The sequence below is a fragment of the Microbacterium aurantiacum genome, from assembly GCF_021654035.1.
GTDB classification, from domain to species: Bacteria; Actinomycetota; Actinomycetes; order Actinomycetales; family Microbacteriaceae; genus Microbacterium; species Microbacterium aurantiacum.
The window spans coordinates 1-57159 of record NZ_JAJPDW010000009.1 but is presented as its reverse complement, the minus strand read 5'-3'; the positions used below and the strand labels follow the sequence as shown (position 1 = coordinate 57159).

Annotated in this window: 52 protein-coding genes, 3 tRNA genes and 1 other RNA gene (1 of these 56 only partly in view); 19 read left to right on the top strand and 37 right to left on the bottom strand. The window is 69.8% G+C overall.

Annotated elements, in window-relative coordinates; all coding sequences use genetic code 11:
* From LTL01_RS14110 to LTL01_RS14100, 3 genes are all read right to left on the bottom strand, one after another.
* A protein-coding gene (locus LTL01_RS14110) for a bifunctional [glutamine synthetase] adenylyltransferase/[glutamine synthetase]-adenylyl-L-tyrosine phosphorylase (protein WP_236969006.1) crosses the window boundary here: on the bottom strand, positions 1 to 973 show its start. 2033 nt of this gene lie to the left of the window's left edge; the window shows 973 of its 3006 coding nt (coding positions 1–973); the start codon lies at positions 971 to 973; its stop codon lies beyond the left edge, outside the window.
* 10 nt (positions 974 to 983) lie between these two features.
* Positions 984 to 2321, bottom strand: a complete 1338-nt coding sequence (gene glnA / locus LTL01_RS14105; protein WP_053548649.1) for a type I glutamate--ammonia ligase — start codon at positions 2319 to 2321, stop codon at positions 984 to 986.
* A gap of 69 nt (positions 2322 to 2390) precedes the next feature.
* Positions 2391 to 2615 (bottom strand): SPOR domain-containing protein, encoded by a 225-nt coding sequence (locus LTL01_RS14100; RefSeq protein WP_236969005.1) that lies wholly within the window; start codon positions 2613 to 2615, stop codon positions 2391 to 2393.
* A gap of 104 nt (positions 2616 to 2719) precedes the next feature.
* On the opposite strand from LTL01_RS14100, the gene ppgK reads away from it, so the two are divergent.
* Entirely contained in the window at positions 2720 to 3481 is a 762-nt protein-coding gene (gene ppgK / locus LTL01_RS14095; protein ID WP_236969004.1) for a polyphosphate--glucose phosphotransferase, read from the top strand.
* Positions 3482 to 3485: 4 nt separating this feature from the next.
* On the opposite strand, the gene rnpB is transcribed toward ppgK, so the two are convergent.
* The 3 genes from rnpB to LTL01_RS14080 all read right to left on the bottom strand — a co-directional run bounded on the left by rnpB (position 3486) and on the right by LTL01_RS14080 (position 6319).
* Positions 3486 to 3846, bottom strand: an RNA gene (gene rnpB / locus LTL01_RS14090) — RNase P RNA component class A.
* A 28-nt stretch (positions 3847 to 3874) separates the two neighbouring features.
* A complete protein-coding gene (locus tag LTL01_RS14085) occupies positions 3875 to 5584 on the bottom strand; it encodes a bifunctional 3'-5' exonuclease/DNA polymerase (RefSeq protein ID WP_236969011.1) in 1710 nt (569 codons plus the stop codon).
* Positions 5585 to 5590: 6 nt separating this feature from the next.
* Positions 5591 to 6319, bottom strand: coding sequence for a zinc ribbon domain-containing protein (locus LTL01_RS14080; RefSeq protein WP_236969003.1), 729 nt, complete (start codon positions 6317 to 6319; stop codon positions 5591 to 5593).
* A gap of 86 nt (positions 6320 to 6405) precedes the next feature.
* Between LTL01_RS14080 and LTL01_RS14075 the strand changes: the two genes are divergently transcribed.
* The 7 genes from LTL01_RS14075 to LTL01_RS14045 all read left to right on the top strand — a co-directional run bounded on the left by LTL01_RS14075 (position 6406) and on the right by LTL01_RS14045 (position 14202).
* Positions 6406 to 6478: transfer RNA gene (locus tag LTL01_RS14075), tRNA-Val, on the top strand.
* Positions 6479 to 6623: 145 nt separating this feature from the next.
* Positions 6624 to 9353, top strand: a complete 2730-nt coding sequence (gene aceE, locus LTL01_RS14070; RefSeq protein ID WP_236969002.1) for a pyruvate dehydrogenase (acetyl-transferring), homodimeric type — start codon at positions 6624 to 6626, stop codon at positions 9351 to 9353.
* A 27-nt stretch (positions 9354 to 9380) separates the two neighbouring features.
* Positions 9381 to 10577 (top strand): PucR family transcriptional regulator, encoded by a 1197-nt coding sequence (locus LTL01_RS14065; protein ID WP_197273014.1) that lies wholly within the window; start codon positions 9381 to 9383, stop codon positions 10575 to 10577.
* 83 nt (positions 10578 to 10660) lie between these two features.
* Positions 10661 to 11569, top strand: a complete 909-nt coding sequence (locus LTL01_RS14060) for an ACP S-malonyltransferase (RefSeq protein ID WP_053548640.1) — start codon at positions 10661 to 10663, stop codon at positions 11567 to 11569.
* Between the two features lie 12 nt (positions 11570 to 11581).
* Positions 11582 to 12583, top strand: a complete 1002-nt coding sequence (locus LTL01_RS14055; RefSeq protein WP_053548639.1) for a beta-ketoacyl-ACP synthase III — start codon at positions 11582 to 11584, stop codon at positions 12581 to 12583.
* Positions 12584 to 12656: 73 nt separating this feature from the next.
* Positions 12657 to 12905: an acyl carrier protein gene (locus LTL01_RS14050; RefSeq protein ID WP_053548638.1), complete on the top strand. Its 249-nt coding sequence runs from the start codon at positions 12657 to 12659 to the stop codon at positions 12903 to 12905.
* 58 nt (positions 12906 to 12963) lie between these two features.
* Positions 12964 to 14202, top strand: coding sequence for a beta-ketoacyl-[acyl-carrier-protein] synthase family protein (locus LTL01_RS14045; RefSeq protein ID WP_236969001.1), 1239 nt, complete (start codon positions 12964 to 12966; stop codon positions 14200 to 14202).
* 184 nt (positions 14203 to 14386) lie between these two features.
* Here LTL01_RS14045 and LTL01_RS14040 read toward each other — a convergent pair whose 3' ends face one another.
* Complete coding sequence (locus LTL01_RS14040; RefSeq protein ID WP_053548702.1) at positions 14387 to 14890, bottom strand: DUF3145 domain-containing protein; 504 nt, start codon at positions 14888 to 14890, stop codon at positions 14387 to 14389.
* A gap of 147 nt (positions 14891 to 15037) precedes the next feature.
* On the bottom strand, positions 15038 to 15811 hold the full coding sequence (locus tag LTL01_RS14035; protein WP_053548636.1) for a hypothetical protein: 774 nt from the start codon (positions 15809 to 15811) through the stop codon (positions 15038 to 15040).
* A gap of 161 nt (positions 15812 to 15972) precedes the next feature.
* Here LTL01_RS14035 and LTL01_RS14030 point away from each other — a divergent pair, with 161 nt between their 5' ends.
* Both LTL01_RS14030 and LTL01_RS14025 read left to right on the top strand, forming a co-directional pair.
* A complete protein-coding gene (locus tag LTL01_RS14030) occupies positions 15973 to 17979 on the top strand; it encodes a DUF262 domain-containing protein (RefSeq protein WP_236969000.1) in 2007 nt (668 codons plus the stop codon).
* Between the two features lie 14 nt (positions 17980 to 17993).
* Positions 17994 to 18067 (top strand) — tRNA-Ile (locus LTL01_RS14025).
* 4 nt (positions 18068 to 18071) lie between these two features.
* Here LTL01_RS14025 and LTL01_RS14020 read toward each other — a convergent pair.
* Positions 18072 to 19148 (bottom strand): DMT family transporter, encoded by a 1077-nt coding sequence (locus LTL01_RS14020; protein ID WP_236968999.1) that lies wholly within the window; start codon positions 19146 to 19148, stop codon positions 18072 to 18074.
* A 42-nt stretch (positions 19149 to 19190) separates the two neighbouring features.
* Between LTL01_RS14020 and def the strand changes: the two genes are divergently transcribed.
* On the top strand, positions 19191 to 19757 hold the full coding sequence (def, locus tag LTL01_RS14015) for a peptide deformylase (protein ID WP_082334770.1): 567 nt from the start codon (positions 19191 to 19193) through the stop codon (positions 19755 to 19757).
* A gap of 72 nt (positions 19758 to 19829) precedes the next feature.
* Here the strand turns inward: def and LTL01_RS14010 are convergent.
* The 8 genes from LTL01_RS14010 to recO all read right to left on the bottom strand — a co-directional run bounded on the left by LTL01_RS14010 (position 19830) and on the right by recO (position 27665).
* Positions 19830 to 19902 (bottom strand) — tRNA-Asn (locus LTL01_RS14010).
* A gap of 61 nt (positions 19903 to 19963) precedes the next feature.
* Positions 19964 to 20752, bottom strand: a complete 789-nt coding sequence (locus LTL01_RS14005; RefSeq protein WP_053548634.1) for an ATP-binding cassette domain-containing protein — start codon at positions 20750 to 20752, stop codon at positions 19964 to 19966.
* A 43-nt stretch (positions 20753 to 20795) separates the two neighbouring features.
* On the bottom strand, positions 20796 to 22649 hold the full coding sequence (gene dnaG, locus LTL01_RS14000; RefSeq protein WP_236968998.1) for a DNA primase: 1854 nt from the start codon (positions 22647 to 22649) through the stop codon (positions 20796 to 20798).
* Positions 22649 to 23986: a deoxyguanosinetriphosphate triphosphohydrolase gene (locus tag LTL01_RS13995; RefSeq protein ID WP_236968997.1), complete on the bottom strand. Its 1338-nt coding sequence runs from the start codon at positions 23984 to 23986 to the stop codon at positions 22649 to 22651. The genes dnaG and LTL01_RS13995 overlap by 1 nt, the downstream gene beginning before the upstream one ends.
* Complete coding sequence (gene dusB, locus LTL01_RS13990; protein ID WP_236968996.1) at positions 23979 to 25148, bottom strand: tRNA dihydrouridine synthase DusB; 1170 nt, start codon at positions 25146 to 25148, stop codon at positions 23979 to 23981. Before dusB ends, LTL01_RS13995 begins: the two co-directional genes overlap by 8 nt.
* Positions 25149 to 25203: 55 nt before the next feature.
* The gene (locus LTL01_RS13985) at positions 25204 to 25884 is read right to left on the bottom strand and encodes a DsbA family oxidoreductase (RefSeq protein ID WP_053548698.1); all 681 of its coding nucleotides are present in this window, start codon (positions 25882 to 25884) and stop codon (positions 25204 to 25206) included.
* Between the two features lie 234 nt (positions 25885 to 26118).
* Positions 26119 to 26931 (bottom strand): isoprenyl transferase, encoded by an 813-nt coding sequence (locus tag LTL01_RS13980; RefSeq protein ID WP_053548631.1) that lies wholly within the window; start codon positions 26929 to 26931, stop codon positions 26119 to 26121.
* Positions 26928 to 27665, bottom strand: coding sequence for a DNA repair protein RecO (gene recO, locus LTL01_RS13975; RefSeq protein ID WP_236968995.1), 738 nt, complete (start codon positions 27663 to 27665; stop codon positions 26928 to 26930). The genes LTL01_RS13980 and recO overlap by 4 nt, the downstream gene beginning before the upstream one ends.
* 36 nt (positions 27666 to 27701) lie before the next feature.
* Between recO and LTL01_RS13970 the strand changes: the two genes are divergently transcribed.
* The gene (locus tag LTL01_RS13970; protein WP_053548629.1) at positions 27702 to 28388 is read left to right on the top strand and encodes a trimeric intracellular cation channel family protein; all 687 of its coding nucleotides are present in this window, start codon (positions 27702 to 27704) and stop codon (positions 28386 to 28388) included.
* Positions 28389 to 28424: 36 nt separating this feature from the next.
* Here LTL01_RS13970 and leuA read toward each other — a convergent pair whose 3' ends face one another.
* The 12 genes from leuA to lepA all read right to left on the bottom strand — a co-directional run bounded on the left by leuA (position 28425) and on the right by lepA (position 41284).
* Positions 28425 to 30185: a 2-isopropylmalate synthase gene (gene leuA, locus LTL01_RS13965; RefSeq protein ID WP_236968994.1), complete on the bottom strand. Its 1761-nt coding sequence runs from the start codon at positions 30183 to 30185 to the stop codon at positions 28425 to 28427.
* A 169-nt stretch (positions 30186 to 30354) separates the two neighbouring features.
* Entirely contained in the window at positions 30355 to 31254 is a 900-nt protein-coding gene (era, locus tag LTL01_RS13960; RefSeq protein ID WP_053548627.1) for a GTPase Era, read from the bottom strand.
* A gap of 1 nt (position 31255) precedes the next feature.
* A complete protein-coding gene (locus LTL01_RS13955; protein WP_053548626.1) occupies positions 31256 to 32620 on the bottom strand; it encodes a hemolysin family protein in 1365 nt (454 codons plus the stop codon).
* Positions 32617 to 33087, bottom strand: coding sequence for an rRNA maturation RNase YbeY (gene ybeY / locus LTL01_RS13950; RefSeq protein WP_053548625.1), 471 nt, complete (start codon positions 33085 to 33087; stop codon positions 32617 to 32619). Before ybeY ends, LTL01_RS13955 begins: the two co-directional genes overlap by 4 nt.
* The gene (locus LTL01_RS13945; protein ID WP_231718041.1) at positions 33084 to 34112 is read right to left on the bottom strand and encodes a PhoH family protein; all 1029 of its coding nucleotides are present in this window, start codon (positions 34110 to 34112) and stop codon (positions 33084 to 33086) included. The genes ybeY and LTL01_RS13945 overlap by 4 nt, the downstream gene beginning before the upstream one ends.
* A gap of 40 nt (positions 34113 to 34152) precedes the next feature.
* Positions 34153 to 34500 (bottom strand): HIT domain-containing protein, encoded by a 348-nt coding sequence (locus tag LTL01_RS13940; protein WP_053548623.1) that lies wholly within the window; start codon positions 34498 to 34500, stop codon positions 34153 to 34155.
* Positions 34501 to 34541: 41 nt separating this feature from the next.
* Complete coding sequence (locus LTL01_RS13935; protein ID WP_053548622.1) at positions 34542 to 35273, bottom strand: 16S rRNA (uracil(1498)-N(3))-methyltransferase; 732 nt, start codon at positions 35271 to 35273, stop codon at positions 34542 to 34544.
* Between the two features lies 1 nt (position 35274).
* Positions 35275 to 36378, bottom strand: a complete 1104-nt coding sequence (dnaJ, locus tag LTL01_RS13930; protein WP_053548621.1) for a molecular chaperone DnaJ — start codon at positions 36376 to 36378, stop codon at positions 35275 to 35277.
* Between the two features lie 45 nt (positions 36379 to 36423).
* Complete coding sequence (gene hrcA / locus LTL01_RS13925; protein ID WP_053548620.1) at positions 36424 to 37470, bottom strand: heat-inducible transcriptional repressor HrcA; 1047 nt, start codon at positions 37468 to 37470, stop codon at positions 36424 to 36426.
* An 83-nt stretch (positions 37471 to 37553) separates the two neighbouring features.
* Positions 37554 to 38771, bottom strand: coding sequence for a radical SAM family heme chaperone HemW (gene hemW, locus LTL01_RS13920; protein WP_053548619.1), 1218 nt, complete (start codon positions 38769 to 38771; stop codon positions 37554 to 37556).
* Between the two features lies 1 nt (position 38772).
* The gene (locus tag LTL01_RS13915) at positions 38773 to 39423 is read right to left on the bottom strand and encodes a DUF1990 domain-containing protein (protein WP_053548618.1); all 651 of its coding nucleotides are present in this window, start codon (positions 39421 to 39423) and stop codon (positions 38773 to 38775) included.
* A gap of 10 nt (positions 39424 to 39433) precedes the next feature.
* On the bottom strand, positions 39434 to 41284 hold the full coding sequence (gene lepA / locus LTL01_RS13910) for a translation elongation factor 4 (RefSeq protein WP_053548617.1): 1851 nt from the start codon (positions 41282 to 41284) through the stop codon (positions 39434 to 39436).
* Positions 41285 to 41325: 41 nt separating this feature from the next.
* Here lepA and LTL01_RS13905 point away from each other — a divergent pair, with 41 nt between their 5' ends.
* Together LTL01_RS13905 and rpsT are read left to right on the top strand one after the other, a co-directional pair.
* Positions 41326 to 42048 carry an alpha/beta fold hydrolase gene (locus tag LTL01_RS13905; protein WP_053548616.1) on the top strand — a complete coding sequence of 241 codons (723 nt, stop codon included), beginning with the start codon at positions 41326 to 41328 and terminating at the stop codon, positions 42046 to 42048.
* A gap of 103 nt (positions 42049 to 42151) precedes the next feature.
* Complete coding sequence (rpsT, locus tag LTL01_RS13900) at positions 42152 to 42412, top strand: 30S ribosomal protein S20 (protein WP_053548615.1); 261 nt, start codon at positions 42152 to 42154, stop codon at positions 42410 to 42412.
* A gap of 68 nt (positions 42413 to 42480) precedes the next feature.
* Here rpsT and holA read toward each other — a convergent pair whose 3' ends face one another.
* The 5 genes from holA to pabB all read right to left on the bottom strand — a co-directional run bounded on the left by holA (position 42481) and on the right by pabB (position 50607).
* The gene (gene holA / locus LTL01_RS13895) at positions 42481 to 43515 is read right to left on the bottom strand and encodes a DNA polymerase III subunit delta (RefSeq protein ID WP_053548614.1); all 1035 of its coding nucleotides are present in this window, start codon (positions 43513 to 43515) and stop codon (positions 42481 to 42483) included.
* 38 nt (positions 43516 to 43553) lie between these two features.
* Positions 43554 to 45914 (bottom strand): ComEC/Rec2 family competence protein, encoded by a 2361-nt coding sequence (locus LTL01_RS13890; RefSeq protein ID WP_236968993.1) that lies wholly within the window; start codon positions 45912 to 45914, stop codon positions 43554 to 43556.
* A complete protein-coding gene (locus LTL01_RS13885; protein ID WP_053548697.1) occupies positions 45911 to 46567 on the bottom strand; it encodes a ComEA family DNA-binding protein in 657 nt (218 codons plus the stop codon). Before LTL01_RS13885 ends, LTL01_RS13890 begins: the two co-directional genes overlap by 4 nt.
* 90 nt (positions 46568 to 46657) lie before the next feature.
* Complete coding sequence (gene leuS / locus LTL01_RS13880) at positions 46658 to 49243, bottom strand: leucine--tRNA ligase (RefSeq protein ID WP_236968992.1); 2586 nt, start codon at positions 49241 to 49243, stop codon at positions 46658 to 46660.
* Between the two features lie 71 nt (positions 49244 to 49314).
* A complete protein-coding gene (gene pabB / locus LTL01_RS13875; RefSeq protein ID WP_236968991.1) occupies positions 49315 to 50607 on the bottom strand; it encodes an aminodeoxychorismate synthase component I in 1293 nt (430 codons plus the stop codon).
* A 44-nt stretch (positions 50608 to 50651) separates the two neighbouring features.
* Here pabB and LTL01_RS13870 point away from each other — a divergent pair, with 44 nt between their 5' ends.
* The 4 genes from LTL01_RS13870 to LTL01_RS13855 are packed head-to-tail and all read left to right on the top strand — an operon-like array spanning position 50652 to position 54041.
* Positions 50652 to 51341, top strand: a complete 690-nt coding sequence (locus LTL01_RS13870; protein ID WP_053548610.1) for a DedA family protein — start codon at positions 50652 to 50654, stop codon at positions 51339 to 51341.
* 4 nt (positions 51342 to 51345) lie between these two features.
* Positions 51346 to 52392: an App1 family protein phosphatidate phosphatase gene (locus LTL01_RS13865; protein ID WP_236968990.1), complete on the top strand. Its 1047-nt coding sequence runs from the start codon at positions 51346 to 51348 to the stop codon at positions 52390 to 52392.
* A 33-nt stretch (positions 52393 to 52425) separates the two neighbouring features.
* Positions 52426 to 53145, top strand: coding sequence for an SOS response-associated peptidase (locus LTL01_RS13860; RefSeq protein WP_236968989.1), 720 nt, complete (start codon positions 52426 to 52428; stop codon positions 53143 to 53145).
* Entirely contained in the window at positions 53142 to 54041 is a 900-nt protein-coding gene (locus tag LTL01_RS13855; RefSeq protein ID WP_372461357.1) for a 3-methyladenine DNA glycosylase, read from the top strand. Before LTL01_RS13860 ends, LTL01_RS13855 begins: the two co-directional genes overlap by 4 nt.
* Here the strand turns inward: LTL01_RS13855 and LTL01_RS13850 are convergent.
* Genes LTL01_RS13850 through LTL01_RS13840 form a run of 3 tightly spaced genes read right to left on the bottom strand, consistent with a single transcriptional unit; the run spans position 54038 to position 56034 of the window.
* Positions 54038 to 55249 (bottom strand): glycoside hydrolase family 3 N-terminal domain-containing protein, encoded by a 1212-nt coding sequence (locus LTL01_RS13850; RefSeq protein WP_236968988.1) that lies wholly within the window; start codon positions 55247 to 55249, stop codon positions 54038 to 54040. The two genes, LTL01_RS13855 and LTL01_RS13850, sit on opposite strands and share 4 nt — an antisense overlap.
* 23 nt (positions 55250 to 55272) lie before the next feature.
* Positions 55273 to 55533 (bottom strand): putative zinc-binding metallopeptidase, encoded by a 261-nt coding sequence (locus tag LTL01_RS13845; RefSeq protein WP_272878137.1) that lies wholly within the window; start codon positions 55531 to 55533, stop codon positions 55273 to 55275.
* A 39-nt stretch (positions 55534 to 55572) separates the two neighbouring features.
* On the bottom strand, positions 55573 to 56034 hold the full coding sequence (locus LTL01_RS13840; RefSeq protein WP_236968987.1) for a VOC family protein: 462 nt from the start codon (positions 56032 to 56034) through the stop codon (positions 55573 to 55575).
* A 104-nt stretch (positions 56035 to 56138) separates the two neighbouring features.
* On the opposite strand from LTL01_RS13840, the gene LTL01_RS13835 reads away from it, so the two are divergent.
* Positions 56139 to 57122 (top strand): helix-turn-helix transcriptional regulator, encoded by a 984-nt coding sequence (locus tag LTL01_RS13835; protein ID WP_236968986.1) that lies wholly within the window; start codon positions 56139 to 56141, stop codon positions 57120 to 57122.
* Positions 57123 to 57159: the final 37 nt, after the last annotated feature.

Here is a 57159-nt window from a genome sequence, read left to right as displayed (position 1 = left end):
GCGCCTTCAGGAGAGCCTGGAACTCCCAGCTCTTGGCCCACCGCTCGTAGTAGGCCAGGTGGGAGTCGAGACTCCGCACCAGCGCACCCTGCTTGCCCTCGGGCCGGAGGTTCGCATCCACCTCCCACAGCGGAGGTTCGACCTCGACCTCGGAGAGCCCTCGCATGGTCTGGACCGCGAGTCGGGTCGCGATGTCGACCGCCCGGCTCTCGCCGAGGGTGTCGGAGCGCTCCGGGTCGACTCCGGCGACGAAGATCACATCGACGTCGCTCACATAGTTGAGCTCTCGCGCGCCGGTCTTTCCCATCCCGATGATCGCGAGCCTGGTCGCCGCGACCTGCTCGCGCGGGAACAGCCCCGCTCCCGCCGCGCCCTGCGAGACGCGGGTGCGGGCGACGGCCAACGACGCCTCCAAGGCCGCGCCGGCCGCATCGGCCAGCGCCGCCGTCACCTTCGGGATCTCGTCGACGGGCGACGGGCTCAGGAGATCGTAGGCGGCGATGCGGGCGAGGACGCGGCGGTACCGCACGCGCAGAGAGACCCAGGCGCTCTCCGTTCCCGTCGCGGAGAACCCGTCGGCGGTTGCGTCGATCGCGTCCGCCAGCCAGCTGCGCATCTCGGCATCCGTCGGGAGGGAGTCCCCCGCAGAGGCCAGGTCGCCCAGCTCCTCGGGGTGCCGGAAGTAGAAGTCCGCGAAGCCGTCCGACGCGCCGAGCAGCGCCCAGACCGCGCGTCGCGCGCGCGGATCCTCGTGGGCTGCGCGAACCGGCGCCGCGTCGCGGCGTGCGATGCGAGTGAGGGCCGCGAGCGCCTCGTCGGCGTCGGCGGACACAGCCACGTCCGCCAGGATTTCGTCGCGGGTCAGACCGGTGTGGGCCGTGAGCTCGGTGAGAAGCGCCTTCGCCTCCCCCAGTCGGCTGAACCCCAGTCGTGCGAGGAGAGTCCGCGCACCCGAGCGCTCCGAGCCGGTCACGGGATCGCGCTCAGAGCATCTCGAGGTTGCTCTTGAGCTCGTAGGGGGTGACCTGCGAGCGGTACTCCTGCCATTCGCGGCGCTTGTTCAGCAGGACGTAGTTGAACACCTGCTCCCCGAGGGTCTCGGCGACGAGCTCGGACTCCTCCATGTACTCCAGCGCCACGTCCAGGCTCGCGGGGAGCGGCGCGTAGCCGAGAGCGCGACGCTCGCCGTCCGTGAGCGACCAGACGTTGTCCTCGGCTTCGGGCGGGAGGTCGTACTCCTCCTCGATCCCCTTCATCCCCGCAGCCAACAAAAGTGCGTAGGCGAGATAGGGGTTGGCGGCGGAATCGAGTGCGCGGTACTCCACACGGGAGGACTGACCCTTGTTGGGCTTGTACATCGGCACGCGCACCAGCGCGGAACGGTTGTTGTGTCCCCAGCAGATGAAGCTCGGTGCTTCGTCTCCGCCCCACAGGCGCTTGTAGGAGTTGACGAACTGGTTGGTAACCGCGGAGATCTCGTTCGCGTGGCGCAGGAGGCCCGCGATGAAGTGGCGTCCGACCTTGGAGAGCTGGTACTGCCCGCCCTCTTCGTAGAAGGCGTTCTGATCGCCCTCGAAGAGTGACATGTGCGTGTGCATGCCGCTGCCGGGCTTGCCGCTGAGGGGCTTCGGCATGAACGTCGCGTAGACGCCCTGCTCGATGGCGACCTCTTTCACGACGGTGCGGAAGGTCATGATGTTGTCCGCGGTCGCGAGCGCGTCGGCATAGCGCAGGTCGATCTCGTTCTGACCGGGCCCGCCCTCGTGGTGGCTGAACTCGACCGAGATGCCCAGGTCTTCCAGCATCCGTACCGACCGCCGACGGAAGTCGTGGGCGGTGCCGCCCGGGACGTTGTCGAAGTAGCCCGCGGAGTCCACCGGTTCGGGTCCGTCGGGTCCGTAGGCCGAAGACTTCAGCAGATAGAACTCGATCTCGGGGTGGGTGTAGAAGGTGAACCCGGCATCGGCGGCGCGCGCGAGCGAGCGTTTGAGCACGTGACGGGGATCGGCCACGGCCGGCTGGCCGTCGGGCGTCGTGATGTCGCAGAACATCCGCGCGGTCGGGTCGATCTCCCCCCGCCAGGGCAATGTCTGGAACGTCGTCGGGTCCGGGTGTGCGAGGAGGTCGGACTCGTAGGACCGGGTGAGACCCTCGATCGCGGATCCGTCGAAGCCGAGGCCCTCGGCGAATGCCCCTTCCACCTCGGCGGGGGCGATGGCGACGGACTTCAGGGTGCCGATGACATCGGTGAACCAGAGACGGATGAACTTCACCCCGCGCTCCTCGATCGTCCTCAGAACGAAGTCACGCTGCTTGTCCATCGCATCCTCTCCGCGGGTTACCCGGTCTCGCGCGGCGCCGCGGGGTGGGGCGCGCGCGTACCTCTCAGACTAGTGCCGGTCGGGCTGCTCCGATGCGGGACCGTCGCCCCATTCGGCCTCGGCCGCGTCGTCCTCGTCCCACTGCCGGGAGCGCTCCTTGAGCGTCTCCGGTGCGGCGGCCGCCTCCTCCGCCGTGTCGAACGGGCCGGCACGGTCGACCACAGGGGACTCGAAGCCCTTTTCGACCTTCCCGGTCTTGAGGTTGTACCAGAACTTCTCGCTGTCACTCGTCACGGGTGCTCCTCCGATGCACGTCGGCGTGGTGTGCTCCGATCCTAGTGACGGCGCCCGCCGTGGAACAGGAACGCACGGACGCGGCCATCGCTAGGGTGGACGACATGGCAGCACAGGCGCGCGCGGTCGGCGTGGACATCGGCGGGACCGGGATCAAGGCGGGGATCGTCGATCTCGAGAAGGGCACGCTTCTGAGCGACCGGGTGAAGGTCCCCACTCCCCGGGGCGCCGAACCCGGCGACGTGCTCGACGCCGTGCGCGAGGTGCTCACGAGATTGGATGTGGCGGACGACGCCGATGTCCCCCTCGGTGTGGCGTTCCCCGCGATCGTGAAGGGGGGCCGCACGCTGTCGGCCGCCAACGTGTCCGAGTCCTGGATAGGCTTCGACGCGGAGGCCTTTTTCGAAACCGGCCTGGGGCGCGACATCCACTTCGCCAACGACGCCGACGTCGCCGGTATCGCGGAGGTGCGTTTCGGCGCCGCCCACGGAGTGGCGGGACTCACGATCCTGACGACGCTCGGGACGGGTATCGGCTCGGCCCTTCTCCACGACGGCGTCCTCATCCCGAACTCCGAGCTCGGACACCTTCAGCGCGCCAAGCACGGGAAGGACGCCGAGGCCTACGCGGCGTACTCCGCGATGGAGCGCGAGGAGCTCAGCTGGGAGCAGTGGGCGGGGCGTCTGCAGTGGTACTACAGCCACGTGGAGTTCCTCTTCTCCCCCGACCTGTTCATCGTCGGCGGCGGCGTGTCCAAGCACGCCGACAAGTTCCTCCACCTGCTGGACCTCAAGACGCCGATCGTTCCCGCGAAGCACCGGAACAACGCCGGCATCATCGGCGCCGCGGCGCTGGCGCTCGGCTGAGAGGCGAATGGGCCGGCCTGTACGCCGGGTTCTGTCCCGGGGCTTTCGCCCCATCGACGGTCATCTCTCTCGGCGTCACGTTGCCGTGACGCTCCAGCGGCCTACCCGGGGACTCGGCGGGCCGCGTCGGCATCCCCTGTATGGCCTTGCTCCGGGCGAGGTTTACCCTGCGGGCCGCGTCACCGCGACCCCGGTGGTCTCTTACACCACCCTTTCACCCTTACTCCGGCCGAAGCCGGGGCGGTCTGCTCTCTGTGGCACTGTCTCGCGGATCACTCCGGGTGGGTGTTACCCACCGCCCTGCCCTGTGGAGCCCGGACGTTCCTCGGTGCGGTTTCCCGCCACGCGACCGTCCAGCCGACCCATTCGCACGATCGAGTGTACGCGGGCCTCTCACTCCTTCTCGGCGGTGGGTCCGATCTTGAGGTCGAGGGGGAAATCGATCGGGAACTCCCCAAACAGAAGGCGACCGGCGGATGCCGCGGAGGCGCGGACCGCGTCGGCGACGGCGTCGGCGTGCACGAGCGGGGTGTGCACGATGATCTCGTCGTGCAGGAAGAACGCCAGGTGCGGTGACCGTGCGAAGGCCGGACCGGACCGCGGTGCCGCGTCGGGCGCGTCGACGGGGGCGAGCGTGCTCAGTCGCGTGCGCAGCTCCGCGAGCCACGCCAGTGCCCATTCGGCAGCCGTCCCCTGGACGACGAAGTTGCGGGTGAAGCGACCACGATCCCGCGCGGCGCGACGGGCGCTCGTCTCATCACCCCCCGAGGCTTCGGCACCGCTCGCGCGCGACTGCAGCGCGTGCCATGCCTCCCCCGGTGCGGGAGAGGTCCGGCCGAGCCACGTGCTCACCCGTCCGCCGTCCTCGCCGATCCGTGCGGCGTCGTCCACGAGTCCCATCGCCCGGGGGAACGTTCGCCGGAGGCGGGGAACGAGCCGGCCACTCTCCCCGGTCGTCGCCCCGTACATCGCGCCCAGCATGGCCGTCTTCGCCTCCGCGCGGGTGGCGACGGCGCCCGAGTCGACCACTCCGGCGTAGAGGTCACGGCCCGACGCCGCTGCGGCGAGTGCGGTGTCGCGCGCCATCGCGGCGAGCACCCGGGGTTCGAGCTGCGCGACATCGGCGGTGACGAGAGTCCACCCGGGGTCGGCGCGAACGGCCGTGCGTAACCGGCGCGGGATCTGCAGCGCTCCCCCACCGGAGGACGCCCAGCGTCCGGTGACGACGCCTGCCGGCACGTAAACGGGTCGGAACCTGCCGTCGCGCACCCACTCGTCCATCCACGCCCACCCGTTCGCGGTGTACAGCCGCATGAGCTTCTTGTACGCGAGGAGAGGCGCGACCGCCGGATGGTCGTGGCGGCCGAGGTCCCACTGACTGGTCGATTCCACGAGGACGCCGGCGCGGTGCAGAGCACGCAGGAGCTTGGGCTGCGAGTCGAGGGAGGCCCCGGGATCGTCGAGGGCGGAGCGGACGGCGGCGGCGGCGTTCTCGATGCGTGCGGGAAGCCCGCCGGCTGTGCGGGGACCGAGCTGATCCTCGAGCAGATGCGCGTGCGCTTCGACGCTCCAGGGAAGCCCCGCGGCGTGGAGCTCCACGCCGGTCAGTGCTCCCGCGGACTCCGCGACTGCGAGCAGGCGAAGGCTCCCGGCAGTCCGGGCGATCGCGATCGTGGCGCGCTGACGCCGGTACTCGGCCAGCGCTTCGTCCGCGCCCTCGGGCGGCCCGACGCTGTCGCCGAAGGCGAAGAGCGTGTCCAGGTCGTCGAGGGCCGTTGCCGCGGCATCCCATGATGTCTCCCCGCGGAGACCCTGATCGTCCTGGACGGATGCGGCGTCACGGAGGATCGCGTGGACGAGTCGGAGGTCCCAGGCACGGCGGACACGTACCCCCGCCGACAGCAGTCGCGTGTACCAGGTCGGGGTATCGCTCCAGATCCATCGCACATTGCCGACGGATTCGCGCGCCGCGATCGCGGCGGGCAGCGCGTCGACGGCGACGGTGGTGGTCGTCAGCGGCGTGCCATCGCTGTGGAGGTCGATCAGCGCGACGTCGCCTGCTCCCGACCGCCCGAGGACGACCTCAGCGGGTGAGGACGCCAGTGTCCGTCACCGCGATTCTTCGGTGCGGACCAGGATCGCGCCGCACTCCGGACAGAACACGACCTCGTCCGTCTGTGCGCGGCGGACGACGGCCAGGTCGTTGGGAGGGAGGACCATGCGGCAGGCCTCGCAGGCTCCGCCGCGCAACAGCCCGGCGCCGATCCCGCGAGAGGCCAGACGGTCGTACAGAGCGAGGAGATCCGCGGGGATGGCGCCGGCGATCGCCGATCGATCTCGGCGGGATGTCTCGAGACGCTCGGTGGCCTCGGCGACGACGCGCTTGGCCTCGGAGCTGAGCTCCGCTCCCCGTGCGTTGGCGTCGGCGATCTTCGCCTCCTGCTCGGCGACGGCGGCGTCCGCCGCCTCGAGCTGCTCCATGAGGACGAGCTCGGCATCCTCCAGATCGCTCTTTCGCCGCGCGAGCGAGGCGAGCTCGCTCTCGAAGCCCTGCGCCTGCTTGGGGTTGGTCGCCGTCGCGAGGCGTTCGGAGTCGCGGGCCATGCGCGCGTCGACCACGTTCACGTCGGACTCGACGCGGGCGAGCTCCGCCTTCAGATCGTCGCGGGTATTGGCCCGTGCCGCCAGCTCGTGGGCGAGCGTGGTCCGCTGCGCGAGAAGCTCCCGCACCTGCGCCGCCTGCGGGGGGTTACCCGCGACGTGCTCGTCGCGCCGGATCCGGGCGTCGAGGTCGGCGAGATCGAGCAGTTTGCGCTGGTCGGCGGGGTCGGCGTTCACAGGCTCCACGCTACCCGCTGCCGGCCTCTCCTCCGTGGGTCGGCCTCCGATGCGCCGACGTGGCGCGGCCATATGATGGTCGGCGAGGGCCTTTAGCTCAGCTGGTAGAGCGCCACGTTTACACCGTGGATGTCGTCGGTTCGATCCCGGCAGGGCCCACCGCACGCCTCCCCGCCACACGAGCATCCGCGGGGCGCACGACTCGCTAGGCTGTTCTGGGTGTGCCGCACGCGCGAGACAACGCGAGTGCCCGCCCATATTGCCGTTCCCCTGGCATGATCTGCCGGACGACGAAAGGTCTTCTGTGACTGTCAACGATCAGGATCCGTACTCGCAGGACCCGCTGGACAGCGATCCCGACGAGACGTCCGAGTGGCAGGAGTCACTCCACCAGCTCGTCCAGGCCAAAGGGCCGGGGCGAGGGCGCGAGATCATGCTGAGCCTCCTGCAGGCCTCGCATGACCTTCAGCTCAACGTGCCGCAGGTGCCCACCACCGACTACATCAACACCATCGCTCCGGAGAACGAGCCGGAGTTCCCCGGCGACGAGGAGCTCGAGCGTCGCTACCGACGCTGGATCCGGTGGAACGCCGCCATCACCGTGCACCGCGCGCAGCGCCCCGGCATCGGCGTCGGCGGGCACATCTCCACATACGCGTCCTCGGCGTCGCTCTACGAAGTCGGCTTCAACCACTTCTTCCGCGGCCTCGACGACCCGAGCGGCGGAGACCAGATCTTCATCCAGGGGCACGCCTCCCCCGGCATCTATGCCCGCTCGTTCCTCGAAGGCCGCCTCAGCGAGCAGCAGCTCGACGGCTTCCGACAGGAGAAGTCGAAGGCACCGGAGGGAATCCCCTCCTACCCGCACCCTCGCCTCATGCCGGAGTACTGGCAGTTCCCGACGGTGTCGATGGGTCTCGGTCCGATCAACGCCATCTACCAGGCGATGTCGAACAAGTACCTCACCAACCGCGGTATCAAGGACCTCTCGAACTCGCACGTCTGGGCCTTCCTCGGCGACGGCGAGATGGACGAGGTCGAGAGCCGCGGACAACTGCAGGTCGCCGCCAACGAGGGCCTGGACAACCTGACCTTCGTCATCAACGCCAACCTGCAGCGTCTCGACGGCCCCGTCCGCGGAAACGGCAAAATCATCCAGGAGCTGGAGAGCTTCTTCCGCGGCGCCGGTTGGAACGTCATCAAGGTCGTGTGGGGCTCCGGCTGGGACGAGCTGCTGTCCAAGGACACCGACGGCGCGCTGGTCCGCCTGATGAACACCACGCCGGACGGCGACTTCCAGACCTACCGCGCGGAGGACGGCGGATTCATCCGCGAGCACTTCTTCGGGCGCGACGAGCGGACCGCCGCCCTCGTCAAGGACTGGTCGGACGACGACATCTGGGGTCGCCTGCGCCGCGGCGGACTGGACTACCGCAAGGTGTACGCCGCGTACAAGGCCGCCGCCGAGCACAAGGGTCAGCCGACCGTCATCATCGCCAAGACCATCAAGGGCTACGGGCTCGGTCACCACTTCGAGGGGCGCAACGCGACGCACCAGATGAAGAAGATGACGCTCGAAGACCTCAAGCACTTCCGCGACTCGATGCGCATCCCGATCTCGGACGCGCAGCTCGAAGAGAACCCGTACCTCCCGCCGTACTACAACCCCGGCGCCGAGGACGAGACGATCCAGTACATGCAGGAGCGTCGTCGCTCGCTCGGCGGGTTCCTCCCCGAGCGTCGCTCGCACCACGTGGGGCTCACCCTTCCCGACGAAAGCGCCTACGCGCTCCCGAAGAAGGGTTCGGGCACACAGGAGATCGCCACCACGATGGCGTTCGTCCGGCTGCTCAAGGACCTGCTGAAGGCCAAAGACTTCGGCCACCGCATCGTGCCGATCATTCCGGACGAGGCACGCACCTTCGGGATGGACGCCTACTTCCCGACCGCGAAGATCTACAACCCGCACGGGCAGAACTACACCTCGGTCGATCGGTCGCTCCTGCTGGCGTACAAGGAGAGCCCGCAGGGGCAGATCCTGCACGTCGGCATCAACGAGGCCGGCGCACTCGCGGCGTTCACCGCGGCGGGCACGTCGTACTCCACCCACGGCGAACCGCTCATCCCCGTCTACGTCTTCTACTCGATGTTCGGCTTCCAGCGGACCGGCGACGCGCAGTGGGCCGCCGGTGACCAGATGGCCCGCGGGTTCATCATCGGCGCCACCGCCGGACGCACGACGCTGACGGGCGAAGGTCTCCAGCACGCCGACGGGCACTCGCACCTCCTGGCCTCGACCAACCCGGCGACGGTGTCCTACGACCCCGCCTACGGCTACGAGATCGCCCACATCGTGCGCTCCGGCATCGAGCGCATGTACGGCGGCGAGCACCCGGACCCCAACGTGATGTACTACATCACCGTCTACAACGAGCCGCTGGTCCAGCCCGCCGAGCCCGAGGGGGTCGACGTCGACGGCATCGTCCGCGGCATGCACCGCATCTCCTCGCCGGAGGGAGAGGGTCCGCGCGCGCAGATCCTCGCGTCGGGCGTGGGTGTGCCGTGGGCGATGGAGGCGCAGCAGCTGCTCCGCGACGACTGGGGTGTCCAGGCGGACGTCTGGTCCGTGACGTCCTGGACGGAGCTTCGCCGCGACGGTCTCGCCGCGGACGAGCACAACTTCCTCCACCCCGAGGACGAAGCGCGGACGGCGTTCGTCACCGAGAAGCTGAAGGAGGCCGAAGGTCCCGTGGTCGCCGTCAGCGACTTCATGCACGCCGTCCAGGATCAGATCCGGCCCTGGGTTCCTCAGCAGTTCGTGACCCTCGGGGCGGACGGCTTCGGCTTCTCCGACACGCGTGCCGCGGCACGGCGCTACTTCAAGATCGACGGCCCGTCGGTCGTCGTCCGCACCCTGCAGGCGCTGGCCGCCGAGGGCAAGGTCGACCGCAGCCTGTCCGCTCAGGCGATCGAGAAGTACCGCCTGCACGACGTCAGCGCCGGAACGAGCGGCAACGCGGGCGGCGAGAGCTGACCCGTCGCGATGTCGCGGAAGGCCTCGATGGATCGGGCCGAGACGCTGGCGTGGTTGCGCCGCATCTCGGGGGATCTGGCGACCGCCACGATCAAACGCCTCGAGGATTCCCTCCCCTGGTACGCCGAGATGCCGCCTGCGCGCCGATCCGCCGTCGGATTGGTCGCGCAGGCGGGCATCACCTCGTTCATCCAGTGGTTCGACGATCCCGATTCGACCCCCTGGATCGCCGCCGACATCTTCGCCGCCGCGCCCCGTGAGCTGCTGCGCAGCGTGAGTCTCCAGCAGACGCTCCAGCTCATCCGCGTGACCGTGGAGGTCACGGAGGAGCGGGTGGCGGGGAAGGACGACCGTCTGCGGGAGGCGATCCTGCTCTACTCCCGCGAGGTGGCCTTCGCGGCCGCGGACGTCTATGCCCGCGCGGCCGAAGCCCGCGGTCTGTGGGATGCGCGTCTCGAAGCCCTCGTCGTCGACTCGATCCTCACGGGGGAAGCGGACGAGGAGCTCCCGAGCCGCATCGCCGCCCTGGGCTGGCACGGCCACGGCGAGGTCGCGGTCATCGTGGGAACGACTCCGCCGCAGTTCGACGTGGATCAGCTCCGCCGCACCGCCCGCAAGCTCGGCGTCGACGTCCTGATCGGCGTTCAGGGGTCGAGGCTCGTCCTCGTCGTCGGCCGGGCGGAACCGGCATCGCGCGCCGAGGACCTGCCCGCGGAGCTCCCCTTCGCGGAAATCGCTTCACAGCTCGAACCGGGCTTCGGTTCCGGATACCTCGTGCTCGGACCGACCGTTCCCGCCCTCGTCGACGCCGGACAGAGTGCGCGTGCCGCCCTTGCGGGGTTCGCCGTGGCGCGGGCGTGGCGTCACGCACCCCGACCGGTCGAAGCGGACGATCTCCTTCCGGAGCGCGCCCTCGCCGGCGATCCCCTCGCCAAGCTCACCCTCGTCGAGCGCATCTACCGACCGCTGCAGGCGCACAGCACGGACCTCGTGGCGACGCTGTGGAGCTATCTCGACAACGGACGCTCCCTCGAGGCCACCGCGCGTGAGCTCTTCGTGCATCCGAACACGGTCCGCTACCGCCTCAAACGCGTGTCCGAGGTCATCGGCTGGGACGCGACGGGTCCGCGAGAGGCTCTCATCCTGCAGACGGCGCTGGTGCTCGGATCGATCGGCACGGACGCCACGCGGCGCCGCGGCGGAGCACCCCGACGCGGCGCCTGATCGTCGCTCATCGACAAAGCATCCCCGCATTCTTCGGAGAGGTGCGCCAGTTGCCCGCGGTGGTTCCTTGGCAGGATAGACGGGTGATCATCGCCGTCTTCCCCGGTCAGGGCGCCCAGACGCCCGGCTTCCTCACCCCGTGGCTCGCCCTGCCGGACGCGCGGGAGCGACTGTCTGCCTACTCCGAGTGGGCGGGCGTCGATCTCCTCGCCGCAGGAACGGAATGGGACGCCGATCGCATCCGCGACACCCGAGTGGCGCAGCCGCTCATCGTGGCGGCGAGCCTGTTGTCCTGGCGGGCGCTGGAGGACCGGGGCGCCATCGACGGCGTGGCCGGCCACTCGGTCGGAGAGTTCGCCGCGGCCGCCGCCGCCGGGATCCTGTCGGATGAGGACGCTCTCCGCCTCGTCGGCATCCGCGGCCGGGCGATGGCCGAGGCCGCAGCGGCCGAGCCGTCGGGCATGAGCGCCGTGCTCGGGGGCGACGCCGAGGCCGTGCTGACGCGACTGGCCGAGCTCGGGCTCACCCCCGCGAACCACAACGGCGGGGGCCAGATCGTCGCCGCCGGCGCGGCCGAGGCGCTGACGGCGCTTTCCGCGGACCCGCCCGCCCGCACCCGGGTGATCCCGCTGCAGGTGGCCGGGGCCTTCCACACAGATTTCATGGCGCCCGCGGTCGAGGCGCTCAGGACCGCGGCATCCGAGGTCCAGCCGGCCGATCCCGAACGGCGGATCTGGACCAACCGGGACGGCTCCGAGGTGACCTCCGGCGTCGGGTTCATGCAGACGCTGGTCTCGCAAGTGGCATCACCGGTGCGCTGGGATCTCTGCATGGCCGCATTCTCGGATGCGGGAGTGTCCGGTCTCATCGAGTTCTCCCCCGCGGGTACGCTGACGGGGCTCGCCAAGCGCGCCCTCCGCGGTGTACCGAGCGTGGCCGTCACCTCCCCCGAAGACCTTCCCGCCGCGGCGGACCTCGCGCGCGGCGCCTGATCGGAGTACTCCATGCGACCCACCCTCGTTCAGGCCACGGGCCCCGCGCACACCCGCATCTACGCATACGGCGCGGCCCGTGGCGAGAACGCGGTGCCGAACGACGACCTCGTCGGGCCGATCGATTCCAGCGATGAGTGGATCCGCCAGCGGACGGGCATCGTCACCCGGATGCGCGCCGGTGCGGGCACCGACGCGATCGATCTGGCCACGGATGCCGCGGCCGAGGCCATCGCGGCATCCGGTGTTCCCGCCACCGACATCGACGCCGTCATCGTCGCCACGATCAGCAACCCGAAGCAGACGCCGTCGGTCTCGGCGATCGTCGCCGACCGCGTCGGGGCGAATCCCGCTGCGGCCTACGACCTCAACGCGGCGTGCGCGGGCTTCGCGTACGGTGTCGCGCAGGCTGACGCGCTCATCCGCGCCGGCGCCGCCCGATACGCCGTCGTGATCGGCACGGAGAAGCTCAGCGACATCGTCGATCCGACGGATCGCTCGATCTCGTTCCTGCTCGGGGACGGTGCGGGCGCGGTCGTGATCGGTCCCAGCGAGACACCCGGCATCGGACCCACCGTGTGGGGATCGGACGGCTCGAAGGCGGATGCCGTCGGGATGAACCACACGCTCGTCGAATTCCGCGAGGGCACCGCACCGTGGCCGACGCTCCGTCAGGAGGGCCCGACGGTGTTCCGCTGGGCGGTCTGGGAGATGGTGAAGGTCGCCCGTCAGGCGCTCGAGGCCGCCGGCGTGCGCGCCGAGGATCTCTCCGCGTTCGTGCCCCATCAGGCGAACATGCGCATCATCGACGAGTTCGCCAAGCAGCTCGGTCTCGGCGAGAACGTCCTGATCGCCCGCGACATCGAGACGACCGGCAACACCTCCGCCGCGTCGATCCCGCTCGCGACGCACCGGCTGCTCGCTGAGCACCCCGAGCTCAGCGGAGGACTCGCGCTGCAGATCGGCTTCGGCGCCGGTCTCGTCTTCGGCGCGCAGGTCGTCGTCCTCCCGTAGTCCGAGCATCCCCTTCCGTAGACTGTTCCCGGCCCGCCCGGGACCGTGAACCCCGAAGAAACAGGAGAAACCCATGGCACTCACCAACGACGAGGTCCTCGCCGGTCTTGCCGAGCTCATCACCGACGAGACGGGCATCTCGGCCGACGAGGTCGCGATGGAGAAGTCCTTCACGGACGACCTCGACATCGACTCGATCTCCATGATGACGATCGTCGTCAACGCCGAGGAGAAGTTCGGCGTGACCATCCCTGACGACGAGGTCAAGAACCTCAAGACCGTCGGCGACGCCGTCACCTTCATCACGTCCAACCAGGCGTGAGACCGCCCCGGTGGGGGCATGCGCCCCCACCGGATCCGTTGTGAGGATTCCCATACCCATGAGCACCCCCCGCATCGTCGTCACCGGCATCGGCGCGACGTCGCCCATCGGCGCCACCGCGCAGGAGAGCTGGGACGCCCTCCTCGAGGGCGCCAGCGGCGCCCGTACCCTCGAGTACGACTGGGTGGAGAAGTACCAGCTCCCGGTGACCTTCGCCGCGCAGGCCAAGGTCCGCCCGGACACCGTCCTGCCCCGGCCCGTCTCCAAGCGCCTGGACCCCGCGTCGCAGTTCGCGATGGTGGCCGCCCAGGAGGCGTGGGAGGATGCCGGATCCCCGGAGGTCGCTCCTGAGCGGCTCGGCGTGGACTTCGCGACGGGTATCGGCGGCGTGTGGACCCTGCTCGACGCGTGGGACGTGCTGCGCGAGAAGGGGCCGCGTCGGGTGATGCCGATGACGGTGCCGATGCTGATGCCGAACGCCGCGGCGGGGAACCTGTCGCTGCACTTCGGCGCGCGCGCGTACGCACGCACCGTCGCCAGCGCGTGCGCCTCCAGCACGGAGTCCATCGTCAACGCGGTCGAGCACTTGCGCGCAGGGCTCGCCGACGTCGTCATCGCCGGTGGGACCGAGTCCGCCATCCACCCGATCACGATCGCGTCGTTCGCCTCGATGCAGGCGCTGTCGCGGCGCAACGACGACCCGGCGACCGCTTCCCGCCCCGGGAGCATCGACCGCGACGGGTTCGTCATGGGCGAGGGTGCGGCGGTGCTCATCCTCGAGACCGAGGAGCACGCGCGCGCCCGCGGGGCGAAGATCTACGCCGCCGTCGTCGGCGGTGGCGTCACCGCGGACTCGTACCACATCACCGCCAACGATCCCGAAGGTCACGGTGCGGCTCGCGCCGTCGAGATGGCCCTCGCGATGGCGGACGCCTCCCCCGCCGACATCACGCACATCAACGCCCATGCGACATCGACGCCGGTGGGCGACCCGAACGAGTACCAGGCGTTGAAGGCCGTGCTCGGTGACCGTGTCGACGAGATCCCGGTCTCGGCGACGAAGGCGTCGACGGGTCATCTCCTCGGCGGGACCGGTGCGCTGGAGGCGATGTTCACGATCCTCGCGATCCGCGACCGCGTCGCCCCGCCGACCATCAACATCACGACGCAGGACCCCGAAGTGCCGTTCCGGATCTCCGGCGAGAAGCAGGCGCTCGGGAGCGGACCGCAGCTCGCGATCAGCAACTCCTTCGGTTTCGGCGGCCACAACGCCGTGGCCGCGTTCACGACCGTCTGAGCGATCGATGATCGAAAGGCCCCGCGCGATGCGCGGGGCCTTTCCTCTGAGGGTCCGATTCGCTCTCCCACTCCCCGGGAGTCCTCTCCGGGGTTCGGTACGCGCGCCTCGTCTCCTGCGTCCGTGCAGCGATCCCTTCCTCGACGATCGCTGCAGGCTTCAGGCGGGCATGACCCGCCAGGCATCAGCCGACCTTGTGCAGCCAGACCACGGGTGCGTCGTCTCCGGCGTGACGGAACGGTTCGAGCTCCTCGTCCCACGCCGCGCCCAGGGCGACGTCGAGCTCGCGCTGGAGTTCTCGCGGGTCGCCCGCGGCGACCTCGATGGCGTAGCGGATGCGATCCTCCGCCACCACGATGTTGCCGGCCGAGTCCGTCTGCGCGTAGTGGATGCCGAGACCGGGGGTGTGCAGCCAGCGTCCTCCGTCGCTGCGCGGAGAGGGATCTTCGCTCACTTCGAACCGAAGATGCTCCCAGCCGCGGATCGCGGTCGCGAGGGCGGCCCCCGTACCCGCGGGACCTTCCCAGTAGTGCTCCGTGCGCCGGCTGCCGGCCAGGATCGGCTGATCCGCCCATTCGAAAGAAAGCGGGCGGCCGAAGACACGGCCCACGGCCCACTCCAAATGCGGGCACAACGCCCGCGGCGCGGAGTGGACGTAGATCACTCCGCGCGTCTGTGCTGTCGCCATCATTTCTCCGATCGTCAGGTGCGTCTTCCCCAACGACCTGACCGGACTGTGGCGTTGCTCTTCAGTTCTCCCGCCATTATCGCCAAGGGGCGGGTGAATCACAAGCCTGTGATTCACCCGCCCCTTGGACGTGAGTCGCGTGGCGGATCAGGCCTCGCTCATCGCCTGGACCTCCGCCTTGCCCTTCGCGGCGTAGTACGCCGCGCGGGCGGCATCGCGTCGCGCCTGCTCGGCCTGTCCCGCGTCGAGGACGTCCTGCGGCACGTCGACGTACTCGGTCGTCGGCCGGCCGTGGTACTTCTCGATGAACGCGTCCAGTTCCGGCCCGGAGGTCCACGAGGTGATGAGGCAGTAGCGCGGCTCATCCCCGTCGTGGTGAACCGCATGCCACAGGCGCTGCGTGTCGACGATCAGCTGGGCGCCGGCGGGCAGGGCCACACGGTACTCGATACTCGGGTCCGTGCGGTTCTCGCGCAGCACGAAGTAGCTGTTCTTGTCGTCGGTGAGGTTGAAGAAGCCGCGGACGACCCACCCGGTCCCGTCCGGGTTCAGACGGTTGTTGTCGTCCTGGTGGAGGTTGTAGAGCGCATCGGCGTACGAGTTGGGCTGGAGTTCGATGATGCGGCAGCGTCCGACGTTCGCTCCGGGCTCCTGCGCGCGCTCGGTCAGCGTGGGCGCCTTCTCCATCTGCGAGGGGATCCAGACGCCGTCCTTGTCGGTGCGCGGGGGCGTGTGATTCCAGAACCCGTTGCACTCGATCTCGCCCTTCGCGGATGCGATTGGGGCGAAGCGGGTGTCGCCGGAGGACTTCCAGTCCACGTACTCGACCTCCAGCCACTCTTTCGGATCGATCTCGCGATCGTAGCTGTCGAGGACGACGAAGCCGGTCTCTTCGAGAGCGGCAGACTTGATGTAACCCATGGGTTGCCTTTCGTCAGCGGGCCAGCGAAGTTTTTACAGGCCCCACTTAGGCAAGCCTACTCCGGGTGGCCTTCGCTCACCGGGGGCGGAGGGCGCGCCGCGTAGAATCGTCCGGGTGCGCCGAGCGGCGCGGACGGCGTGGAAAGGGTGAGAGACAGCTGATGGTGACAGCCACCAATGTCGAGGCGACCGCGGTCAACACCATCGGATGGCTCTCCTCGGGCTCGCGCTCGATCGTCGTCCCCGTGTATCAGAGGCAGTACCGCTGGGATATCGGGGCGTGCGAGCAGCTCCTGAGCGACATCCGCGCCGTGGCGGATCTGGACGACTCCCGGATGCATTTCCTGGGATCGGTCCTGTCGTCGAGCGGGGCCGAAGGCCTGGACCTGGTCCTGATCGACGGTCAGCAGAGGCTGACGACGCTGATGCTCCTCGCCGCGGCGCTCCAGCACACCGTGCGCGGTCACGACGATGACCTCGCGGCCTCACTCACGCGGCTGCTGGTCTCCCCCTCGGATCCGACGCGGACGCGCCTGCGCCCCCATCGCGCGTGGGCGGAGAAGTTCGAGGCCGTCGTGTTCGCGCAGGCCGAGACCGGGATCGGCTCCCGGTTCGCCGACAACTACTCCTTCTTCCGCAGCCAGATCAGTCTCGCCGAGGCCCCTCGCATCTGGCGGGGGTTGCAGAAGCTGGAGCACGTCGCCATCACGCTCGGCCCGGGGGCGAACGCCCAGCAGATCTTCGAGAGCCTCAACTCGACCGGAGAGCCGCTCCGGGACCACGAGCTGATCCACAACTACGTCCTCATGGGTCTCTCCCACGCGGAGCAGCGCGAGATCGAGGAGGGCTTCTGGCTCCCGCTCGAGGAGAACACCGGCGAGGCCATCGCCGCGTTCTGGCGGCACTACCTGGTCCAGCGCACCGGTCGCGAGATCGCACCCGGTCAGCGCGCGGTCTACGACGTGTTCCGCCAGCTGTTCCCGCGCCTCGACATCCCCGCGCTCCGTGAGGTGGCCGAGGAGTGGCGGGTCTACTCCGAGCTGTACCGCACGTTGCTCTCCCCGCGGACCCACGCCGATCCCGCTCTCGCTTCCCGGCTGGCGGGCCTGTCCACGTTCGGCTCCGCACTGCATCCGTTGCTTCTGCGCGCCCTCTACGACCACCGCCGAGGGGCGACCTCGGACGACGAGCTCCGCGACACCCTGCAGCTTGCCGAGACGCTCTCCTTCCGGCGGGCCGTCGTCTCCGTGTCGATGGATCGGATCGTGCCCCGTCTGTGCCGTGCGCGTGACGAGGGGCATGAGGCGCTTCGCGAGGCGATCGCGCGGGTCACCCCGTCCGACGAACGCATCCGCGTGGCGCTGAAATTCTCCCCCCTCCCCCACCCCACGTTCGTTCTCGCCCGACTCGCGGGCCTGGACTCGGCGGAAGGGTATGACGTCGACCACATCGCGCCCGTCGTGCCGGGCGAGGCCTGGACGGGAGGCGACGGGCGCGTGTGGGCCGCGCTCAGCGAGGACGAGCAGAACAGCCACCGGGCACTGTCCGAAACGCTCGGCAACCTCGCGTTGCTGGAGGAGGAGCGCGCGGCGACGGTGTTCGACGCCGGGTTCCCCGCCAAACGCGATGCGTACGCTGGCAGCCGGGTCCCGCAGACCCGTGAGATCGCCGACACAGCCGTCTGGAACACGGCGGCGGTGTCCGCCCGCTCGGCGCACCTGGCGGACGCCGTCGTGCGCACCTGGGCCCGCCCCGATCTCGGCCCGATCGACGACGACGGCCTGACTCCCATCCTCGACGCGGTGCGTCGTCGTGGCTGGCCGCGCGGCTGGCAGCGCGAGTGGTCGTACGTCGAGTACCGCGGGGAGCACTGGGAGGTGCCGGACGCCCGCTACCTCTTCAACCGGATCTTCAAGCGACTCTGGGCCGACGCGCGTCCCGCCGTCGTCGCGTTCAGTGAGCGCAACGGCGGGCCGGTCTACACGGAGGCGTCGTGGACGGGCGACTGGGACGCGCTCGACGAAGGGCACCATCTCTACATGGGTTGGGACTACAGCTACATGCTCGGTGCCGTGCAGGGCGTTCTCGAAGAGGCCGGAATCGCCCCCGAGGTCTTCGTGAAGTACTCCTACATCGGCGAAGCCATGCAGGAGATCGCCGGGCGGTAGGCTCGTCGATGCAGGGGGCGGTGGCCAAGCTGGTCAAGGCAGCGGGCTCATAACCCGACGATCGTGGGTTCAAGTCCCACCCGCCCTACCGATCAGGTCCGGTCGGGATCGTCCGCCGGATCCTTCACCGGCGGCTCCGGCCATACCTTCGACACGGCTTCCGCGATGCGGATCGAGCCGGTCGAAGGAGCCGGTTCGCCCGTGCTCCCGCGTGGGATCGGCAGTTCCTGCGAGTCGCTGACGATCTGCGGGTGGTGTCGCGCCAACTGGAAGACACCCCAGACGGCGACCGCCCCGACGACACCGAAGCCGATGTAGGCCCACAGAGGAGCGCCCATGGCTTCGCGCAGCACGAACAGGCCGATCAGGACCGCGACGATCGGATCGATCACGGTGAGCCCGGCGATGACGAGATCCGGCGGCCCCGACGAATAGGCGGTCTGCACGAAGTACGCACCCACGGCGGTGCCGATGAGAAGCGCGGCGAGGGCCGCGAAGGTCAGCCATTCGATGTTTCCGGCCTGGAACCGGGTGATGACCGTCTTGGCGAGCGTCGCGACGAAGCCGTAGATGATCCCCGCGGCCATGATGTAGAACAGCGCGCCGATCCGGGCACGCAGCCACACCCAGAGACCGGCGAAGACGACGGTGACCACGGCCATGATCACGAGGATCGTGATCACCTGCAGGTCGGTCACCGGCTTCTCCGTGGCGAAGAGCGCGGCGATGGTGACGAAGACGAAGATGCCGCCGACGCACGCCGCGATCGCCACGAGCGACCGCCGGGTCGGTCGATGACCGCTGATCTGCGCGTTCAGCAGGGTCGTGATGACCAGGGCGATCGCGCCGAGCGGCTGGACCATGATCAGGGGAGCGAAAGAGAGGGCCGCGAGCTGGCAGGCGATGGCGAGACCGAGCATCACCGTGCCGAGCACCCACGACGGCCGTGCCAGCAGCTTCGCGACATGTGAACCGGACAGCCCCTGGCGCGCGGCGGTGCCGCTGAGCTGTTCGACCTTGGTGACACCGCGGTGCTGGTACTGCGCTCCGAACGACATGAAGACGGCACCGAGCAGCGCCAGCGGGATGCCGATCAGGATGCCGGGATTCTGGAACGCCCCGACGAGGGTCTCGCCGTACTCTTCCAGTTCGTTCGCGGTCCAGATCACGTAACGACATTAGCCGCGCACCCCGCTGGGTAGGCTCAAGGCGTGGCCGTTCTGCCGATTCGCATCATGGGTGATCCCGTCCTCCACGCTCCCGCCGTGCCCGTCGACACCGTCGACGCCGACATCCGGACGCTCGTGGCGGACATGTTCGAGACGATGGATGCCGCTCCCGGCGTGGGACTGGCGGCGCCGCAGGTCGGGGTGGGGCTGCGGATCTTCACGTACTCGTACGAGGACGATGACGGGCATCCGTGGCGCGGCGTCCTCATCAATCCCGAGCTGTGGATGACACCTCCCGAGCCGGGGCATCCGGATCCCGACGACGAGTCGGAAGGATGCCTGTCGTTCCCGGGTGAGCGCTTCCCGCTGCGTCGTTCGGACCGGGCCGTGGTCACGGGAACGGACCTCGAAGGGGCTCCCGTGCGCATCGAGGTCGACGGGTGGCGCGCCCGAATCCTCCAGCACGAGTTCGATCACCTCAACGGCGTCCTGTACGTGGATCGGCTCGATGACGGTGACGCGCGGATCGTGGCGAAGATCGCGCGCAAGCGGGGCTGGGGCCGCCCCGGGAAGTCGTGGATGCCCGGGGTCGACGACCTCGACGCCTGAGAAACGAGGAAAGCCCGGGGTGGAAGCCCGGGCTTTCGGTGAGAGCCGCGTCAGATGAACGCGGGATTCTCGCTCCCCGGCTTGGACTCGAACCAAGAACCTATCGGTTAACAGCCGATTGCTCTGCCAATTGAGCTACCGAGGAATATGCCCGCCGCAGCAGGCAACCCCACCATCTTAGCAACACACGGAGGGTGCTCGTGAACTCAGGTCGAAACCGGGCTCGGCGTGTCGCCTTCGTCCGGGGTCCAGAGGAGTCCGTCGGATCCGTGACCGTACGCGACGGTGTGTCCGCCCCGAAGGACGAGGACGTCCGTGTCGAGATCCTCGATCACATCGGCGTCGTTGGAGACGATGACCGCCGAGAGGCCGTACGCCTTCTGGCGGTCGAGGATCGCATCCTTCGCCGCCCGTCGGACCTCGACGTCGAGGTTGGCGAAGGGCTCGTCGGCGATGAGCACCTTCGGCTGCAGCACCAGGGCGCGGGCGAAGGCGACCCGCTGCCGCATCCCGGCACTGAGTTCGTAGGGGTATTTCGCCGCGGCGCCGAGCGGCAGCATGAGCTCGTCCAGCAACGCCGCCACCCGCACGGCGAGGGCACGCTGATTCACGCGGCGATCCCGAGAGGTGATCGGCTCACCGATCACCTCCGAAACCGTCAGGCGGGCGGGAAGGCGAGCGCCGGCGGCCTGAGGCAGGTGGGCGGCGACATAGGTCAGCACCCGGCGCGAGCGTCCGGGGCGTCGCACCGAGATCCCCTCCACCTCCGCATCCCCGCCGTCGATGGACAGCCCTGCCGTCTCGATGCCCGAGAGCGCGGTCGCAAGACTCGACTTCCCGGATCCCGTCGGACCCATCACCGTCAGCGCCGACGCACGCGGGAGGACGAAGGAGACCCCGTCCACGACCCGTTGAGAAGGCACCCCCCGGGAGGATCGCGCGACGGACAGGTCGGAACAGCGGATCGCCGTGTCGGTCTCGCGGGGTCGGGCCATCGTGCCATCATGCCCGAGCCCGAGTGACCGGCCAAAGACGCCGTCACTCCTCGGCGAGCATGCGCTCCCGCTCGGCGTCGATCTCACGGAGTCTGATGCGGATGCTGCGCCCGCCGTCGGAGTCGGGCGCGACACGCTGGATCGCGCCGAGCAGCTCGTGCTTCTCCGCTTCCAGCGCGCGCATGACCAGGCGTCTGCTCAGGTCCGTGGCCGACGCCACCGCCTCGTCGTCGTTCTGCGCGGGGAAATTCGCCGCGAGGAGCTCCGCGCCGAGCCCCCTATAGAGCTCGCGGACGTTCCCGATCGCATCGGCCGCCCACCCCGGTCGGGAGAGGTCATCCACCCCTGCCACGGCCTGGCGGACGGCGTCGAGCCCCGGATGCCGGAACGGGAGGCCGATCGCGCGCGCGACGATGTCACCGTCCATGCGGTGACCAAACTGGAGGACCCCCATCAGCGCGTCGCGTTCCATCGCCACATCACGGGTGCGGGGCAGCGTCGCCAGGGTCGGCCGCAGGGAATCGGCGGTCCCCTCCGGGACCCCGGAGGGTGCGGCATCCGTCCGGGGAGACTCTCCCGAGGATCGGCCCGCGCGCGTCACTTCGCGGCGCACGTCCTCGGTGTCCATGCCGAGGCGTCGGGCGAGGACGCGAACGTACTCCGGTTGGAGGAGCGGGTCCCGCAGTTCGGCGACGACGGGTGCGGCCACCCGCAGTGCGCCCACGCGACCCTCGACGGAGGCGAGGTCGAAACCCGCGATGCGCTGGCCGATGACGAACTCGACCATCGGCGCCTTGGTCGTCACCATCGCGCGCACCGCTCGGTCGCCCCGCTGCAGCCGGAGGTCGCAGGGGTCGAGGCCCTCGGGTCCGGTGGCGACATACGTCTGGGCGTTGAACCGCTTCGCGTCGGCGAACGCGCGGAGGGCGGCCTTCTGGCCTGCGGCATCCGGGTCGAAGGTGAAGATCACTTCGCCCGCCGCGGAGTCGTCACCCATCACGCGGCGGAGCACCGAGATGTGGTCGGCGCCGAAAGCGGTGCCGCAGGTGGCGATCGCGGTGGTGATTCCGGCGAGGTGACAGGCCATCACGTCGGTGTATCCCTCGACGACCACCACGCGGTGCTCGCGCGAGATGTCGCGCTTCGCGAGATCCAATCCGTACAGGACGTTCGCCTTGCGGTACACGGCGGTCTCGGGGGTGTTGAGGTATTTCGGTCCGTTGTCGTCCTCGTGGAGCCGGCGGGCGCCGAACCCGATGACCTGCCCGGTGACATCACGGATCGGCCAGACGACGCGACCGCGGAACCGGTCGTACACGCCGCGCTGTCCCTGGGAGACGAGGCCCGCCGCCGACAGCTCATCATCGCGGAAGCCCTTCTCCCGGAGGGCGGTGAGGACACCGGACCAGCCGCGCGGCGCGTAGCCCACGCCGAAGTGCGCCGCCGCGCCGGCATCGAAGCCGCGTTCACCCAGGAACCGTCGGGCGATCTCCGCCTCTCCGGAGGAGAGCTGCCCGCGGAAGTACTCCGCCGCCGCCGCGTTCGCGGCGTAGAGCCGCGTGCGTCCCGTGGTGTCCGGGGCCGCTCCCCCGTCCTCGTAGTGCAGGGCGTAGCCGATGCGGCCAGCGAGCTTCTCGACGGCCTCCGAGAAGGACAGGTGGTCCATGCGGCGGAGGAAGGAGTACACGTCGCCGGATTCGCCGCATCCGAAGCAGTGGTAGAACCCCGCCTGCGGTCGGACGTTGAAGCTCGGACTGCGCTCGTCGTGGAAGGGGCACAGGCCCTTCATGGATCCGACGCCTGCGGGGCGCAGGGCGACGCGCTCTCCGATGATGTCGGCGATGTCGGTGCGCGCCTTGACCTCCTCGACATCCGCCTGCCGGATGCGGCCCGCCATCACCGCCTCCCGTCGGGCGGCGCCGTCATGTGAGGGGACCAGAGTCCCACGGATGCCGGGTCGACCTCGCCGATGAGCCGGGCGTGCCAGGCGATCGCGAGCTGATCGGTGAGGCTCGCCACCTGATCGACGATCACGCGACGGCGTGCGTCATCCGTCTCCGCCGCGGCGAAATCCTCGCGATGCACCGCGTCGAGTTCGCCGGGCGAATCCCACAACGCGCTCGCCAGGCGCTTCAGGAGACGCCGCTGTTCCCTGTACAGCTCCTTGCGGCCGTCGATCGACACCACGAAAGCCCCGATGATGCCCTTGAGGACGGCCATCTCCGCCTCCACGACACGGGGGACGACGACGTGCGCGCGGTAGCGGGTGAGCTCGTGCTCGGGTGCCGCGGCCCGCGTCGCGGCGGTCGCGGCCCGCGCGAACCGACCGATCAGATCGGAGGTGAGGTTCTTCAGCCGTGCGGACGACGCCCGCGTTCCGTCGAACTCCTGCACCCACTCGGGCAGCCGCATGAGGCGGAAGAGGGCGTCCTCGAGCTCGTCGCGGGCGAAGTCGTACCCGACCCATGTCTGGACGGCCGTGAGCAGCGCGTCGTGTTCGCCGGGGTCGGCCAGCCGGACGGGGTCGAGGTAGCCGTTGACGATCGCGTCCTCGAAGTCATGCACCGAGTAGGCGATGTCATCGGAAAGGTCCATCACCTCCGCCTCGATGCAACGGACGCGACCCGGTGCCCCCTCGCGCATCCAGCGGAACACCGCTTCGTCTTCGGGGTAGACCCCGAACTTGAGCCGGCCACCGGGGTCCGGGAGCGGTTGGTCCGCGGTCCAGGGATACTTGCACGCGGCGTCCAGGCTCGCCCGGGTGAGGTTCAGGCCGTGGCTCCGACCGTCCTCGGCGATGACCTTGGGCTCCAGACGGGTCAGGATGCGCAGCGTCTGGGCGTTCCCCTCGAACCCGCCGAACGGCTCCGCCCAGTCATTCAGGGCGCGTTCGCCGTTGTGTCCGAACGGCGGGTGGCCGAGGTCGTGACTGAGGCACGCGGTGTCCACGACGTCAGGCGACAGGTGCAACGCGGTGGCCAGCTCACGGCCGACCTGGGCGACTTCGAGCGAATGGGTGAGGCGGTTGCGCGCGAAATCGACCGGACTCGCGGGACTCAGCACCTGCGTCTTCGCGGCGAGGCGGCGCAGGGCCGCCGAATGCAGCACGCGCGCGCGGTCACGGGCGAATCCGTCCCGCTGCGACCGATGCTGCTCGGGATGGAAGCGCTCGGCGTCGGCGGCGACATAGCCGATCGGCGGCCCGGCGACCGCACCCGCCTGCGCGTCACCCACCGCTGTGATCCGTCTCGGCCTCGGCGAGCGCGGTGGAGGCGGCACCGGTGAGCTCACGGGATTCCAGCCAGCCGTCGGGGAGAGCAGGGCGCTTGGGGGTTCCCGCGCGGCCCCGCTGGCCCTCGGCGGCCGCCCCCGGGTAGGGCGCGTCCAGATCGAGCAGGGCCAGAAGCTCGTCGATCTCGTCGAGCGAGGAGACCGTCGCCAGTCGCGCGCGGACGTCGCCGCCGACCGGATAGCCCTTGAAGTACCACGCGACGTGCTTGCGGATGTCGCGGCATCCGCGCTGCTCGTCTTCGAAGAACTCCGTGAGGAGCTCGGCGTGTCGGCGGAACGCCGCGGCGACGAAGCGCAGATCCGCGTCGACGGGGGCACCGGCATCCGGTGCTCCGAGGGCCCGGGCGAGATCACCGAAGAGCCACGGTCGACCGAGGCATCCGCGCCCGACCACCACGCCGTCGCACCCGGTCTCCGCCATCATCCGCACGGCGTCCTCGGCGGACCAGATGTCGCCGTTCCCGAGGACGGGGACCGAGGTGACGGCGGATTTGAGCTTCTCGATCGCGGCCCAGTCGGCATGGCCGGAATAGAACTCCGAGGCCGTGCGGGCGTGGAGCGCGATCGACGAGACCCCGGCTCCCTCGGCGATGCGGCCGGCCTCCAGGTAGGTGAGGTGGTCGGGATCGATCCCCTTGCGCATCTTCACCGTGAGGGGGACGGAGCCCGCCGCGCGCACCGCGCGCTCGACGATCTCACGGAACAGACCGAGCTTCCACGGAAGGGCCGCTCCCCCGCCCTTGCGCGTCACCTTGGGGACGGGGCATCCGAAGTTCAGATCGATGTGGTCGGCGCGGTCCTCCTCGACGAGCAGCCGTACGGCGGCCTCGACGGTTCCGGGGTCCACACCGTAGAGCTGGATCGAGCGCGGGGTCTCGGACTCGTGGTGGGTGATCAGTCGCATCGTCGTGGCGTTGCGCTCGACGAGGGCGCGCGAGGTGATCATCTCGCTCACGTACAGACCCGCGCCGTATTCGCGACAGAGGCGTCGGAACGCGGTGTTGGTGATCCCCGCCATCGGGGCGAGGACGACGGGCGCATCCAGGGCGATCGGCCCGATGCGCAACGTGCTCGGCGGCGCGGTCGCAATACTCACGGGCCCCATTCTCCCAGGTCGGCAGAGGGTCGCGTCACCGGCCCGCGACGCCGTGCGCACCCGCTCACGCGGGTGCGACGACCTCGTCGGATCGCTCGTCCCGCACCCGACGGAGGATCTGGGCGAATCCGTCTGCAGGCTGCGCGCCCGCCACTCCGTACTTCTCGTCGATGACGAAGAAGGGGACGGCGGTGATGCCGTACGCGACCGCTTGTGCCTTGTCGGCGGCGACGGCCGGGGCGAACCGCCCCGATCGCAGCGCCTCCGCCGCGGCCGTCGGGTCGAGGCCCGCCTCCCCCGCGAGGGTCGCGAGTTCCTCGATGCGTCCGAGATGACGCCCCTCCGTGAAGTACGCCGCCATGAGTCGCTCGGCGACATCACCCTGTCGGCCCTGCTCCCGTGCGAAGTGGAGCAGCTCGTGGGCCTTGAGGGTGTTCGTGTGCCGGAGGATGTCGAAGCGGTACTCGAGGCCCGCGTCGGCCGCCATCGCGCCGACGCGGTCGAGCATCTGCTGGGCCTGCTCCTCGGACACGCCGCGGTGGGCGGTCAGATACTGGACCTCACCCCCGTCGAAGTCCTCGGGGGTGTCGGGCGACAGCTCGTACGAATGGAAGACGACCTGCACCTCGGGCGCGTCGCCGTCCTCCGCGACCTGAGCGATCCCCGTCTCGAGGTTCCGCTTGCCGATGTAGCACCACGGGCAGGCGATGTCGCTCCACACGTCGATTCTGATGGGTTCCGTCACCCTCGACCGAACATCGGGAACGCGTGCGTCTATTCCCGGTCGGACGTGATCGCGCGTCGCGGTTCTGATGTTGAACAGGACCGTGCCGATGAACTGCGTCGCCGCCGACCACCAGTCCGCGGCGGCCGCCCCGCGCAGGGCGTTCTCCGGCGGCCGCCGTCCGCTCAGCGCGAGGTGGATGAAGGCGGCGGCGGTGAAGAACACCGAGCCGACGACGAAGGTGCTCCGACGCGCTCACAGAGCCGGCGGCTCGGGCGTGTCGACCGCGCCGCCGAAGCGTCGATCCCGGTCCAGGTACAGCTCGATCGCCCGCCACAGATCGGTGCGGGAGAAGTCCGGCCACAGCGTGTCGAGGAAGACGAACTCCGCGTAGGCGGATTCCCACAGGAGGAAGTTCGAGGTGCGCTGTTCGCCGCTGGAGCGGACGAAGAGGTCGACATCGGGCATGTCCGGCAGGTAGAGCCGGCGTGCGATGAGCTTCTCGGTGACGGCGGAGGGACGCAGACGCCCCGCTGCGACGTCGTCGGCGATGGAGCGCATCGCGTCGACGAGCTCGATGCGCCCGCCGTAGTTCACACACATCGTCAACGTCAACGTGGAGTTGTCGCGGGTGAGCTCCTCCGCGTATCGGAGCTCCTTGATGACCGAGCCCCACAGGCGCGGTGTGCGACCCGCCCAGCGGACGCGCACGCCCCACTCGTTCAGCTGATCGCGGCGTCGGTGCAGGACGTCGCGGTTGAACCCCATCAGGAAGCGGACCTCGTCCGGCGAGCGCGACCAGTTCTCGGTGGAGAAGGCGTACACCGAGAGATGGCGTACCCCCGCCTGGATCGCGCCCGCCACGACATCCAGGAGAGCCGCTTCACCGGCGCGGTGGCCCTCGACGCGCGTGAGACCGCGCCGGTTCGCCCAGCGACCGTTGCCGTCCATCACGATGGCGACGTGCTGGGGCACCCCCTTCTTCGGGAAGGCCGGAGGGTGGATGCCGGTCCAGTCGATCGGGCGGTACGGCACGGCGTCGCGATGCGTGTAGGGCTTGGGAGTCATGAGACCGTTCCGCGAGAGGAGACATGGGACAGTGCGCGGATGCCGCGCTCGAGGTGCCACTGCGCGTAGGCCGACACCAGACCGGACGCCGCGTTGGTCGCACCCGCGGTCGCCGTGTCCACGGCATCCCAGTCCCCGGACATGAGGGCGCGGAGCACCACGGCCGTCGAGCGGTCGATGCGCGCGGACCCGGTGGGCGCGCACGCCGCGCAGACCATGCCGCCGAGCTGCGCGACGAAGGCGTCGTGCGGACCCGGGGCGCCGCACCGGGCGCACTCGTCGAGTCCGGGCGCCCAGCCCGACAGCGCCATGGCGCGCAGGAGGTAGGAGTCCAGGATCGCGCGGGAAGCGTGCTCGCCGCGGGAGAGAGCGCGAAGCCCGCCGACGAGGAGGAAGTACTGCTGCGTCGTGGCGTCCGCCTCGCTCAGCCGGTCCGCGGCCTCCACCATCGCGTGGGCGGAGGTGTAGCGGTCGTAGTGTGCGACGATGTCGGCGCCGTAGGACCCGAGGGATTCCGCCTGCTGCACGATGTCGAGGGAGCGCCCCTTGTACAGCTGCACATCGGCCACCATGAACGGCTCCAGCCGTGCTCCGAAGCGCGACGACGTCCGTCGCACCCCCTTGGCCACGGCGCGGACCTTGCCGTGTCGGCGGGAGAGGAGCGTGAGGATGCGGTCCGCCTCACCCAGCTTGTGGGTGCGCAGGATCACCACCTCGTCGCGATACGTGGGCACTGCTCGATTATCCCTGCGACCGCGCACAATAGAGGCGTGGACGAGCCGATCTTCGTGATCCCCCTGTGGGCGGACCTCCTCGCCGTCGGACTCGGCGGCATCCAGGGGGCGCTGTTCGCTTCCGGATTCCGCGGCGAGCGACGCCTGGACCTCCTCGGCGTCGCCATCATCGGCATCGTCATGGGCATGGGCGGCGGACTCATCCGCGACCTGCTGCTGAACGTTCCGCCCGTCACCCTGCAGAGCAACTGGTATCTGCTCACCGCGACGGCCGCCGCGCTCGTGGGGATGCTGCTGGCCGGGGTCTTCCGACGCCTGAACGCGCTGATCGTCGGTCTCGACGCCGTCGTGATCGGCCTGTTCGGCGCCTTCGGCACCACCAAGGCGTTGGCGCTCGGTCTCCCGCCGGTCCCCGCGGTGTTCGTGGGGGTGTGCGCGGCCGTGGGCGGCGGCATCCTCCGCGACATCATCATGGGTCTGCCGGTGGCGATCATGCACGTCGGATCGCTCTACGCCGTGGCCGCAGCCGCCGGGTGCGCCACCCTGGCCATCACCACCGAGCTCGGCGGAGCCGCCGGGGTCGCGGCTATCGCGGGAGTGGCGGTGACCGCGGTCATCCGGGTGCTCGCGGTGGTGTTCGACATCTCGCTTCCCGAGCAGCGTGCGCTTTATCGGCGCAAGGTGGCGGTGGAGACCTCGTCGATCGCCCTCCCCAAGTCCTGACCTCCCGCCCCGCCGCCCTCGCGGTGAGGGGGAAGGTCAGACGGCGGTGAGTTCCGCGGCGTGGGCCCGGGTGCGGATCGCGCGGTTCACGCCGGAGACGATGGCCTTGAGGGATGCCGTCGAGATGTCGTTGTCGATGCCCACGCCCCACAGGCGCTCGCCGTCGACCTGGAGCTCGACGTAGGCAGCGGCTTGCGCGTCCCCGCCGGAGCTCAGCGCGTGCTCCACGTAGTCGTAGAGCGTGACGTCGAATCCCTGGGCGCGGATGATCTCCAGGAACGCGGCGACGGGGCCGTTGCCCCGGCCGGACGCCTGGATGCTCTCGTCGCCGTCCCGGAGGGTCACATCGAGCGCGACGTCCGCGGACAGGTCGCTCTGCGACCGGGTCGAGAGCAGCTCGAACCGGCCCCAGCGATGGTCGTCGTGCGCGGCGGGCAGGTACTCGTCGGTGAAGACCGACCAGATCTGCTCGCTCGTGACCTCGCCGCCCTCGGCATCCGTCTTGGCCTGGACGACTCCGGAGAACTCGATCTGCAGGCGACGGGGCAGGTCCAGGGCGTGATCGCTCTTCAGCAGATACGCCACGCCGCCCTTGCCGGACTGGGAGTTGACGCGGATGACCGCTTCGTAGGAGCGGCCGAGGTCCTTCGGGTCGATGGGCAGATATGGAACCGCCCATTCGATCTCGTCGACGGTGACGCCCTGCGCCTGGGCACGGGACTCCATCGCCTCGAAGCCTTTCTTGATCGCGTCCTGGTGCGAGCCGCTGAATGCCGTGAACACCAGATCGCCGGCCCACGGGCTGCGCTCCGGCACCGGCAGCTGGTTGCAGTACTCCGCGGTCCGCTTGACGTGATCGATGTCGCTGAAGTCGATCTGCGGGTCCACGCCCTGCGTCAGCAGGTTGATCCCCAGCGCCACCAGGTCGACGTTTCCGGTGCGCTCGCCGTTGCCGAACAGGCAGCCCTCGATACGGTCGGCGCCGGCCATGTAGCCGAGCTCGGCCGCAGCGATGGCCGTGCCGCGGTCGTTGTGCGGATGCAGGGACAGGATGACGTTCTCGCGGTGCGCGAGATGCCGGCTCATCCACTCGATCGAGTCGGCGTACACGTTGGGGGTCGTCATCTCCACGGTCGCGGGCAGGTTGATGATGACCTTGCGTTCGGGCGCGGGCTCGAAGACTTCGATCACCTGGTTGCAGACGTCGACCGCGAACTCCAGCTCGGTGCCGGTGTAGCTCTCCGGGGAGTACTCGTAGAAGACCTTCGTCTCGGGGATGCGCTTCTCGAACTCACGGCACAGCCGCGCGCCCTCGAGGGCGATGTCGATGATCCCCTGCTTGTCGGTGCGGAACACCACCTCGCGCTGCAGCACGCTCGTCGAGTTGTAGAGGTGGACGATCGCCTGCTTCGCGCCCGCGATCGCCTCGTACGTGCGCTCGATCAGGTGCTCGCGTGCCTGGGTGAGGACTTGGATGGTGACGTCACCGGGGATCGCATCGTCCTCGATGAGGTGACGGACGAAATCGAAATCGGTCTGGCTCGCCGACGGGAAGCCGACCTCGATCTCCTTGTAGCCCATGCCGACGAGCAGATCGAACATGATCCGCTTGCGCTCCGGGCTCATCGGGTCGATGAGCGCCTGGTTGCCGTCGCGGAGATCGACCGCGCACCACCGCGGGGCGGCCGTGATCCGGCGGTCGGGCCACGTGCGATCGGGCAGCTCCACCCGGATCTGCTCGTGGAACGGGCGGTACTTGTGGATGGGCATGCCCGAGGGGCGCTGGGTGTTTTCCATGATTCGTCGCTTCAGATCGTGGGCCCGAGAGGGGGCCGGCTGGATGCCGATGGGTGCGGACCGACGACAAGCTCCGCGACGAGGAGGGTCCTAGAACGAGGACTCGTCGCGGCGACTAAGAAGGAGAAGCCCGCCGAAGCGCATGCGTCGATGGTAGCAGGACCCCGGCTCAGAATCCGAGGCGCCCGAGCTGCTTGGGATCGCGTTGCCAGTCTTTCGCGACCCGCACATGCAGCTTCAGGAAAACACGCGTCCCCACCAGCGGCTCGATCTGGGCACGGGCGCGCGCGCCGACGTCGCGGAGGCGCGAGCCCTTGTGTCCGATGATGATCGCCTTCTGGCTGTCCCGCTCGACGATCACGTTGGCGTGGATGTCTGTCATGTCGCCGGTCTCGCGGCGCGCGATGTCCTCGATGGTGACAGCGATCGAGTGGGGCAGCTCGTCCCGGACGCCGTCGAGGGCCGATTCCCGGATGATCTCCGCGATGCGATCCTCGCGGGATTCATCGGTGACGACGTCCTCGGGGTACAGCGCGGGCCCGGTCGGCATCATGGCCAGAAGCTCGTCGGCGAGCACGTCCAGCTGGTCGCGCGTGAGGGAGGACAGCGGGATGACGGCATCCCAGTCCTCGCGGAGGGCATCCACTTCGACCAGGCGATCGGTGATCTGCTCGCGCGACGCCGCGTCCGTCTTGGTGACGATCGCGACCTTGCGCGCCCGGGGATATCCCGACAGGGACTCCGCGATGCGACGATCGCCGGGCCCGACCTTCTCGGTGGCCGGCACGCAGAATCCGATGACGTCGACGTCCCCGAGGACCGACTCGACGAGGTCGTTCAGGCGCTGCCCGAGGAGCGTGCGGGGCTTGTGGAGACCCGGCGTGTCGACGATCACGAGCTGACCGTCCGGTCGGGTGACGATGCCGCGGATCGCCCGACGCGTCGTCTGCGGCTTGTCGCTGATGATCGCGACCTTCTCGCCGACGAGGGCGTTGGTCAGCGTCGATTTGCCGACGTTCGGTCGCCCGACGAAGGTCACGAATCCCGAACGGAACGTGTCAGTGGTCATCTCAGTTCTTCCCTTCGCGGGGGTCGTCGCTGCGGGTCTCCGCACCTCCGGTGCCCACCGTGCGCAGTTCTCCGGTTCGCGGATGCCGCTCCCCCACGTTCTCGTCGACCGGCGACGGCGCGCGTTCGACGAAGACGGTCGCGATCCCGCGCCCGCGGCCGCGCGAGGCACCGCCGATCATGACGAGGCCGGCGTATTCGGCGGTGGCGCCGGCTTGCGGAACACGCCCGAGAGCCTTGCCGAGCAGGCCGCCGATGGAATCGACGTCTTCGTCCTCGATGTCGATCCCGAAAAGGTCGCCGACCTCGTCGACGCCGAGGCGGGCACTGACGCGGTAGTGGCCGGGCCCGATCTCCTCGATCTCGTCCGCCCGCGGGTCGTATTCGTCGGCGATCTCGCCCACGAGCTCTTCGATCAGATCCTCCAGAGTGACCAGGCCCGAGACGCCCCCGTACTCGTCGACCACGAGGCACACGTGCACGGCATCGCGCTTCATCTGCTGGAGGAGGGTCTCGGCGCGCATCGACTCGGGGACGAACACCGCCGGGCGCGCCACGCGGGCGGCGGGTGCATCGCGCCAGCCGACCTCGTCACGGAAGCCGAACTGCACGAGATCCTTCAGGTAGAGGACCCCGATCACGTCGTCGGCCTCGTCGTCGACGATCGGCACCCGCGAGACGCCCTTGTCGAGGAAGATGGCCATGGCCTCGCGCGTCGACGCCGCGGCATCCACCGTCACCATGTCGGTGCGCGGCACCATGACGGCGCGCACGTACGTCTCTGTGAAATCGAACACCGAGTGGATGAGCTCGCGGTCGTCCTCCTCGATCAGGTCGTTCTCCGCGGCCTCGTCGATGATGCTCAGCAGCTGCTCCTCCGATGCGAAGGACCCTGTCCGTGCGCGTCCCGGAGCGACACGTGTGCCGATGGCGGCGAGGCCGTGTGCGAGGGGACCGAGGAGGACGCGGACGCCGCGGACGACGGGCGCCGCGGCGCGGAGCAGACCGCGGGCGTGCTGCCGACCCACGCTGCGGGGGCTCGCGCCCACGACGATGTAGGAGATCCCCGTCATGAGCACGGCCGCGGCGAGCATGGCCCACCAGATGTTGTCGAACAGCAGGGTGAGGGCCACCGTCACCAGGACGGCCGCGGTGGTCTCTGCCAGCACTCGGATGAAGATGACGGCGTTGGTGTGGGCTTCGGGGTCGACCGCGATGCGCCGCAGAGACACGGCATTGCGGCCGTCCGAGCCGAGCTCCGCCAGGTCGGCGCGGGAAGTCACGCCGAGGGCGGCGTCGAGGGCCACCATCAGGAAGCCGAAACCGAGCAGAAGGGCGGCCCCGACGAGCAGGAGCGCTTCGGTCATGTGCGAGGCCGACGGCGTTCGGCCGCGTGGAAGCTCGCGATGAGCTCGCGCTGGAGGCCGAACATCTCCCGTTCCTCCTCCGGCTCGGCATGGTCGAAGCCGAGGAGGTGGAGCAGGCCGTGGGTGGTGAGCAGGATCAGCTCATCGGCGGTCGAGTGCCGGGCCGCGACCGCCTGCGCCTCCGCGACCTGCGGGCACAGCACGATGTCGCCGAGGAGTCCGGGAGGCGTGGGCATGTCCTCGGTCCCCGGGCGGAGCTCGTCCATGGGGAAGCTCAGGACGTCGGTCGGCCCCGGCTCGTCCATCCACTGGACGTGGAGCGATTCCATCGCGCCCTCGTCGACCAGGAGGATGGCGACATCCGCGTCCGGACTCACGCGCAGTTCCGACAGGTTGTGCTCCGTGAGGCGGAGGAGCACGGTCTCGTCGACGTCGATCCCCGACTCGTTGCTGATCTCGATCGTCATGAACGCCCCCTCTTGCCCAGACGGTCGCGCGGGCCTGCGCCGCGCGGTCCTCCGCGTCGGTCGGCGCGGTTGGCGAACTCGCTCGCCTCATCGCGCTCGCGTCGAGCCGCCAATCGCTTCTCGTCGTAGGCGCTGTACGCGTCGACGATGCGTCCGACCAGCGTGTGCCGGACGACATCCTCCGACGTCAGATGGGCGAAGTGGATGTCATCGATGTCCGACAGCACGCGGGTCACCAGGCGGAGTCCGGACGCCCCCTGCGGGAGGTCGACCTGGGTGACGTCGCCGGTGACGACCATCCGGGTCCCGAACCCCAGTCGCGTGAGGAACATCTTCATCTGTTCCGGCGTCGTGTTCTGCGCTTCGTCGAGGACGACGAAGGAGTCGTTGAGGGTGCGTCCGCGCATATACGCAAGCGGCGCGACCTCGATCGTGCCGGTCGCCATGAGCTTGGGGACCAGCTCCGGATCCATCATCTCGTTGAGGGCGTCGTAGAGCGGGCGCAGATAGGGATCGATCTTGTCGGTGAGAGTCCCGGGGAGGAAGCCCAACCGCTCCCCCGCCTCGACGGCAGGGCGCGTGAGGATGATCCGGTTGACCTCCTTGCGCTGCAGGGCCTGCACCGCCTTCGCCATGGCGAGGTAGGTCTTCCCGGTACCGGCCGGACCGATGCCGAACACGATCGTGTGATCCTCGATCGCGTCGACGTACGCCTTCTGCCCCGCCGTCTTCGGCCTGATCACCTTGCCCCGCGAGGAGAGGATCGCCTCTCCGAGCACCTCGGACGGGCGGGGGCCGCCGTCGCTGCGGAGGATCCGGTTGGATGAGGAGACGTCGGAGGGAGCGAGGTCGTGCCCCGCTCGCGTCATCTCGAGCAGCTCGTCCACGAGCCGCCGCGCCGCCGCGACGTCGTCGGTCGCCCCCGAGAGGGTGATCTCGTTCCCGCGGACGAGCACGTCCACACTCGGGTGCTCCCGCTCGACCACACGGAGCAGCCGATCCTGCGGGCCGAGGAGCTGGACCATCGCCACCCCGTCGGCGTAGATGCGTTCTGTCGAGGTGTCGTCAGCCACCGAGACTCTTCTCCCCCAGCCCACCGGCCAGGACGTGTGCGTGCACATGGAAGACCGTCTGACCGGCGCCGGCGCCGGTGTTGAACACCAGTCGGAAATCGCCGTCACCGTGTTCCGCGGCGAGCGAAGACGCGAGACCGATCATCTCGGCCAGGATGTCGGGTGCACCGGCCGCGAGCTCCACGACGTTGCGGTACTCCTCCGACTTGGGGATCACCAGGAGATGCAGGGGCGCCTGCGGCGCGATGTCGCGGATGGCGAAGACGTTCTTGGTCTCGGCGAGGATCTCCGCGGGGATGTCTCCGCGGAGGATGCGGGTGAAGATCGACGACTCGGCCATAGCGGCCAGTCTATCCGCGCGGATTGCGAGGACCGGCGGGGTCACCAGCGCTCGAGCGACGCGCTCAGGACCGCGAGCGCCGCGGGCCCCGCCGTGGAGGTGCGCAGCACCGTGTCGCCGAGGCGCGCGACAACGGCCCCCGCGTCGGAGAAGGTGCGGAGCTCGCCGTCCGATATCCCGCCTTCGGGCCCGACGACGAGGACGACGTCCTCGTCGTCGGTGAAGCGGAGTTCGCTCACGCGCTCCGACCCGTCGGGGTCGAGGACGACGAGGTGAGCCGCGGCGAACGCGGACGCGACCTCGCGCGTGGTCGCGAGGGGCGCGACGGCGGGGATCCAGGCCCGGTGCGCCTGCTTGGCCGCCTCCCGGACGATCGTGGTCCAGCGAGCACGACCCTTGATCGCCTTGGCCGCATCCCAGCGCGACACGCTGCGCTCCGCCTGCCACGGGACGATCTCATCGACGCCGAGTTCCGTCGACGCCTGAACGGCGAGCTCGTCCCGATCGCCCTTCGCCAGCGCCTGGACCAGCACCACGCGCGGGCGGGAAGCCGGGACCTCGCGTCGCACCGTGACCGCGACCACCACGCGCCGGGGCGCGACCTCCGTGCAGGTACCCTCCGCCCAGACCCCTCGGCCGTCCCCGATCGTGACGGCCTCCCCCGCCCTCACTCGGCGCACCGTCGCGGCGTGGTGCGCCTCGGTACCGGAGAGGACGAGGTCGTCGCCGACGGCGGCGTCGGAGACGGCATCCGTCACGAAATGCAGAGCCATCTCAGTGGCGGAACCGATCGCGGAGCTTCGCGAACAGTCCCTGATGGAACTCGGAGAGCCGAGGGGAGGGCGCCTTCGTGCGTCGGGCGAACTCTTCGATCAGCGCACGTTCCTTCGCGTCGAGTCGGGTGGGGGTCACGACGTGGACTCCGACGCGCAGATCGCCGCGCTGAGAACCGCGCAACGGAGTGATGCCCCGTCCCTTGATGGTCAGCACGTCGCCCGCCTGCACGCCGGGACGGATCTCGAGATCGACCGGGCCGTCCAACGACGTGATGGTGGTGGTCGTCCCGAGGATCGCGTCGGGCATCGACACCTCGAGGGTGGCGAGCAGATCGTCCCCCTCGCGGCTGAACGCGTCGTGCGGGGCGACGGAGATCTCGATGTACAGGTCGCCGTTCGGGCCGCCGGCGGGCCCCACCTCTCCCGAGCCCGGAAGCTGGAGGCGGAGACCGGTCTCGACGCCGGCGGGGATGTCGAGGGAGACCGTTCGGCGGGAACGGACCCGTCCCTGTCCCTGGCAGGTGGCGCACGGGTACGGGATGGTCGTGCCGTATCCCTGGCATACCGAGCAGGGCTGGCTCGTGACGACGTTCCCGAGCAGGCTGCGGACCTGACGCTGGACGTGCCCCGATCCGTGGCAGATGTCGCATGTCACGGGTGCGGTGCCCGGCTGACAGCAGGACCCCTCGCAGGTCTCGCACCCCACGGCGGTGTCGACCTCGATGTCGCGGTGCACGCCGAAGACGACGTCGCCGAGTTCGAGGGAGACCTTCACGAGGGCGTCCTGCCCGCGCTCCCGACGCGAGCGCGGACGCCCCGCGCGGGCTCCGCCGCCGCCGAAGAAGGTCTCGAAGATGTCACCGAAGCCGCCGAACCCGGCACCGCCGAGTCCACCGCCGTCGCCGCCCATGTCGTACCGGGCACGCTGATCGGGGTCGCTCAGCACGTCGTACGCGTGGGTGACGAGCTTGAAGCGCTCGGCCGCGTCGTCTCCCGGATTGACATCCGGGTGCAACTGGCGGGCCAGGCGCCGGTACGCCTTCTTGATCTCATCCGGACTGGCGTCGCGCGCGACGCCGAGGACCTCGTAGTGGTCAGTCACGGTGGCCTTTCTGCCCGCGCGGAACGCGGGGTCGGGTGAGCAGCGTCAGCGGCCGCTCTCGTCTTCTTCGAGGATCCGCGTGAGGTATCGGGCCACGGCCCGCACCGCCGCGAGATTGGTCGGGTAATCCATCCGCATCGGACCGAGGAGACCGACGCGCGCACGGGTACGCGCACCGGTCACGTCGTAGTCGCTGGCCAGGACGGATGCCTCGCCGAGGCCGAACGGTTCGTTCTCGCGCCCGATGCTCGCGGCGAGGCCCTGATCGTCCGCGACCATCTCGCCCATCAGCCGGAGGATGGTCACCTGCTCCTCGATCGCCTCGAGGAGCGGATAGATGCTCCCGCGGAAGTCCGCTTCGCTGCGGGCGAGGTTGGCGCTGCCGGCCATCACGAGGCGGTCCTGCCGGAAGTGCTCGAGCTCCTCCGCCACGGCCTTCGCGATGAGGATCGTGGCCGTCTCCCGCGGGACCGTGGGTTCATCGGGTGTCGCGATCCGCGCGGCGATGCGCTCGAGTCCCTCCCGCACGGGCCTGCCGACGAGGAGGGTTCCCAGCTCCGCCCGGATCCGGCCGAGATCGCTGTCGTCGAACTCGTCGCGCACGGAGGCGACGCGCTGCGACACCCGTCCGGTGTCGGTGACGACGATGACCAGCATCCGTCCGCCGCCGAGCTGCACGAGCTCCACATGGGTGACGCGTGCCCGGGCGAACGAGGGATACTGCACGATCGCGACCTGTCCCGTGAGGCTGGTCAGGGCGCGCACCGTGCGCGTGAGGACGTCGTCCAGGTCGCTCGACCCCTCCAGGAAGGAGGCGATGGCGCTGCGCTGCGCGGTGCTCAACGGGCGGAGCTCCGCCAGATGGTCGACGAAAACGCGGTAACCCTTGTCAGTGGGAACCCTGCCGGATGAGGTGTGCGGAGCCGCGATGAGCTCCTCGTCCTCGAGCTGGGCCATGTCGTTTCGGATCGTCGCGGCGGACACGCCGAAGGCGTGACGATCGACGATCGCCTTGCTGCCCACGGGCTCACGCGTGTCGACGTAGTCCTGAACGATGGCGCGCAGCACCTGGAGGCCCCGCTCGCTGACCATGCCACCTCCTCGGACGATCGTTGGCACTCACCGGAATCGAGTGCCAATTCTACTCGATGGCCCCGGGTCGGCTCGGGAGGCGCTCAGGAGGTCAGTGCGCGGGCCACCGTGTCGCCGAGGAGACGTCCGCGCAGCGTCAGCACCACCCGACCGTGGACCGCTGCTGCGCCGTCGACCAGTCCGTCGGCGATCAGAGCGGCGAGAGCTCGTCGTCCGGACGCCGACAGACGCTCGACGGGAAGCCCGTCGCGGATGCGGGTGCGGAGGAGCACCTCCTCCCATCGGCGCGCTGTCGCGTCCGGCGTCTCGCGTCCCGCCGCCGGCGACTCCCCTGCGGCGAGGCGCGCGGCGTACGCCGCCGGGTGCCGCACATTCCAGAACCGGGTACCCGCGATGTGGCTGTGCGCGCCGGGGCCGTAGCCCCACCAGTCGGCACCTTCCCAGTACGCGAGATTGTGGCGTGAGCGGCTGTCGGGGGTGCGTGCCCAGTTCGACACCTCGTACCAGTCGTATCCGGCCTCACCGAGGAGTGCGTCGGCCAGCTCGTACATGTCCGCCTGCAGATCGTCGTCGGGCGGAACGACCTCGCCGCGGCGGATCTGTCGGGCGAGCTTCGTCCCGTCCTCCACGATGAGGGCGTACGCGGAGATGTGATCGGGCTCCAGTGCGAGGGCGGCGTCGAGCGAGCGCCGCCAATCCTCCAGCGCCTCGCCCGGCGCGCCGTAGATCACGTCGACGCTCACCTGCAGACCCGCCGCCCGCGCGGAGTTCACCGCGGAGCGGACGTTCTCGGGGCGGTGTGTGCGATCGAGGCTCGCCAGCACGTGCGGGACCGCCGACTGCATGCCGACGGACATCCGGGTCACTCCGGCCGCCGCCAGCGCCTCGGCGGTGCCGTCGACGACCGTGTCGGGATTGGCCTCCACGGTCACCTCGGCGTCAGGGGCGATACCGAACTCCTCGGCGACGCCGTGGAGCATCCGCCCGAGGTCGCCTGCGGGAAGAAGGGTCGGGGTTCCGCCCCCGAGGAACACCGTCGTCGCGGGGCGCAACGGACCGCGTGCGGCGAGCTGCGCAGCAGAGAGGGTGATCTCCCGCCGGACGGTCTCGGCGTACGCGTCCTGGGACGCGCCGTGCAGTTCCTGTGCGGTGTAGGTGTTGAAGTCGCAGTAGCCGCAACGGACGCGGCAGAACGGAACGTGCAGGTACACGCTGAACGGCGCGTCCGCCGACCACGTCGAGTCCTCCCCGAGAGGACCCGCCGCGGGAATCGGGTCACCGAGCGGAAGCGCAGCCCCCACGTCAGGCCGACGTCGTGTACAGAGGTGAGATGGCGCGGAGATAGCCGGAAAAGAGCGCACGTCGCCGCCTCCGCGTCAACGCGGGGAACAGTCGGTGGAGAGGGGCCTTCGGAGCGTCGAACGCGCGGACGGTGAACCACACCTCGTCGTTGTCGTGCCAGTCCAGCATGAGCGACTCCTCGCCGCTGACGACGGAGTCGCCCACGGTGCCGATCGCGAAACCGATCCGTCGCGGCTCGTCGACGGCGAAGATGACGCGGAGCTCGGCATCCGCCCGCATTCCTCCCACGCGACCCGCCACGCGCACCGTCGTCCCCCCGGCGACGTACGGGGTGCCGTCGGCGTCGTAGCGCACGTCCGACTCGCTCCTGCTCGGGGCGACGGGCACCCCCTCCGGGTCGAAGCTGACACCGGCGTAGGTCGGTCCCGCGGCCGGACGCACGTCGCTCAGGGCGAGCCCCGCCCCGCGCTGCGCCGTCCACGACAGCAGTGCCTCGCCCGCGGAGCGGAACCGCGCTTCGCCGCTGCCGATGCGCCACGACTGTTCCGCAGGGATGCTCCGCTCGGGCGGGTACTGCATCAGATCGGGGGCCTGGGTGGCTCCGACGGCGGCGTAGTCGACGGTGTCGTCCCGGAAGCTTCCTCGACGCATGGGGTCCAGCCTACTTCGCGGCCTTGCCCTCGACATCCCCGGAGAGCGCGGCGATGAACGCCTCCTGGGGGACCTCGACGCGTCCGACCATCTTCATGCGCTTCTTGCCCTCCTTCTGCTTCTCCAGCAGCTTCCGCTTACGGGTGATGTCGCCGCCGTAGCACTTCGCCAGGACGTCCTTGCGGATCGCACGGATGTTCTCGCGCGCGATGATGCGCGCGCCGATGGCCGCCTGGATCGGCACTTCGAACTGCTGGCGCGGAATGAGCTTCCGCAGGCGTTCGGTCATCATCGTTCCGTACGCGTACGCCTTCTCGCGGTGCACGATCGAGCTGAACGCGTCCACCTTGTCGCCCTGGAGAAGGATGTCGACCTTGACCAGGTCGGCCTCCTGCTGCCCGCTGGGCTCGTAGTCGAGACTCGCGTAGCCCTGCGTCTTGGACTTCAGCTGGTCGAAGAAGTCGAACACGATCTCGCCGAGCGGCATGTCGTAGCGGAGCTCGACGCGGTCCTCGCTGAGGTAGTCCATGCCCAGCAGGCTGCCGCGGCGGGTCTGGCAGAGCTCCATGACGGTGCCGACGTAGTCCTTCGGGAGCAGGATGCCGACCTTGACCATCGGCTCGGAGACCGAGGCGACCCGTCCGTCCGGATACTCGCTGGGATTGGTCACCGTGACCGTTTCACCGGTGTCGGTGGTGACCTCGTACGTCACCGAGGGCGCGGTGGTGATGAGATCGAGGCCGAACTCGCGCGCGAGGCGCTCGGTGATGATCTCGAGGTGCAGGAGTCCGAGGAACCCGCAGCGGAAGCCGAATCCCAGCGCGACCGACGTCTCCGGCTCGTACTGCAGGGACGCGTCCGAGAGCTTCAGCTTGTCCAGCGCCTCGCGGAGGTCGCCGTAGTCGCTGCCGTCGATCGGGTAGATGCCCGAGAACACCATGGGCTTCGGATCCGTGTATCCCGGGAGGGCTTCGGTCGCGGGCACGCGGTGGTGCGTGATGGTGTCGCCCACCTTGGACTGACGGACGTCCTTCACACCGGTGATGAGGTAGCCCACCTCTCCCACGCCGAGTCCGCGGGTGGGCGTCGGCTCGGGGCTGGAGACGCCGATCTCGAGGAGCTCGTGCGTCGCGCGGGTGGACATCATCTGGATGCGCTCGCGGGGCGACAGCTGTCCGTCGACCATGCGCACGTACGTCACGACGCCCCGGTAGGCGTCGTAGACCGAATCGAAGATCATCGCGCGGGCCGGCGCGTCTGCGTTGCCCGTCGGTGCCGGGATCTGCTCGACGATACGGTCGAGCAGGGCTTCCACGCCCATTCCGGTCTTGCCGGAGACGCGCAGCACATCCGCAGGATCGCCGCCGATGAGTCCGGCGAGTTCGGCGGCGAACTTCTCGGGGTCGGCGGCCGGGAGGTCGATCTTGTTGAGCACCGGGATGATGTGCAGATCGTTCTCGAGGGCGAGGTAGAGGTTCGCCAGCGTCTGGGCCTCGATGCCCTGAGCGGCGTCGACGAGGAGGATGGCACCCTCGCAGGCCGCGAGCGACCGGCTGACCTCGTAGGTGAAGTCGACGTGGCCGGGCGTGTCGATCATGTTCAGCGCGTAGGCGGAATCGCCCAGCTGCCACGGCATCCGCACGGCCTGGGACTTGATGGTGATGCCGCGTTCGCGCTCGATGTCCATGCGGTCGAGGTACTGGGCGCGCATGTCGCGGTCGGCGACGACGCCGGTGATCTGCAGCATCCGGTCGGCCAGGGTGGACTTCCCGTGGTCGATGTGGGCGATGATGCAGAAGTTGCGGATGAGCTCCGGCGGGGTGGCGGACGGCTCGAGAGGCTTCAGGGCGCGAGGTGACATGTCTCGACGATTCTACGGGGGTGGTGGCTTAGCCTGACGGCATGGTCGTCCAGGTGGTGATGGTTCACGGCATCCGTACGTCCGCGACGATGTGGCGCGCCCAGGTGGCCCATCTTCGGGACCGTGGTGTCGGCGCGATCGCCGTGGACCTCCCCGGCCACGGATCGCGGATGTCGGAGGAGTTCTCCGTCGACGGCGCGTTCGCCACCATCGACGCCGCGGTGCGGGATGCCGCGACGCGGGGTCCGGTCATCCTCGTCGGACATTCGATGGGGGGTCTGCTGAGCATCGAGTACGCCGGCGCGGAGGAGCGGCCGCCGCTGGCGGCGTTCATCGCGGCATCCTGCACAGCGATCCCCCGCGGACCCGGGCTCGCGGCCTACCGATTCCTCGCGCGCCGCTTCGACGCGCTGCCCGATCGCGGGATGTGGCTCACCGATCGGGTGCTCGATCTCACGCTCCCCGGCGACACGCGCGCCGACTTCGGGGCGGGGGGCTACGCCTTCGACACGCAGGATGTCGCCCTCCGCAGCCTGTCGGTGCTGGATCTGCTGTCCGCCTTGGCGCGGATCGAGGTTCCGCTGTGGTTCGTCAACGGCCAGTTCGACCAGTTGAGGGTCAACGAGCGTCTGTTCACGCGGGTCGCTCCGCACGCCGAGCTCATCGTCGTTCCGCGCACGAGCCACCTCGTCACCGCGATGAGGCCGCGCGTCTTCAACGCCGTACTGGACCTGGCGATCGCGACGGTCGAGCAGACCTGGTAGAATCCTTGTTTGGCTTGCGTGTGGGTTCACCGCACGACCGCCGCGGCGCCCCTCTCGCGTCACCGGCACTCCACCATCACTCCGAGCGAAGGAACGTCCACACGTGGCGAACATCAAGTCGCAGATCAAGCGCAACAAGACCAACGAGAAGGCCCGCGAGCGCAACAAGGCGGTCAAGAGCGAGCTGAAGACCGAGGTGCGTCGCACCCGCGAGGCCGTCGCCTCCGGCGACAAGGCCGCGGCCGAGACCGCGCTGCGCAAGGCCAACAAGAAGCTCGACAAGGCTGTGAGCAAGGGCGTCATCCACGCCAACCAGGCTGCGAACCGCAAGTCGGCGATCGCCAAGCAGGTTGCGTCCATCTGACGTCCCGCAGCGACGACGAAGGCCCGCTCCTCCATGGAGCGGGCCTTCGTCGTTCGCGGCTCCCCGGTTCACTGACCGAACGGGCTCCGCGTGGCGATCACCGTGACCAGACGCTCCACGGCGAACACCGGGTCGCGCGACGCGCCCTTCACCTCGGAATCGGCGCGCGCCGCGGCCTGGATGGCCATACCGAGCGTGGTCTCGTTCCAGCCACTGAGGTCTCGCCGCGCGCGATCGACCTGCCAGTCCTTCAGGCCGAGGCGCGCAGCCAGGGCGCTCGAGGACTCTCGATGGCCCGCCACGCGAGCCATCGTGCGCAGTTTGGAGGCGATGGCCGCCACCAGGGGCACCGGGTCCGCCCCGGAGGCGAGGGCGTGCCGCAGGGCGACGAGCGCGTCGCCGTAGCGGCCGGCGATGGCGGTGTCGGCCACGACGAATGCGGAGGTCTCGACACGCCCGCCGTAGTACCGCTCGACCACCTGGTCCGTGATGTCGCCGGGGACGTCGGAGATCAGCTGCTGGCACGCCGCCGCGAGTTCGGTGAGATCGTCCGCGAACGCGGACACCAGCGCCCGCAGAGCGCTGGGCGCGATGCGCTTCTGGGCCGACCGGAACTCGTCCGCGGCGAAGTCGAAGCGATCCGAATCCCGCTTGACCGCCGGGCAGGAGATCTCGACACCGCCGCCGCGACCGCTGCGCACGGCGTCGAGCAGCTTCTTCCCGCGCACGGTCGCCCCGGTGTGGCGCAGGATGACGGTCGCGCCCTCCTGGGGAGCCTCGAGATATCCGAGCGCTTCGGTGAGGAACGCGTCGTTGCACTTTTCGACGCCGCTGACCCGGATGAGGCGGGGCTCGCCGAACAGGGAGGGAGACGTCAGCGACAGGAGGGTGCCGGGAGCGTAGTCGTCCGCGCGGACGTCGGAGACCTCGAGGCTCGGATCGTCCGCCCGCAGGATGTCGCGGACGCCTGCGATCGCACGCTCGGCGCAGACCTCCTCAGGGCCGGACACGAGGACGAGGGGGGCGGGCTGCGGGCTGCGCCATGAGATCTGCGGGATCGCGCTCTTCGGCCCTCGGGCAGCGGGACGACGTGCGGCGGGCATGGGGTTCAGCCTACAAGCGGGCGCCGACGTCCCACGGCTCAGTCGGCTCGCCGCTCGCTCCAGATCCGCCACCCCTCGGGGACGCGGACGATCGCGACGACTCCCGCTCGGTCGGTCCGCGCGACAGTCGCGCCGACCTCCTCGAGGATGCGGAGGATCTCCACGCGCGGGTGCCCGTGGGTGTTGTCCGCGCCGACGGGTATGAGGGCGACGGCGGGTGCGGCGAGGGCGTACAGACCGGCATCCTGGTCGGCGCTCCCGTGGTGCGCGACCTTCACCAGGGCGTACGGGGGATCGAGCGCCCCCGAGGCCCCGAGGACCCGCTGCGTCGCGGCCGAGAGGTCGCCGAGCCACAGGGAATCGGGCACTCCCCCGCCGGACATCTCCAGCACGACGCTGGCGTCATTGCCCGGCTCGCCGGCGCCGGGACCGGGGACGGGCCACACCGTGCGCCATCGGGCGCCGCCGAGGAGACCGGTGTCACCCCTGCCGGTGCGGGTCACCCGGGCGCCCGCGGCCTCCAGCACCCCGAGGGTCACCGCATCCTGAGGCTCCACGGGGCCGTGGAGCACGCGGCCGACGCGGCCGACGATCGCGTCGATCCCCCCGCTGTGGTCGAGGTCGAAGTGCGTGAGGACGAGCAGATCGATGCGGGTGACCCCCGCTCGGGCGAGGCAGCGTGAGAGCAGCCCGGGATCGGGGCCCGTGTCGATGAGGGCGACCACCCCGGAAGAGCGGACGAGCACGGCATCCCCCTGGCCCACGTCGCACGCGAGGATCGTCCAGTCGCGGGGCAGGGTCCAGGGGCCGATCACTGATTCGAGGGCGATGCGTCCGCCCGCGAGACCGATGACGACCGCCAGGACGGCGGCCGTGAGGACCCGCGTCGCGCGCGCGAGGCGCGTCGATCCCCGGACACCCGCGATGACGATCCCGACGCACACGCCGACGACCGCGAGGGAGGCCGCACCGCCGAGCCCATCCATCCAGCCCAGGGTGCCCAGCGGCAGGTCCGACAGCGCCATCGCCGTCCCCGCGATCCAGGACGCCGGGAGCCACGCGAGCATCGTGAGCCCGTTCTGCAGCGTCGGCCACGGAGCGGCGAGACAGGCGAGAAGACCCACGACGGTCGCCACAGGCGCGGCGGGTGCGGCCAGGAGGTTCGCCGGCACTCCCCAGAGCGGCACCTCGGGGGTGATCAGGATCAACAGCGGCCCGCACGCGAGCTGTGCGGCCAGAGGGACCGCCAGGGCCAGCGCCAGGAATCGTGGGAGCGCCCGCGACAACCCCTCGGCGAGCGGTCGGGCGAACAGGAGGAGCGCGCCCGTCGCCGCGGCGGAGAGCGCGAAGCCGAGCGACGTGGACAGCCACGGATCGAAGACGAGCAGGACGCCGACCGTGAGGGTGAGGATGCCGATCCCGGCGGCGGGACGACCGAGCAGAAGGGCGAGCATCGACACCGCGGCCATCGTCGCCGCCCGGACGACGCTCGGCTCGGGGGTCACGAGCAGGACGAAGCCCGCCAGCACGGTCACGCCGACGAGGACTCGGCCGCGACGGGTGGCGCCGAGAGCTGCGGAGAGGACGAAGGAGATCCCGACCACGATCGCACAGTTGGCTCCGGACACAGCCGTGAGGTGCGAGAGCGAGGTCGCCTTCATCGCGGCGTCGAGCTCGGGCGAGACCGCCGAGGTGTCGCCGACGGCGAGACCCGCGATGAGGCCCGCTCCGGGGGCGGGAAGCGGGTCGCCCGCCCGCACGAGGCCGTGCCGGAGGTCGGAGGCGACGGCGAAGACCCCCTTCGGCGCGTGCAGGATCTGCGGTGCCTCGACGGCGCGCAGACGCACGACCGCGCGCTCGCCGTTCCGCGCCGGTGCCGCGCTCCCGATGACGCGCACCGTCGCGCCGACATCGAGCCGGGAGCCGGCAGTCGCACGGTCCTGGGGACTCAGCGCGACGACGAGGTCGGCGCCGAGCGGCCGCTCATCACCCGACACCGATGCCGACGACACGCGGGCGACGAACGAGGCGCCGTGCGCCGAGGGCTCGATCTTCCCCACGACCACGGCGGTGACCTCCAGCCGGCCCGGCGCGTCGAGCAGGAGGCCCGCAGCCGCGTCGCGCTGAGGCTCCGCCAGTGCCACGTGGGACGCAGCGGATGCGGCCAGTGCGAGGGAGAGGGCCAGCACCACGGGCGCCGCACCCGTCCGGCCCGCTCGGACGCGCAGCACGAGGGCCGCCGCAACCACCACGGTGCAGGTCCACAGCGCGACGGATGCCCCGGCGGCCCCATCCGGATGATGGACGAGCACGCCAGCTGTCACCCAGACCGATGCCGCGGCGGGCACGACGCGCAGACGACGCAGAGCACGACGGCGGCGCGGAACGGCGTCCGTCACACCCGCACCTGTTCGCGGAGCCCCGCCAGGAGCTTCTCGCCGATCCCCGGAACCGCCAGGAGATCCTCGACGCTGGAGAAGGGACCGTTCTGCTCGCGCCACTCGATGATCCGCTGCGCGATCGCGGGCCCGATCCGGGGCAGGGTGTCCAGCGCCGCCGCATCCGCCGTGTTCAGGTCGAGCGGTCCGCCGCCCGTGGGCCCGCCTTCCGTGGAGCCGCCGCCGGCCGCGGCGCCGTCGGGCGGAGCCTCCCCCGGTGCCGGGATGTGCACCTGTTCCCCGTCGACCGCGGGACGGGCGAGATTCACCGCGGCACGGTCCGCGCCCTCGGCGAAGCCCCCGGCGGCGGCGACGACGTCCACGACACGCGCTCCGTCGGCGAAGACGTAGAGCCCCGGGCTCCGCACCTGTCCGGAGACGTGGACGAAGATCTCCGAATCGTCGTCCACGCGGGCCGGGTCTCCGGTCGGATCGGAGACGTGCGATGGCGCCGGCGGGTCGACCGGCACCACCGTCGTGGGCGCGCTCGCCGAGCGGACGATGCCGATCCCGATCGTCACGATGAGGACGATCAGCACCAGCGCGACCGCCGCTCCCCATCCCCACCGTCGCGCGGTCGGCGCCGTTTCGGACGCGGGGAGAGGGGCGGACACGCTCACACGCTAGGCGGATGCGGCAGCGGCATCCGTCGTCCTGCGCCGTTCGTGGACGGCGTCGCGCGCATCCCCCGTTGGGGAGGAGGGTCAGCGGGTGCTGAAGCTGACCACCTTCGGCGGGCGGACCACGGCCCGGACGACCTCGCGGTCGCCGAGAGCCTTGACGATGCGCGCGTCCGCCCGGGCGAGGCGCTCCAGTTCGGCCGCGTCGATCCGCGCCGAGACCTCGAGGGTCGCCCGGACCTTGCCGTCGATCTGCACGACGGTCGTCACGCTGTCCTCGACGAGCAGCATGGGATCCGCCTGCCGCCACGTCACGAGACCGACGAAGCCGTCGTATCCGAGGACCTCCCACATCTCCTCCGCGACGTGCGGCGCGAAGAGATCGAGGACCATGGCCGTCGCCTCCGCAGCCTCGCGCACCGCGGGGTCGGCGGCACCGGGCCCGGAGTCGATCGCCTTCCGGGTCGCGTTGACGAGCTCCATGAGTCGCGCGACGACCACATTGAACTTCGTCTGCTCGACCAGGCCCGGGGCGTCGGCCAGCAGACGGTGGGTCACGCGACGCAATGCCGGGTCGCCCTCGGCCCAGATCACATCCGGGTCGCTCGAGACGTCGTGGGCGACGCGCAGCGCCCGCGAGAGGAACTTCGTCGCGCCGGTGGTCGAGACATCCGCCCAGTCCTTGTCGTCCTCGACGGGACCGGCGAAGGCGAGCGCGACCCGCAGCGCGTCCGCGCCGTGGGCGTCCAGCTCTTCCTGGAAGAGGACGAGGTTGCCCTTGCTCTTGGACATCTTCGCGCCGTTGAGGATCACCATCCCCTGGTTGATGAGGCTCGAGAAGGGCTCGGTGAAGTCCAGGTGACCCATGTCGTACAGGGCCTTGGTGATGAAGCGGGCGTACAGCAGGTGCAGGATGGCGTGCTCCACGCCGCCGATGTAGAAGTCGACGGGCGCCCAGCGAGCGGCCTGCGCCGGGTCGAACGCCTGCGTGGCATCGCCGGGCGAGAGGAAGCGCAGGAAGTACCACGAGCTGTCGACGAACGTGTCCATCGTGTCGGGGTCGCGCTGTGCGGCCGCACCGGTCTCGGGATCCTCCGTCTGCATCCACGCGGATGCCGCGCCCAGCGGAGAGGAGCCCTTGGGGGTGAGGTCGATCCCCCGGGCGTCAGGCAGAGTGAGGGGCAGCTGCTCCTCCGGCACGGGGACGATCCCGCCGTCTTCGGTGTGGATCATCGGGATGGGGGTGCCCCAGAAGCGCTGGCGGGAGATCAGCCAGTCGCGCAGGCGGTACGACTTCGCGGCGCGGCCGGTTCCGGCAGCGGTCAGCTCGTCGACGATCCGAGCGATCGCGTGACGCTTGGAGAGTCCGTTGAGCGAACCCGAGTTGATCAGCCGGCCTTCGCCCGTCAGGGCGATGCCGGTGCGGGCGGGGTCGAGGTCGTCGAGAGACGGGTCGTCCAGCGTCGGGTCGATCGGGTCGCCGTTCTCGTCGAGCTCGATGACCGGGATGGCGCCCGTGATGGGTGCGGTGGTGTCCACGACCACCTTCACGGGGAGATCGAACGCGCGGGCGAAGTCGAGGTCGCGCTGGTCGTGTGCCGGGACGGCCATCACCGCACCGTGTCCGTAGTCCGCCAGGACGTAGTCGGCCGCCCAGATCGGCAACCGCTCGCCGTTGACGGGGTTGATCGCGAAGCGGTCGAGGAAGACGCCGGTCTTGGGACGATCGGTGCTCTGGCGCTCGATGTCGGTCTCGCGCTGGACACGCTCGAGGTAGTCCTGGAAGCGCATCCGCACCTCCGCCGTCGAGCCGGCGGCGAGTTCGGCCGCGAGGTCGCTGTCGGGCGCGACGACCATGAAGGTCGCCCCGTGCAGGGTGTCCGGGCGTGTCGAGAACACGGTGACCTTCTCGGCCCGCCCCTCGATCTCGAAGTCGATGTCGGCGCCGACGGAGCGGCCGATCCAGTTGCGCTGCATGCGCAGGACCTTCGACGGCCAGAAGCCCTCCAGCTGGTTCAGGTCGTCGAGGAGCCGGTCGGCGTAGTCCGTGATCTTGAAGTACCACTGCGTGAGCTTCTTCTTCACGACCTCATGGCCGCATCGCTCGCAGTGTCCGTCGACGACCTGCTCGTTGGCGAGGACGGTCTGGTCGTTCGGGCACCAGTTGACCGGGCTGGCCTTCCGATAGGCCAGGCCCCGCTCGTAGAGCTTCTGGAAGAGCCACTGGTTCCAGCGGTAGTAGTCGGGGTCGCTCGTGTGCAGGACCCGGTTCCAGTCGAACGAGACGCCGTACTGACGGAAACCCGCCTTCTGCTGCTCGATGTTGGCGTAGGTCCACTCGCGGGGGTCCGCGCCGCGCTTGATCGCGGCGTTCTCCGCGGGCAGCCCGAAGGAGTCCCATCCGATCGGGTTCAGGACGTTGTAGCCGCGGTGCCGCCAGAAGCGGGCCACGATGTCGGAGTAGAGGTAGTTCTCGGCGTGCCCCATGTGCAGGTCGCCCGACGGGTACGGGAACATCGCCAGCACGTACTTGCGCGGCCGCGTGTCCTCGGGCCCGCCGGCGCGGAAGGGGTCTGCGGCCGCCCATCGCTGCTGCCACTTCGTCTGGACGGCGTGCGCGTCGTAGCCTCCGCCGTCGGCGGCGGGCAGCGGTGCGGAGCTCTGAGACACAGAAAGACCAATCGTGGGGGATGCCGGGTGTCGCGCGAGAGCGCAACGTCCAGGCTAGCGGAACGGGCCGTTCACCAGCCGTCGGGCACGGGTGCGCCGAGCGCGGAGAGGGGCCCGCGCGCCTTGATGCCGACCTCGGCGACCTCGGCGTCCGGCCGGGACCGCCAGGTGATCCCGCCGCCCGCACCCACGTACGCGTGAGCGCCGGTGATGACGATCGATCGGATGGTCATGGCGAGATCGAGCGCACCATCCGTCCCGACCCACCCGAACGCCCCCGAGTACACGCCGCGAGGGGCCGCCTCCAGCCCGTGAAGCAGCGTCATGGCGGAAAGTTTCGGAGCGCCGGTCATGCTGCCGGCCGGGAAGGTGGCGGCCATGAGGGCTCCCACGGTGACGTCCGGGCGCAGGACGCCCGAGACCGTGCTGACCAGTTGGTGGACCGCGGGATACGTCTCGACCTCCAGGAGGTGGTCCACGCCCACCGAGCCGGGCTCGCACACGCGCGAGAGGTCGTTGCGCATGAGATCGACGATCATGACGTTCTCCGCGCGCTCCTTCGGGTCCGCCGCGAGATCGGCGGCCAGTGCCCGGTCCTCGTCCGGGGTGGTGCCGCGCGGGCGCGTGCCCTTGATCGGACGGGTCTGGACCCGTCCGCCGTGGACGCCGAGGAACTGCTCCGGACTCGCACTGAGCAGACTGGTGTCGCCGATGCGGACGAATCCGCCGTGATGCGCCGGCGTCAGCGCGCGCAACCGGCGGTAGACGGATGCCGCATCCTCGACGCCGTCGACGTCGAAGCGCGTCGTGAGGCAGAGCTGGTAGGCGTCGCCCTCACGGATGGCTTCGCGGCAGGCGGCGATCAGTGCGCGGTAACGGGTCGGGGTGTGGCGTGCACGTGCCCGGGACGCCGCCGCCGGCGCCGGTGGCACGGGAGTCGGCGCCCGCCGCACGAGATCGATGAGATCCGGAAGATCGGCGGGTGCCGCGCGGATCCGCACCCGTCGGTGCGCGTGATCGAAGCCGACCACGGCGTCGGCACGCACCCAGCGGCCTGCGGCGAGTCCGGGCTCCTCCGTCGCGGGGGCACCGGCCAGTGCGGCGGCCCGGTCGTACGGCATCCACCCCACCCATCCGCCGGCGAGGGGACCCGCCGAGACGGACGCGGACACCTCGCCGCCCGCCGGAACCGCGGCGACGACCTCGTCCGAGGCGAGGCTCCCCGTCCCGACCCAGCTCCATCCGGTCGACGCGTCGGGGCCGGCATCCAGCCAGAAGAGATCGTCCGTGCGCTGCTCCCAGACCGCGAAGACCGCTTCGGGGTCCGCCCACTCGGGGACCTCCACCGTCGTCGACGCCGTCACGTCCTCCAGGCTAGGGGGGATGCCGGCGATCTAGGCTCGAGAGTGTGAACGAGATCCTCACCTGGCTGCTCGACACGGTGCAGTCCGTCGACCCGGCGATCCGCACCATCGTGGCGGGGATCGCCATCATGCTCGAGACGAGCGTGCTGATCGGACTGGTCGTCCCCGGGGACACGATCGTCATCGTCGCAGGCACGGCCGTGGCGTCGGTCGGCGAGGGGATCCTCCTGGGGGTCGTGGTCGTGGTCGGTGCACTCGCCGGGGAGACCATCGGGTTCTTCCTGGGGCGGTGGCTCGGCCCGGCGATCCGCCGGTCCCGGCTCGGTCGCCGTATCGGCGAAGAGAACTGGGTCCGGTCCGAACGCTACCTCCGGCGTCGCGGGGGGCCGGCGATCTTCCTCTCCCGATTCCTTCCCGTCCTCCATTCGCTCGTCCCCCTCACCGTGGGGATGAGCGGGTATCCGTACCGCCGTTTCCTCGCCTGGACGGTGCCGGCATGCACGATCTGGGCGTTCCTCTACGTCGGTGTCGCCGCCGCGGCCGCCGGCACGTACCGCGAACTCGCTGACCGGATCCACTTCGCGGGATACCTCTTCGTCGGAGTGATCCTCGTCTTCCTCGTGCTGGTGTTCGTGTCGAAGAAGATCATCGAACGCGTCGAGCGAAAGCACCTCGACACGGGGGATGACGGCTCGGAGGCGTCCGCGACGCCGCGTGAGGGCATGGAAGACTGAAGCGATGGCTTCGCGCGCCCCCCGCCCCGATCGTCCCAAGATCCTCTGGCTCGCCCGATGGGAGTACCGCTTCCACGCGTGGCGCGAGCGGCGTGCGCGTGCGCGCGGACTCACGCCGACCGTGACCCCGTTCCCCGGCTACGGCGGCGAGGACTGGGTGCGGGTGCTGGGGCGGGTCCTCATCGTTCCGCCGCGAGCGGGCGGCCGTGCGCGGCGCTCCGGCGGCTGGGAGAGCGTGCGGGGGTGGCGGAGCTTTGTCGCTGTCCCCGTCGGCTACGCGCAGGTCACCGTCCGGATCGGGGATCGCACGCACGAGGTGGTGGCCGATCGCGGCGGCGTCATCGACATCCGACTGCCCGCATCGCTCCCCGCCGGATGGCAGAACGTGGAGGTCACGGTCGAGGGCGGCGACCCGATCCCCCTGCGCGTGTTCGTGGTGAGCGCGGACACGCGTTTCGGTGTGGTGTCGGATGTCGATGACACCGTGATGGTGACCGCGCTCCCCCGGCCGTTCGTCGCCGCGTGGAATTCCTTCGTCCTCGACGAGCACGCCCGTCAGCCCGTGCCGGGGATGGCGGTGATGATGGAGCGGGTCGTCCGGGAGCATCCCGGATGTCCGGTCATCTATCTGTCCACGGGCGCGTGGAACGTCGCGCCGACGCTGAACCGGTTCCTCCGCCGACACCTCTTCCCGCCGGGGTCTCTCCTCCTGACGGATTGGGGCCCGACGCACGACCGGTGGTTCCGCAGCGGAATGGCCCACAAGCTTGCCAACCTCCGCCGTCTGGCCGAGGAGTTCCCCGACGTCCGCTGGCTCCTCGTCGGCGATGACGGCCAGCACGACGATGAGATCTACACGACCTTCACGGACGAGCATCCCGAGAACGTGGCGGCGGTCGCGATCCGCAAGCTCTCCCCGGCCGAGGCCGTGCTCGCCGGTGGACGCACCGCGGTCAACGACCACGCCGCGGCCGAGGTCCCGTGGGTGAGCGAATCCGACGGCGCGGGTCTTCTCGACCGTCTCCGCGAGGTGGGGATCGTCTCGCGCTGATCGACGTCGGCACCCGCGCGTAGGCTTTCCGGCATGTGCGGTCGATTCGTCGTGGCCCGAGCGGGTGAAGAGCTGGTGTCGGTGCTCCGTGCGGACGTGATCGCCGATGACCTCCCCGCCCCGTCGTTCAACATCGCGCCGACCGATCGTGCGGCGATCGTGCTCGACTCGGTGAAGTCCGAGCCGCCGCTGCGCCGGGTCGAGGCCGCGCGGTGGGGCCTCGTGCCGGGCTGGGCGAAGGACCTGTCGATCGGCGCGCGTGCGTTCAACGCCCGGGCCGAGGAGGTCGAGGAGAAGCCCATGTTCCGCAACGCCCTCGTCTCCCGCCGGGCGATCGTGCCGTGCTCCGGGTGGTACGAGTGGAAGACGGGTCCTGCGGGCAAGGTCCCCCACTACCTCCACGCGGCCGACGACGCCCCGATCTTCCTCGCGGGACTCTACGAGTGGTGGCGGGATCCCGGTCGCGCCGACGATGATCCGGCCCGCTGGGTGCTGAGCTTTACCATCCTCACCCGCAGCTCCGTCGGTGCGCTGGCGGACATCCACGACCGGATGCCGCTGATGGTCGACGCCGATCATGCCGACGCGTGGCTGGACCCGTCGACGGAGAACGTCGGCGATGTCCTGGACGCCGCGATGGATGCCGCGCCGAGCATGGTGCACACTCTCGACGATCGCGTGGTCGGGGCCGCTGTCGGGAACGTGCGCAACAACGGTCCCGAGCTCATCCAGCCGGCACCGGACGCCGCATGAGCCTCGTCGCGGTCGACGGCAGGGCGGTCGCGTCGCTCGCGCCGGACGCGTGGCGCGATCTCGAACGCCGCCATGAGGAGCGCGCGGACGCCATGACCCGGGCGCACCGGGAACGGGCAGCCCGAGGCGAGCGGCATCCCGTGATGGACTTCCTCTTCCGCTACTACGGCTACAAGCCCGCGCTGCTGCGCCGTTGGCATCCGGGCGCGGGTGTCGTCCTCCGGGACGCCGGCGACGCCGAACGATCGTCGTGGCGCTGGTATCGCCGCGCCGACTCCGCCGAGGACCTCGAGGTGGATGTGGATGCTTTCCGAGGCGAGAAGGCCGCGCTCATCGGCGGTATCCACGCGCTCCTCGTCGCCACCGCGAGCAGGCGACCGCGGTTCGGCTGCTTCGGATTGCACGAGTGGGCCATGGTCTACCGCTCCCCCGACATCCGTCACGACATCCCCCTCCGTCTCGGTCGGGCGGCCACCGACGCGGTCGTCGAGTCGAGTGATCTGGCGTGCACGCACTTCGACGCCTACCGGTTCTTCACCCCGGCGGCGGCGCCTCGGAATCCCCTCCCGCTGACGCGCGACACCCAGATCGACACCGAACAGCCGGGATGCCTCCATGCCGGAATGGATCTCTACAAGTGGGCCGTCAAGCTCGGCCCCCTGGTCCCGGGTGAGCTTCTGCTGGACTGCTTCGCGCTGGCCCGCGACATCCGCGAGGTCGACATGCGGGCCTCCCCCTACGATCTGACCGACTGGGGCTACGCAGCGATCGCCATCGAGACGGCCGCGGGAAAGGCCGAGTACGGGCGACGCCAGCAGATCTTCGCGGAGCGAGGCGCGGCTCTGAGAGGTCGCCTGATCGAGATCGCCGCGGCTCCCGCATCGACGCCCGCTTAGGGGATCGCCGTGCATTCCGTGCAGGGCATGAGCGTGTCGCCCTGCGCGGCGGTGGAAAGGCGCAGCGCCATCACCCGGGTGGCGGCCTCTTCGAGCCGACCTGAGGACAGGGTTCCCTCCTCCACCGCGGCGGTGATGCCGGCCACCATCGCCGGCGCCGTATCGGCTGTGGTGAACATCACCGACAGCACCATGTCGTTCCCCGCCGCAAGCGCGGACACCGCGTTGGCGACCGGGTCGTCGTATGCGGCGATGCCGGAGGCCTGGAGCATGCCGAGATCGTCGGTGATCGCGACACCGGTGAACCCGAGGTCGTCTCGCAGGATGTCGTGCCATGCGGAGGAGAGGGATGCCGGCGCGGGGTCGACGTCGGTGTAGGCGAGGTGGCCGAGCATCACCAGCGGCACGCCGGCTTCGATGGCCGCGCGGAACGGCGCACCGTCGCGGGTCTCCCACTCTGCGCGCGTCATGGCGGTGGTCGGGATCCCCTGATGGGAGTCCCCGGGGGCGGCTCCGTGGCCGGGGAAGTGCTTCGCGGTGGACAGCACGAGGCCCGCTTCGCCCCGGACGGCGGCACCGACGTGATCCGCGGCGGACTGCGGTGTCGTGCCGAGTGCGCGCGGATAGATGAACATGGAGGGGTCGTCGGCCACGTCGGCGACGACGCCGAAGTTGACGGTCGCGCGCGCGCGAGCGACGAGGGCGGCGCGGGCGGCGAACGCGGTGCCCGCGTCGGCGACCGGCGCGTTCTTGAGAGTCCGCGCGGAGGCGTTGTCGTCCCACGGAAGTCGGGAGACGTCGCCGCCCTCCTGGTCGATGCCGATGAGCGGTGGAAGCTCCGGGTCGACCTGCAACGCCGATGTGACGGCGCGCAGCTCCCCCTCCGACGCGGGGATGTTCGCACCCATGAGGATGAACCCTCCGATGCCCGTCTCGCGCATGTACTGCTCGAGGACCACCGGGTCCGCCGTCGGCAGGTGCCCCATCACGACGCTCGCCGCGCGCTCTGCGGTGTCCATTCGCGCCACCAGAGCCTGGGCGTGCGCGGCGAGATCATCCGATGTCCCCGCGACCGCGGCGCCGCGCGCGCCCGTCGTCGCGGTGGGGGCCGACGGGTCCTCCGCAGCATGGACGGGATCGAGGGAGCCCAGCACGATGCTCGCGGCGACGAAGAGCCCGACGGCGCCCGCGCGGATCGGTGACGGCATCCCTTCAGGGTACGCGCGCCGCCTCACGCTCGCTCGGGGTCCACCGATACCGCCGTCGCGATCGCGATCTGAGCGTCGGGATCCAGCGGTGCCCGGGTCACGAGATCGTGGATGAAGGAGAGCTTCCGGCGGACCGGAGCCACCAGGGTGAACGGGTACAGGTCGCCGTGCCCCATGGACCGGTTCGTCCGGTTGAGGGCCTGAGCGATCCACTCCCAGTCATCGAGCAGGCGCTGGACCGATTCGTCCCGTGTTGGTGCGGATCGTTGATGCGGTGCTGCCAGGTGAAGCCCATCACCTGGCAGCGCCGCATCAAGGGTGTCTCAGCTGGGGTTGTGTTCGGCGGCGACGTCGAGGATCCAGGTAACGCCGAAGCTGTCGGTCAGCATGCCGAAACCCGGGCTCCACGCCGACGCGGCGAGAGGCTCGATGATCGCGGCGCCGACAGCGAGCTTGTCCCAGTACGCCTGCACCTCTTCGAGGCTCGTGCCGCGGACGGAGACGAAGAACGGCTGGTCGGTGATCGTGACGCCGTTCTCCCTGCGAGTGGACGTTGCAGGGGGGTTGGCTGGCGCGCCGGGGATGTCGTAGGCCATGACCCGGAAGCCGTTGTCGGCTTCGAGTTGCCCGAACACGACATTGTCGGCACCGGGGACGTCTTTTGGCATGCCGAAGTCGCCGTAGGTGGTGATGGTGGTCTGTCCGCCGAACACGGACTGGTAGAACTCCAGCGCCTTGCGTGCGTCGCCGCGGAAGTTCAGGTGAGTGGTCGTGGTGATGCTCATGGGTGGCTCCTTGATCAATGCGGTGCCCGAGCTCCCCTCGGACATGTCGAGCCTTCCACCTATATAGGACAACTTACGTCCTAGATGCCGTCTATCCTTGAAGCATGAGCGCCCCGACCTCTCGATTGCTCACGCTGCTGTCGCTACTGCAGACCCGGCGCGACTGGCCCGGTTCGGTGCTCGCCGAACGGTTGGAGGTCAGTCATCGCACGGTCCGCCGCGACGTCGACCGGCTCCGGGAGATGGGGTACAACATCCAGGCCACGATGGGCCCCGAGGGTGGGTACCGGCTCGAGGCGGGTAACGAGCTGCCGCCATTGCTATTCGACGACGACCAGGTCCTTGCCCTTGCCGTCGCTCTCCAGACCGCCACCGCCTCCGGCGTCGGTATCGAAGAAGCATCCCTCAGGGCGTTGACCACGATCCGGCAGGTCATGCCCTCACGCCTGCGGCACCGCCTGGACGCGCTCGCCTTCACCGCGCTGCCATCCCGTCCTGGCGACGCGGTGCCGGGTACGGTCGCACCGGACGTCTTGGTCGCGATCTCTGCGGCGGTGCGGGCCCATGAGGTACTTCGCTTCGATTACGCCTCCCGTGCCACGACCGCCGATGACGTCACCGCCCCGCCGCGGCGTGTGGAGCCGCACCACCTCGTCACGGCCCAGGGTCGCTGGTACCTCCTCGCGTGGGATCTCGACCGAGACGAGTGGCGGCTCTTCCGCGCTGACCGGATGACTCCGCGCGTCCCGACAGGGCCCAGGTTCGCACCGAGGAACGTCCCGGGCGGTGACGTCGGCGAATACGTCTCGGCACGTTTCAAAGGCTCCGATCAGGTCAACCGCTGGCCCTGCTACGGCAAGGTCATCCTTCACCTCCCAGCACGAGAGGCGCTGCCGTTTGCCGGTGACGGGATCGTAGAAGAACTCGGCCCGGACCGCTGCACACTCGAGGTCGGCTCCTGGTCCTGGGTTGCCCTTGCTGCCGCCCTGAATCGCTTCGACACTGATATCAACGTCATCAGTCCGCCCCAACTCCAACACGCGTTCGGTGTTCTCGCCGCACGGAACGCGGCGACATCCACGGGGTGACCTCTCCCGCAATCAAACGGTGCCACCCTCTCCCGCA

What these genes read in the sequence shown, in the direction of transcription:
- LTL01_RS14040 (WP_053548702.1), bottom strand. Translation starts at nt 14,890, where the DNA reads ATGGCGACAGCACAGACGCGCGGAGTGATCTACGTCCACTCCGCGCCG.
- LTL01_RS14055 (WP_053548639.1), top strand. Translation starts at nt 11,582, where the DNA reads ATGCGACCCACCCTCGTTCAGGCCACGGGCCCCGCGCACACCCGCATC.
- era (WP_053548627.1), bottom strand. Translation starts at nt 31,254, where the DNA reads ATGACCACTGACACGTTCCGTTCGGGATTCGTGACCTTCGTCGGGCGA.
- LTL01_RS13905 (WP_053548616.1), top strand. Translation starts at nt 41,326, where the DNA reads ATGGTCGTCCAGGTGGTGATGGTTCACGGCATCCGTACGTCCGCGACG.
- LTL01_RS13915 (WP_053548618.1), bottom strand. Translation starts at nt 39,423, where the DNA reads ATGCGTCGAGGAAGCTTCCGGGACGACACCGTCGACTACGCCGCCGTC.
- LTL01_RS14030 (WP_236969000.1), top strand. Translation starts at nt 15,973, where the DNA reads ATGGTGACAGCCACCAATGTCGAGGCGACCGCGGTCAACACCATCGGA.
- glnA (WP_053548649.1), bottom strand. Translation starts at nt 2,321, where the DNA reads ATGGACAAGCAGCGTGACTTCGTTCTGAGGACGATCGAGGAGCGCGGG.
- hrcA (WP_053548620.1), bottom strand. Translation starts at nt 37,470, where the DNA reads ATGGTCAGCGAGCGGGGCCTCCAGGTGCTGCGCGCCATCGTTCAGGAC.
- LTL01_RS13855 (WP_372461357.1), top strand. Translation starts at nt 53,142, where the DNA reads ATGAGCCTCGTCGCGGTCGACGGCAGGGCGGTCGCGTCGCTCGCGCCG.
- dusB (WP_236968996.1), bottom strand. Translation starts at nt 25,148, where the DNA reads ATGGGGCCCGTGAGTATTGCGACCGCGCCGCCGAGCACGTTGCGCATC.
- ybeY (WP_053548625.1), bottom strand. Translation starts at nt 33,087, where the DNA reads ATGACGATCGAGATCAGCAACGAGTCGGGGATCGACGTCGACGAGACC.
- LTL01_RS14045 (WP_236969001.1), top strand. Translation starts at nt 12,964, where the DNA reads ATGAGCACCCCCCGCATCGTCGTCACCGGCATCGGCGCGACGTCGCCC.
- LTL01_RS13865 (WP_236968990.1), top strand. Translation starts at nt 51,346, where the DNA reads ATGGCTTCGCGCGCCCCCCGCCCCGATCGTCCCAAGATCCTCTGGCTC.
- LTL01_RS14035 (WP_053548636.1), bottom strand. Translation starts at nt 15,811, where the DNA reads ATGGGTTACATCAAGTCTGCCGCTCTCGAAGAGACCGGCTTCGTCGTC.
- leuA (WP_236968994.1), bottom strand. Translation starts at nt 30,185, where the DNA reads ATGGAAAACACCCAGCGCCCCTCGGGCATGCCCATCCACAAGTACCGC.
- lepA (WP_053548617.1), bottom strand. Translation starts at nt 41,284, where the DNA reads ATGTCACCTCGCGCCCTGAAGCCTCTCGAGCCGTCCGCCACCCCGCCG.
- LTL01_RS13860 (WP_236968989.1), top strand. Translation starts at nt 52,426, where the DNA reads ATGTGCGGTCGATTCGTCGTGGCCCGAGCGGGTGAAGAGCTGGTGTCG.
- holA (WP_053548614.1), bottom strand. Translation starts at nt 43,515, where the DNA reads ATGCCCGCCGCACGTCGTCCCGCTGCCCGAGGGCCGAAGAGCGCGATC.
- ppgK (WP_236969004.1), top strand. Translation starts at nt 2,720, where the DNA reads ATGGCAGCACAGGCGCGCGCGGTCGGCGTGGACATCGGCGGGACCGGG.
- LTL01_RS13955 (WP_053548626.1), bottom strand. Translation starts at nt 32,620, where the DNA reads ATGACCGAAGCGCTCCTGCTCGTCGGGGCCGCCCTTCTGCTCGGTTTC.
- LTL01_RS13935 (WP_053548622.1), bottom strand. Translation starts at nt 35,273, where the DNA reads ATGGCTCTGCATTTCGTGACGGATGCCGTCTCCGACGCCGCCGTCGGC.
- LTL01_RS14005 (WP_053548634.1), bottom strand. Translation starts at nt 20,752, where the DNA reads ATGGCCCGACCCCGCGAGACCGACACGGCGATCCGCTGTTCCGACCTG.
- LTL01_RS14065 (WP_197273014.1), top strand. Translation starts at nt 9,381, where the DNA reads ATGGATCGGGCCGAGACGCTGGCGTGGTTGCGCCGCATCTCGGGGGAT.
- LTL01_RS13940 (WP_053548623.1), bottom strand. Translation starts at nt 34,500, where the DNA reads ATGGCCGAGTCGTCGATCTTCACCCGCATCCTCCGCGGAGACATCCCC.
- LTL01_RS13835 (WP_236968986.1), top strand. Translation starts at nt 56,139, where the DNA reads ATGAGCGCCCCGACCTCTCGATTGCTCACGCTGCTGTCGCTACTGCAG.
- LTL01_RS13840 (WP_236968987.1), bottom strand. Translation starts at nt 56,034, where the DNA reads ATGAGCATCACCACGACCACTCACCTGAACTTCCGCGGCGACGCACGC.
- LTL01_RS13945 (WP_231718041.1), bottom strand. Translation starts at nt 34,112, where the DNA reads ATGGTCCAGCTCCTCGGCCCGCAGGATCGGCTGCTCCGTGTGGTCGAG.
- dnaG (WP_236968998.1), bottom strand. Translation starts at nt 22,649, where the DNA reads ATGGCGGGCCGCATCCGGCAGGCGGATGTCGAGGAGGTCAAGGCGCGC.
- LTL01_RS14050 (WP_053548638.1), top strand. Translation starts at nt 12,657, where the DNA reads ATGGCACTCACCAACGACGAGGTCCTCGCCGGTCTTGCCGAGCTCATC.
- LTL01_RS13980 (WP_053548631.1), bottom strand. Translation starts at nt 26,931, where the DNA reads ATGACTCCCAAGCCCTACACGCATCGCGACGCCGTGCCGTACCGCCCG.
- LTL01_RS13850 (WP_236968988.1), bottom strand. Translation starts at nt 55,249, where the DNA reads ATGCCGTCACCGATCCGCGCGGGCGCCGTCGGGCTCTTCGTCGCCGCG.